At 55.8% G+C, this 57,671-nt stretch carries 52 protein-coding genes (2 of these 52 only partly in view); 24 read left to right on the top strand and 28 right to left on the bottom strand.

What is annotated here, in order from left to right; all coding sequences use genetic code 11:
• The 5 genes from ftsZ to mutT all read left to right on the top strand — a co-directional run.
• Positions 1 to 912, top strand: the 3' portion of a protein-coding gene (gene ftsZ, locus ABLV66_RS21005; RefSeq protein ID WP_004857884.1) for a cell division protein FtsZ. Its footprint begins 240 nt before the window's first position; 912 of the gene's 1,152 nt are visible here — the last part of the coding sequence; its start codon lies beyond the left edge, outside the window; its stop codon occupies positions 910 to 912.
• 100 nt (positions 913 to 1,012) lie between these two features.
• Positions 1,013 to 1,930: a UDP-3-O-acyl-N-acetylglucosamine deacetylase gene (gene lpxC / locus ABLV66_RS21000; RefSeq protein WP_015368241.1), complete on the top strand. Its 918-nt coding sequence runs from the start codon at positions 1,013 to 1,015 to the stop codon at positions 1,928 to 1,930.
• Between the two features lie 322 nt (positions 1,931 to 2,252).
• On the top strand, positions 2,253 to 2,750 hold the full coding sequence (gene secM / locus ABLV66_RS20995; protein WP_020079609.1) for a secA translation cis-regulator SecM: 498 nt from the start codon (positions 2,253 to 2,255) through the stop codon (positions 2,748 to 2,750).
• A 60-nt stretch (positions 2,751 to 2,810) separates the two neighbouring features.
• Positions 2,811 to 5,516 (top strand): preprotein translocase subunit SecA, encoded by a 2,706-nt coding sequence (gene secA, locus ABLV66_RS20990; RefSeq protein ID WP_032709883.1) that lies wholly within the window; start codon positions 2,811 to 2,813, stop codon positions 5,514 to 5,516.
• 60 nt (positions 5,517 to 5,576) lie between these two features.
• The gene (gene mutT, locus ABLV66_RS20985) at positions 5,577 to 5,969 is read left to right on the top strand and encodes an 8-oxo-dGTP diphosphatase MutT (RefSeq protein ID WP_045390019.1); all 393 of its coding nucleotides are present in this window, start codon (positions 5,577 to 5,579) and stop codon (positions 5,967 to 5,969) included.
• A gap of 67 nt (positions 5,970 to 6,036) precedes the next feature.
• Here the strand turns inward: mutT and yacG are convergent, their stop codons facing one another.
• The 3 genes from yacG to coaE are packed head-to-tail and all read right to left on the bottom strand — an operon-like array spanning position 6,037 to position 7,604.
• Positions 6,037 to 6,231: a DNA gyrase inhibitor YacG gene (yacG, locus tag ABLV66_RS20980; RefSeq protein WP_015368237.1), complete on the bottom strand. Its 195-nt coding sequence runs from the start codon at positions 6,229 to 6,231 to the stop codon at positions 6,037 to 6,039.
• A 9-nt stretch (positions 6,232 to 6,240) separates the two neighbouring features.
• Complete coding sequence (gene zapD, locus ABLV66_RS20975) at positions 6,241 to 6,984, bottom strand: cell division protein ZapD (protein WP_032709885.1); 744 nt, start codon at positions 6,982 to 6,984, stop codon at positions 6,241 to 6,243.
• Complete coding sequence (gene coaE, locus ABLV66_RS20970; protein ID WP_047078139.1) at positions 6,984 to 7,604, bottom strand: dephospho-CoA kinase; 621 nt, start codon at positions 7,602 to 7,604, stop codon at positions 6,984 to 6,986. The genes zapD and coaE overlap by 1 nt, the downstream gene beginning before the upstream one ends.
• 337 nt (positions 7,605 to 7,941) lie before the next feature.
• On the opposite strand from coaE, the gene ABLV66_RS20965 reads away from it, so the two are divergent.
• Positions 7,942 to 8,985, top strand: a complete 1,044-nt coding sequence (locus ABLV66_RS20965) for a GMP reductase (protein ID WP_047042678.1) — start codon at positions 7,942 to 7,944, stop codon at positions 8,983 to 8,985.
• A 30-nt stretch (positions 8,986 to 9,015) separates the two neighbouring features.
• Here the strand turns inward: ABLV66_RS20965 and hofC are convergent, their stop codons facing one another.
• From hofC to nadC, 4 genes are all read right to left on the bottom strand, one after another.
• Entirely contained in the window at positions 9,016 to 10,221 is a 1,206-nt protein-coding gene (gene hofC / locus ABLV66_RS20960; RefSeq protein ID WP_045390028.1) for a protein transport protein HofC, read from the bottom strand.
• Entirely contained in the window at positions 10,211 to 11,596 is a 1,386-nt protein-coding gene (gspE, locus tag ABLV66_RS20955; protein ID WP_348876873.1) for a type II secretion system protein GspE, read from the bottom strand. The genes hofC and gspE overlap by 11 nt, the downstream gene beginning before the upstream one ends.
• A 10-nt stretch (positions 11,597 to 11,606) precedes the next feature.
• Positions 11,607 to 12,038, bottom strand: a complete 432-nt coding sequence (gene ppdD, locus ABLV66_RS20950) for a prepilin peptidase-dependent pilin (RefSeq protein ID WP_348876872.1) — start codon at positions 12,036 to 12,038, stop codon at positions 11,607 to 11,609.
• Between the two features lie 180 nt (positions 12,039 to 12,218).
• Positions 12,219 to 13,112 carry a carboxylating nicotinate-nucleotide diphosphorylase gene (gene nadC / locus ABLV66_RS20945; RefSeq protein ID WP_015368230.1) on the bottom strand — a complete coding sequence of 298 codons (894 nt, stop codon included), beginning with the start codon at positions 13,110 to 13,112 and terminating at the stop codon, positions 12,219 to 12,221.
• A 137-nt stretch (positions 13,113 to 13,249) separates the two neighbouring features.
• On the opposite strand from nadC, the gene ampD reads away from it, so the two are divergent.
• Together ampD and ampE are read left to right on the top strand one after the other, a co-directional pair.
• Complete coding sequence (gene ampD / locus ABLV66_RS20940; protein WP_047042669.1) at positions 13,250 to 13,813, top strand: 1,6-anhydro-N-acetylmuramyl-L-alanine amidase AmpD; 564 nt, start codon at positions 13,250 to 13,252, stop codon at positions 13,811 to 13,813.
• Positions 13,810 to 14,664, top strand: a complete 855-nt coding sequence (gene ampE, locus ABLV66_RS20935; RefSeq protein ID WP_047050168.1) for a beta-lactamase regulator AmpE — start codon at positions 13,810 to 13,812, stop codon at positions 14,662 to 14,664. Before ampD ends, ampE begins: the two co-directional genes overlap by 4 nt.
• A 177-nt stretch (positions 14,665 to 14,841) precedes the next feature.
• Here ampE and ABLV66_RS20930 read toward each other — a convergent pair whose 3' ends face one another.
• From ABLV66_RS20930 to aroP, 3 genes are all read right to left on the bottom strand, one after another.
• Positions 14,842 to 15,792 (bottom strand): glycoside hydrolase family 43 protein, encoded by a 951-nt coding sequence (locus tag ABLV66_RS20930; protein ID WP_348876870.1) that lies wholly within the window; start codon positions 15,790 to 15,792, stop codon positions 14,842 to 14,844.
• Positions 15,792 to 17,198, bottom strand: a complete 1,407-nt coding sequence (locus ABLV66_RS20925; RefSeq protein ID WP_045390044.1) for a glycoside-pentoside-hexuronide (GPH):cation symporter — start codon at positions 17,196 to 17,198, stop codon at positions 15,792 to 15,794. Before ABLV66_RS20925 ends, ABLV66_RS20930 begins: the two co-directional genes overlap by 1 nt.
• A 171-nt stretch (positions 17,199 to 17,369) precedes the next feature.
• Entirely contained in the window at positions 17,370 to 18,743 is a 1,374-nt protein-coding gene (gene aroP / locus ABLV66_RS20920) for an aromatic amino acid transporter AroP (protein WP_161801884.1), read from the bottom strand.
• A 645-nt stretch (positions 18,744 to 19,388) separates the two neighbouring features.
• Here aroP and pdhR point away from each other — a divergent pair.
• The 5 genes from pdhR to ABLV66_RS20895 all read left to right on the top strand — a co-directional run bounded on the left by pdhR (position 19,389) and on the right by ABLV66_RS20895 (position 26,960).
• Complete coding sequence (gene pdhR / locus ABLV66_RS20915; RefSeq protein ID WP_015368223.1) at positions 19,389 to 20,168, top strand: pyruvate dehydrogenase complex transcriptional repressor PdhR; 780 nt, start codon at positions 19,389 to 19,391, stop codon at positions 20,166 to 20,168.
• A gap of 140 nt (positions 20,169 to 20,308) precedes the next feature.
• On the top strand, positions 20,309 to 22,972 hold the full coding sequence (gene aceE, locus ABLV66_RS20910; RefSeq protein WP_015368222.1) for a pyruvate dehydrogenase (acetyl-transferring), homodimeric type: 2,664 nt from the start codon (positions 20,309 to 20,311) through the stop codon (positions 22,970 to 22,972).
• 14 nt (positions 22,973 to 22,986) lie between these two features.
• Positions 22,987 to 24,879, top strand: coding sequence for a pyruvate dehydrogenase complex dihydrolipoyllysine-residue acetyltransferase (gene aceF / locus ABLV66_RS20905; RefSeq protein ID WP_512173808.1), 1,893 nt, complete (start codon positions 22,987 to 22,989; stop codon positions 24,877 to 24,879).
• A 206-nt stretch (positions 24,880 to 25,085) separates the two neighbouring features.
• Positions 25,086 to 26,510 (top strand): dihydrolipoyl dehydrogenase, encoded by a 1,425-nt coding sequence (gene lpdA, locus ABLV66_RS20900; RefSeq protein WP_015368220.1) that lies wholly within the window; start codon positions 25,086 to 25,088, stop codon positions 26,508 to 26,510.
• Positions 26,511 to 26,675: 165 nt separating this feature from the next.
• Complete coding sequence (locus ABLV66_RS20895; protein WP_045390053.1) at positions 26,676 to 26,960, top strand: hypothetical protein; 285 nt, start codon at positions 26,676 to 26,678, stop codon at positions 26,958 to 26,960.
• Between the two features lie 44 nt (positions 26,961 to 27,004).
• Here the strand turns inward: ABLV66_RS20895 and ABLV66_RS20890 are convergent, their stop codons facing one another.
• Positions 27,005 to 27,811, bottom strand: a complete 807-nt coding sequence (locus ABLV66_RS20890; protein WP_316423373.1) for a DUF2950 family protein — start codon at positions 27,809 to 27,811, stop codon at positions 27,005 to 27,007.
• Positions 27,812 to 27,821: 10 nt separating this feature from the next.
• A complete protein-coding gene (locus tag ABLV66_RS20885) occupies positions 27,822 to 29,468 on the bottom strand; it encodes a DUF3300 domain-containing protein (RefSeq protein ID WP_348877023.1) in 1,647 nt (548 codons plus the stop codon).
• Positions 29,469 to 29,823: 355 nt separating this feature from the next.
• Here ABLV66_RS20885 and acnB point away from each other — a divergent pair, with 355 nt between their 5' ends.
• Together acnB and yacL are read left to right on the top strand one after the other, a co-directional pair.
• Positions 29,824 to 32,421, top strand: coding sequence for a bifunctional aconitate hydratase 2/2-methylisocitrate dehydratase (gene acnB / locus ABLV66_RS20880; protein WP_072201386.1), 2,598 nt, complete (start codon positions 29,824 to 29,826; stop codon positions 32,419 to 32,421).
• Positions 32,422 to 32,607: 186 nt separating this feature from the next.
• On the top strand, positions 32,608 to 32,970 hold the full coding sequence (gene yacL, locus ABLV66_RS20875) for a protein YacL (RefSeq protein WP_015368214.1): 363 nt from the start codon (positions 32,608 to 32,610) through the stop codon (positions 32,968 to 32,970).
• 72 nt (positions 32,971 to 33,042) lie between these two features.
• On the opposite strand, the gene speD is transcribed toward yacL, so the two are convergent.
• The 5 genes from speD to ABLV66_RS20850 form a co-directional block, all read right to left on the bottom strand.
• Positions 33,043 to 33,837, bottom strand: coding sequence for an adenosylmethionine decarboxylase (speD, locus tag ABLV66_RS20870; protein WP_015368213.1), 795 nt, complete (start codon positions 33,835 to 33,837; stop codon positions 33,043 to 33,045).
• Positions 33,838 to 33,861: 24 nt separating this feature from the next.
• Positions 33,862 to 34,722: a polyamine aminopropyltransferase gene (speE, locus tag ABLV66_RS20865; RefSeq protein ID WP_045390062.1), complete on the bottom strand. Its 861-nt coding sequence runs from the start codon at positions 34,720 to 34,722 to the stop codon at positions 33,862 to 33,864.
• A gap of 122 nt (positions 34,723 to 34,844) precedes the next feature.
• Entirely contained in the window at positions 34,845 to 36,128 is a 1,284-nt protein-coding gene (locus tag ABLV66_RS20860) for an FKBP-type peptidyl-prolyl cis-trans isomerase (RefSeq protein ID WP_348877022.1), read from the bottom strand.
• An 8-nt stretch (positions 36,129 to 36,136) separates the two neighbouring features.
• Entirely contained in the window at positions 36,137 to 36,550 is a 414-nt protein-coding gene (locus ABLV66_RS20855; RefSeq protein ID WP_047078130.1) for a YuaE family lipoprotein, read from the bottom strand.
• Between the two features lie 260 nt (positions 36,551 to 36,810).
• On the bottom strand, positions 36,811 to 37,158 hold the full coding sequence (locus ABLV66_RS20850) for a YacC family pilotin-like protein (RefSeq protein WP_015704423.1): 348 nt from the start codon (positions 37,156 to 37,158) through the stop codon (positions 36,811 to 36,813).
• A 145-nt stretch (positions 37,159 to 37,303) separates the two neighbouring features.
• Between ABLV66_RS20850 and cueO the strand changes: the two genes are divergently transcribed.
• Positions 37,304 to 38,905 carry a multicopper oxidase CueO gene (gene cueO, locus ABLV66_RS20845; RefSeq protein ID WP_063413997.1) on the top strand — a complete coding sequence of 534 codons (1,602 nt, stop codon included), beginning with the start codon at positions 37,304 to 37,306 and terminating at the stop codon, positions 38,903 to 38,905.
• 75 nt (positions 38,906 to 38,980) lie between these two features.
• Here the strand turns inward: cueO and ABLV66_RS20840 are convergent, their stop codons facing one another.
• Positions 38,981 to 41,371, bottom strand: a complete 2,391-nt coding sequence (locus tag ABLV66_RS20840) for a glucose/quinate/shikimate family membrane-bound PQQ-dependent dehydrogenase (protein ID WP_320482652.1) — start codon at positions 41,369 to 41,371, stop codon at positions 38,981 to 38,983.
• 78 nt (positions 41,372 to 41,449) lie between these two features.
• Between ABLV66_RS20840 and ABLV66_RS20835 the strand changes: the two genes are divergently transcribed.
• Together ABLV66_RS20835 and hpt are read left to right on the top strand one after the other, a co-directional pair.
• Positions 41,450 to 41,554 (top strand): hypothetical protein, encoded by a 105-nt coding sequence (locus tag ABLV66_RS20835; RefSeq protein WP_161801955.1) that lies wholly within the window; start codon positions 41,450 to 41,452, stop codon positions 41,552 to 41,554.
• 19 nt (positions 41,555 to 41,573) lie between these two features.
• Entirely contained in the window at positions 41,574 to 42,110 is a 537-nt protein-coding gene (gene hpt, locus ABLV66_RS20830; protein ID WP_015368206.1) for a hypoxanthine phosphoribosyltransferase, read from the top strand.
• Between the two features lie 57 nt (positions 42,111 to 42,167).
• Here hpt and can read toward each other — a convergent pair whose 3' ends face one another.
• The gene (can, locus tag ABLV66_RS20825; protein WP_045390077.1) at positions 42,168 to 42,830 is read right to left on the bottom strand and encodes a carbonate dehydratase; all 663 of its coding nucleotides are present in this window, start codon (positions 42,828 to 42,830) and stop codon (positions 42,168 to 42,170) included.
• A 230-nt stretch (positions 42,831 to 43,060) separates the two neighbouring features.
• Here can and ABLV66_RS20820 point away from each other — a divergent pair, with 230 nt between their 5' ends.
• The 4 genes from ABLV66_RS20820 (at position 43,061) to ABLV66_RS20805 (ending at position 46,627) form a co-directional block, all read left to right on the top strand.
• Complete coding sequence (locus tag ABLV66_RS20820; protein WP_015368204.1) at positions 43,061 to 43,987, top strand: ABC transporter ATP-binding protein; 927 nt, start codon at positions 43,061 to 43,063, stop codon at positions 43,985 to 43,987.
• Entirely contained in the window at positions 43,984 to 44,754 is a 771-nt protein-coding gene (locus ABLV66_RS20815; RefSeq protein ID WP_045390083.1) for an ABC transporter permease, read from the top strand. Before ABLV66_RS20820 ends, ABLV66_RS20815 begins: the two co-directional genes overlap by 4 nt.
• Before the next feature lie 122 nt (positions 44,755 to 44,876).
• Complete coding sequence (locus tag ABLV66_RS20810; RefSeq protein ID WP_015368202.1) at positions 44,877 to 45,317, top strand: PTS sugar transporter subunit IIA; 441 nt, start codon at positions 44,877 to 44,879, stop codon at positions 45,315 to 45,317.
• 56 nt (positions 45,318 to 45,373) lie between these two features.
• Positions 45,374 to 46,627 carry a polysaccharide deacetylase family protein gene (locus ABLV66_RS20805; RefSeq protein ID WP_045390088.1) on the top strand — a complete coding sequence of 418 codons (1,254 nt, stop codon included), beginning with the start codon at positions 45,374 to 45,376 and terminating at the stop codon, positions 46,625 to 46,627.
• A 34-nt stretch (positions 46,628 to 46,661) separates the two neighbouring features.
• Here the strand turns inward: ABLV66_RS20805 and panD are convergent, their stop codons facing one another.
• From panD to thpR, 9 genes are all read right to left on the bottom strand, one after another.
• On the bottom strand, positions 46,662 to 47,042 hold the full coding sequence (panD, locus tag ABLV66_RS20800) for an aspartate 1-decarboxylase (protein ID WP_049061440.1): 381 nt from the start codon (positions 47,040 to 47,042) through the stop codon (positions 46,662 to 46,664).
• Between the two features lie 80 nt (positions 47,043 to 47,122).
• Positions 47,123 to 47,977: a pantoate--beta-alanine ligase gene (panC, locus tag ABLV66_RS20795; RefSeq protein ID WP_045390090.1), complete on the bottom strand. Its 855-nt coding sequence runs from the start codon at positions 47,975 to 47,977 to the stop codon at positions 47,123 to 47,125.
• Between the two features lie 11 nt (positions 47,978 to 47,988).
• Positions 47,989 to 48,780, bottom strand: coding sequence for a 3-methyl-2-oxobutanoate hydroxymethyltransferase (gene panB / locus ABLV66_RS20790; protein ID WP_047042642.1), 792 nt, complete (start codon positions 48,778 to 48,780; stop codon positions 47,989 to 47,991).
• A 120-nt stretch (positions 48,781 to 48,900) separates the two neighbouring features.
• Entirely contained in the window at positions 48,901 to 49,380 is a 480-nt protein-coding gene (gene folK, locus ABLV66_RS20785; protein WP_045390092.1) for a 2-amino-4-hydroxy-6-hydroxymethyldihydropteridine diphosphokinase, read from the bottom strand.
• On the bottom strand, positions 49,377 to 50,774 hold the full coding sequence (gene pcnB, locus ABLV66_RS20780; RefSeq protein ID WP_072056452.1) for a polynucleotide adenylyltransferase PcnB: 1,398 nt from the start codon (positions 50,772 to 50,774) through the stop codon (positions 49,377 to 49,379). Before pcnB ends, folK begins: the two co-directional genes overlap by 4 nt.
• A gap of 119 nt (positions 50,775 to 50,893) precedes the next feature.
• Positions 50,894 to 51,775, bottom strand: a complete 882-nt coding sequence (gene gluQRS / locus ABLV66_RS20775; protein WP_348877021.1) for a tRNA glutamyl-Q(34) synthetase GluQRS — start codon at positions 51,773 to 51,775, stop codon at positions 50,894 to 50,896.
• A gap of 60 nt (positions 51,776 to 51,835) precedes the next feature.
• Positions 51,836 to 52,291: an RNA polymerase-binding protein DksA gene (dksA, locus tag ABLV66_RS20770; RefSeq protein WP_007373199.1), complete on the bottom strand. Its 456-nt coding sequence runs from the start codon at positions 52,289 to 52,291 to the stop codon at positions 51,836 to 51,838.
• Positions 52,292 to 52,454: 163 nt separating this feature from the next.
• A complete protein-coding gene (sfsA, locus tag ABLV66_RS20765) occupies positions 52,455 to 53,171 on the bottom strand; it encodes a DNA/RNA nuclease SfsA (RefSeq protein ID WP_045390098.1) in 717 nt (238 codons plus the stop codon).
• The gene (thpR, locus tag ABLV66_RS20760) at positions 53,171 to 53,707 is read right to left on the bottom strand and encodes an RNA 2',3'-cyclic phosphodiesterase (protein ID WP_047042632.1); all 537 of its coding nucleotides are present in this window, start codon (positions 53,705 to 53,707) and stop codon (positions 53,171 to 53,173) included. The genes sfsA and thpR overlap by 1 nt, the downstream gene beginning before the upstream one ends.
• Positions 53,708 to 53,779: 72 nt before the next feature.
• Here thpR and hrpB point away from each other — a divergent pair, with 72 nt between their 5' ends.
• Both hrpB and mrcB read left to right on the top strand, forming a co-directional pair.
• Positions 53,780 to 56,209 (top strand): ATP-dependent helicase HrpB, encoded by a 2,430-nt coding sequence (gene hrpB / locus ABLV66_RS20755; RefSeq protein ID WP_348877020.1) that lies wholly within the window; start codon positions 53,780 to 53,782, stop codon positions 56,207 to 56,209.
• 370 nt (positions 56,210 to 56,579) lie between these two features.
• A protein-coding gene (mrcB, locus tag ABLV66_RS20750) for a bifunctional glycosyl transferase/transpeptidase (RefSeq protein WP_047078121.1) crosses the window boundary here: on the top strand, positions 56,580 to 57,671 show its 5' end (the start). It continues 1,467 nt past the right edge of the window; only the first 1,092 of its 2,559 coding nucleotides appear in the window; the start codon lies at positions 56,580 to 56,582; its stop codon lies off the right edge, out of view.

Here is a 57,671-nt window from a genome sequence, read left to right as displayed (position 1 = left end):
GCTGACGAAGACCGTGAAGCGCTGCGCGCTGCGCTTGATGGCGCGGACATGGTCTTTATCGCGGCGGGTATGGGCGGCGGTACCGGTACCGGTGCGGCGCCAGTGGTCGCGGAAGTGGCGAAGGATCTGGGTATCCTGACCGTTGCGGTCGTCACTAAGCCATTTAATTTCGAAGGCAAGAAGCGCATGGCGTTTGCTGAGCAGGGGATCACCGAGCTGTCCAAGCACGTTGACTCACTGATCACCATCCCGAACGACAAGCTACTGAAAGTACTGGGTCGCGGTATCTCTCTGCTTGACGCTTTCGGCGCGGCGAACGACGTACTGAAAGGCGCGGTGCAGGGTATTGCCGAACTGATTACCCGTCCGGGTCTGATGAACGTCGACTTCGCGGACGTTCGTACCGTGATGTCGGAAATGGGCTACGCAATGATGGGCTCCGGCGTGGCGAGCGGTGAAGACCGTGCGGAAGAAGCGGCTGAAATGGCTATCTCTTCTCCGCTGCTGGAAGATATCGATCTGTCCGGCGCGCGTGGCGTACTGGTCAACATCACCGCTGGCTTCGACCTGCGTCTGGATGAGTTCGAGACCGTCGGTAACACTATCCGCGCCTTTGCTTCGGATAACGCGACCGTGGTTATCGGTACCTCCCTGGACCCGGATATGAACGATGAACTGCGTGTGACCGTTGTTGCCACCGGTATCGGTATGGACAAGCGTCCGGAAATTACCCTGGTGACCAACAAACAGGTACAGCAGCCGGTAATGGATCGCTACCAGCAGCACGGTATGGCTCCATTAACTCAAGAGCAGAAACCGGTCGCGAAAGTGGTGAACGACAATACGCCGCAAACCGCGAAAGAGCCGGATTATCTGGATATTCCAGCTTTCCTGCGTAAGCAAGCCGATTAAGAATTGGCTGGAAGTTGGGCATCTGCGCTCTTTGTGCTAAACTGCCCTGCCGAATGTATAGTACACTTCGGTTGGATAGGTAACTTGGCGAGATTATACGATGATCAAACAAAGGACTCTTAAACGTATTGTTCAGGCGACTGGTGTCGGTTTGCATACCGGCAAGAAAGTCACGCTGACTTTACGCCCTGCGCCGGCAAATACCGGGGTCATCTATCGTCGCACCGACTTGAATCCACCGGTTGATTTTCCGGCTGATGCCAAATCTGTGCGTGATACCATGCTCTGTACTTGCCTGGTGAACGAGCATGACGTGCGGATTTCTACAGTCGAGCACTTAAATGCCGCACTGGCTGGCCTGGGCATCGACAACATTATTGTTGAAGTCGATGCGCCGGAAATCCCGATTATGGACGGTAGCGCCGCTCCGTTCGTTTATCTGTTGCTGGATGCCGGCATCGATGAACTGAACAGCGCCAAGAAATTTGTGCGTATCAAAGAGACGGTTCGCGTTGAAGATGGCGACAAATGGGCTGAGTTTAAGCCGTACAATGGTTTTTCGTTGGACTTTACCATCGACTTTAACCATCCGGCGATTGACTCAAGCACCCAACGCTATGCGCTGAACTTCTCGGCCGATGCGTTCATGCGTCAGATTAGCCGTGCTCGTACTTTCGGTTTCATGCGTGATATCGAATATCTGCAGTCCCGTGGCCTGTGCCTGGGCGGCAGCTTCGATTGTGCCATCGTTGTTGACGATTATCGCGTACTGAACGAAGACGGTCTGCGCTTTGAAGATGAGTTTGTACGCCACAAAATGCTGGATGCGATCGGTGACCTGTTTATGTGTGGTCACAACATTATCGGCGCATTCACGGCGTTCAAATCCGGTCACGCGTTAAATAACAAACTGCTGCAGGCTGTTCTGGCAAAACAGGAAGCCTGGGAGTATGTGACCTTCGAAGACGACGCAAAACTGCCGCTGGCATTCCGCGCACCGTCAATGGTTCTGGCGTAAGCCTGACCATTCAGTAAATTCGACTGGTAACCTGGTACTCTCTCCGTCCAGGGAACCAGTCGTTTTTCTTTTTAGCCTCCCCAAACCGCTTTTCACTGCGTTTCGCTGGCAATAACCTGTGCGCGTTCGCTGCTTTATTAAGCGTTTTACCGCAGCATTAGCGTTCATTCCTGCTGTCTCGGCGCGGTATTAATGTTAGTATTTGGGCGCAAAATTTTTCTCTGGGTTGCTTTATCCTGTCGATTTCAGGCTGTACTGCGAAGACCGCCAATAAAATGGACCGCCTGAAAGGACGCAGGAATACCAACTAAAGGTAAAGAAAGTGAGTGGATTGCTGACGCGTTGGCGACAGTTTGGCAGACGGTATTTTTGGCCGCATCTCCTGTTGGGGATGGTCGCGGCTAGCCTCGGCCTGCCTGCGCTTAACAACAGCCACGAAACCACTACGCCGGCGAAAGCCACGGCCAGCAACCATAACCCGAATAAAGTTAACTTCTCCCAGCTGGCGCTGCTGGAGGCCAACCGTCGGCCGAACTTTACCGTCGATTACTGGCATCAGCATGCGATTCGTACCGTTATTCGCCATCTGTCGTTCGCGATGGCGCCGCAGGCTTTGCCGGTGGCGGAAGAATCGTCGCCGCTTCAGGCTCAGCATCTGGCCCTGCTCGATACGCTCAGCGCGCTGCTGACCCAGGACAGCAGACCGCCGGTGGTTATCCGCCAGGCAGCTTATATCCCTTCCTCTTATTCTGTCTTCCGCGTCAGCGCCTGGATAAGCCAGGTAGCGGGGATCCGCGCAGGGCCTCAACGTCTCAGCTGAAAATAAACACGGACCATCCTATTTTTTTACTCCGCACTGCGGGGCGTTTGAGATTTTATTATGCTAATTAAAATGTTAACTAAAGTGTTCGGTAGCCGTAACGACCGTACGCTGCGTCGTATGCGCAAAGTCGTCAATATCATCAACGGTATGGAACCGGCGATGGAAAAGCTCTCTGATGATGAGCTGAAAGCCAAAACCGGAGAATTCCGCGCGCGTCTGGAGAAAGGTGAAAGTCTGGAAAGCCTGATCCCGGAAGCTTTTGCCGTGGTGCGCGAAGCGAGTAAACGCGTCTTCGGTATGCGCCACTTCGACGTGCAGCTGCTGGGCGGTATGGTACTGAACGACCGCTGCATCGCGGAAATGCGTACTGGTGAAGGTAAAACCCTGACCGCGACCCTGCCGGCCTACCTTAACGCGCTGACCGGTAAAGGCGTTCACGTCGTTACAGTCAACGACTATCTGGCCCAGCGTGACGCCGAAAACAACCGTCCGCTGTTCGAATTCCTCGGTATGAGCGTGGGCATCAATATGTCCGGCCTGCCTGCGCCGGCGAAGCGTGAAGCCTACGCGGCCGACATCACCTACGGTACCAACAACGAATACGGCTTCGATTATCTGCGCGATAACATGGCGTTCAGTCCGGAAGAGCGCGTACAGCGTAAGCTGCACTATGCGCTGGTGGATGAGGTGGACTCCATCCTGATCGACGAAGCGCGTACCCCGCTTATCATTTCCGGCCCGGCTGAAGACAGCTCCGAAATGTATCGCAAGGTGAACAAAATTATTCCGCACCTGATCCGCCAGGAAAAGGAAGACTCCGACACCTTTACCGGTGAAGGCCACTTCTCCGTGGATGAGAAAGCTCGCCAGGTTAACCTGACCGAACGCGGTCTGGTACTGATCGAAGAGCTGCTGGTGCAGGAAGGCATCATGGAGGAAGGCGAATCGCTGTATTCTCCGACCAACATTATGCTGATGCACCATGTTACCGCCGCGCTGCGCGCCCACGCGCTGTTTACCCGCGACGTTGACTACATCGTGAAAGATGGCGAAGTCATCATCGTCGATGAACACACCGGCCGTACGATGCAGGGGCGTCGCTGGTCCGATGGCCTGCACCAGGCGGTAGAAGCCAAAGAAGGCGTGGAGATCCAGAACGAGAACCAGACTCTGGCATCCATCACCTTCCAGAACTACTTCCGTCTGTACGAGAAGCTGGCGGGGATGACCGGTACCGCGGATACCGAAGCCTTTGAATTTAGCTCCATCTATAAACTGGATACCGTTGTCGTCCCGACTAACCGTCCGATGATCCGTAAGGATATGGCGGATCTGGTCTATATGACCGAAGCGGAAAAAATTCAGGCGATTATCGAAGATATTAAAGATCGTACCGCCGCCGGTCAGCCGGTGCTGGTCGGTACTATCTCAATCGAAAAATCTGAAGTGGTTTCCCGCGAACTGACGAAAGCCGGCATCAAGCACAACGTCCTGAACGCCAAGTTCCACGCCAGCGAAGCGGATATCGTCGCCCAGGCGGGTTATCCGGCTGCGGTCACCATCGCTACCAACATGGCGGGTCGTGGTACCGATATTATGCTCGGCGGTAGCTGGCAGGCAGAAGTCGCCGCGCTGGAAAATCCAACGCCTGAGCAGATTGAAAAAATCAAAGCTGACTGGCAGGTGCGCCACGATGCGGTACTGGCCGCAGGCGGTCTGCACATCATTGGTACCGAGCGTCATGAATCCCGCCGTATCGATAACCAGCTGCGTGGCCGTGCTGGCCGTCAGGGTGATGCCGGTTCTTCCCGCTTCTACCTGTCGATGGAAGATGCCCTGATGCGTATCTTCGCCTCCGATCGCGTATCCGGCATGATGCGTAAACTCGGGATGAAGCCGGGCGAAGCTATCGAGCACCCGTGGGTGACCAAAGCGATTGCCAACGCTCAGCGTAAAGTGGAAAGCCGCAACTTCGATATCCGTAAACAGCTGCTGGAATATGATGACGTCGCCAACGATCAGCGTCGCGCTATTTACACCCAGCGTAACGAGCTGCTGGATATCTCCGACGTGAGCGAAACCATCAACAGCATCCGCGAAGATGTCTTCAAAGCCACTATCGATGCGCACATTCCGCCGCAGTCGCTGGAAGAGATGTGGGATATCGAAGGCCTGCAGGAACGTCTGAAAAACGACTTCGACCTTGATCTGCCAATCAAAGAGTGGCTGGATAAAGAGCCGGAGCTGCACGAAGAGACCCTGCGCGAACGTATTCTGCAGAGCGCGGTAGAAACCTACCAGCGTAAAGAAGAAGTGGTCGGCGCCGAAATGATGCGTCACTTCGAGAAAGGCGTCATGCTGCAAACGCTGGATTCCCTGTGGAAAGAGCACCTGGCGGCGATGGACTACCTGCGCCAGGGTATTCATCTGCGCGGCTATGCGCAGAAAGATCCGAAGCAGGAGTACAAGCGCGAATCCTTCTCAATGTTCGCAGCCATGCTCGAATCGCTGAAGTATGAAGTCATCAGCACCCTGAGCAAGGTACAGGTGCGGATGCCGGAAGAAGTCGAAGAGATGGAACAGCAACGTCGCGAAGAGGCAGAGCGTCTCGCGCAGATGCAGCAGCTGAGCCACCAGGATGACGATACTCTGGCTGCCGCTTCGCTGGCGGAACAGACCGGCGACCGTAAAGTTGGGCGTAACGATCCGTGCCCGTGCGGTTCCGGTAAAAAATATAAACAGTGCCACGGCCGTCTGAGCTAAGGGCTGATAAAAAGCAAACCAGGGCGCAGATTTCTGCGCCTTTTTTATGGAGCTGATTCAATGAAAAAACTGCAAATCGCCGTCGGGATAATTCGCAATCCGCAAGGCGAAATTTTTATTACCCAGCGTGCCGCAGACGCGCATATGGCTAATAAACTGGAATTCCCCGGCGGCAAAATAGAATCAGGTGAGACGCCGGAACAGGCGCTGGTACGTGAACTGCAGGAAGAGGTCGGGATTACGGTGACGACGTCCACGTTGTTCGACAAACTGGATTATCAGTTCCCTGACCGCCATATCACGCTATGGTTCTTCCTGGTGGAAAACTGGCAAGGCGAGCCGTGGGGCAAAGAAGGGCAACCGGGGCAGTGGATGGCGCAGCAGGCGCTGGATCCGCAGGCATTTCCGCCGGCAAACGAGCCGATTATCAATAAACTTATTACGCTTGCCTGAGCGCCGTGCAACCCGGCGCCGGCCTGAAATGCTAATCCGGATCGTCCCGGATTAGCGATAGGGAAGGTTACTGCTGCGGCTCGCTCCAGTCATCGCTATCAGACAAGTCGCCGGAACTGGGTATACGTTTCTCTTCCGCCGCCCACTCGCCAAGATCGATAAGCTGGCAACGCTTCGAGCAAAACGGGCGAAACGGGCTTTGTTCGCTCCAGACGACGTTTTTACCGCAGGTTGGGCAGTTAACGATAGTCTCTTCTGACATAGTATCTCCTTAGCAACAAGCCAGTTCAAAATCAAAGCGTTCCGGCACGATGCCATGCTCGCTGTCCAGCGGCAGGAAACGGATAGCGAAGCGGCTTTTATGGCCGGAAATTTGCGGATACAGCTGGCTTGCGAGATCCAGGCGCAGGCGCAGCAGATCGGCATCGTCGCCGTTATCCTGATAAAAGCCATTGAGGCTGGTTTGCTTACGGAAAGGCGCAGAGTTACGAATCAAATCAAGGATCAGCTCCAGCGACTGCATCAGCGGCGTCAGGCTCGCTAACCATCTCGCCACCTGCTCATCACGATATTCCTGCGGCATATGCAGCCAGATATGTAGCGTTGGTAAATCAAAGCCGCAACAGCCGCCGGGGATGCTCAGACGCTGGCGCACCAGGCCAATCAGTCGATCTTCACGAAGAAACTGGCCAATGCGCGGAGCGGAAATCAAGGTGCTGCCGGACTGTTTAAGCTGCTGACGCAGAGCATCAATACGCTGCTGGTCGACACCGGGCACTTCGGCCCAGGTTTGTAATTTCCGCTGTTGTCGCTCCAGCTCTTTCAGCAGATCGGTACGCACTTCACCGCGTTCCAGCACGTCCAGGAGATCGCCGGTATTGCGGAAAAAATGGAGGGCGTCCGCGTAGCTGGCGATGGTGGGGCGAGAAGAGAGCTGCTGAAATAAAAATTCAATGCGCAGCCAGGTGCGCATTTTCTCATTGAGCGGATGTTCGAAGAGAACAGGGGTATGCATTACGATTTTTCCTGTGAGGCGGCCTGCGATGCCAGCATTAAATACTTTTCGTGCAGGCGGGCGACGTGGGATGCGACGGCATCCGCGGAGCCCATGTTTTCAATAACATCATCCGCTGCGGCAAGACGCTGTTCGCGCGTCGCCTGGGCGGCAAGAATATGTTCAGCGTGTTCGCGACTGACCCCATCGCGGCGCATGGTGCGCTCGATTTGCGTCTCTTTCGGCACATCGACAACCAGCACGCGATCGGCTTTATCGGTCAGGCGGTTTTCGACCAGCAAGGGTACGACCCAGAGGAGATAAGGCGAGGTTGAGGCCTGCATCTGACGGCGCGTTTCTTGCTGAATCAGCGGATGCAGCAGCGCGTTAAGCCAGGCCTTGTCCTCGCTATGAGCAAAAATACGCTCGCGCAAGCGGCGGCGATTCAGGCAGCCATCGTCGTTGAGCATCTGTGGACCAAATCTTTCGGCGATGGCGAGCAGGGCAGGTGTACCGGGTTCTACAACCTGGCGCGCAATAATATCGGCGTCGATAACGGTTACGCCCAGGTGAGCAAATTCGTCGGCAACGGTACTTTTACCGCTACCGATGCCGCCTGTTAACGCTACCGTATACCCCATACACTTCAATCCCGATGTCACATTATTGTTCAAAACCCTGGCGATTCACCACGCCCGTCAGGCGCCGGGGATAGCTTAATCGAGATTTTGCTAAATCGAAAAAGTATCCATAATGTGAATCGTTACTTTCTTTATATATGAAAATCAATTGGTTAAAAATGATGCACTGGTAAGGAAAGCACACGAGCGTGTTTTTCGCTATTCACCAGGTAAATTTAAACGATTGTAGCGTAAAAAAAGTGAAAATCGCAGTCTTGCGCGGCTATGATTCGTGCGTATGATAGCGTCACTGGAGTTGTGCTCTCACATTAATGCAATTAACCCCAGGAATTCGCACATGCGTATTGAAGAAGATCTGAAGCTAGGTTTTAAAGACGTTCTTATCCGCCCGAAGCGCTCTACCCTCAAAAGCCGTTCTGATGTTCAGCTGGAACGTGAATTCACCTTTAAGCATTCAGGCCAGACCTGGTCCGGCGTACCGATTATCGCTGCTAACATGGATACCGTCGGCACCTTCAGCATGGCGAAAGCCCTGTCCGCTTTTGGCATTCTGACCGCCGTGCACAAGCACTACAGCGTTGAAGAATGGCAGGCGTTTGTGCAGAGCGAATCTGCAGAAGTGCTGCAGCATGTGATGGTTTCCACCGGCACCTCTGATGCGGACTTTGAAAAAACTCAGCAGATCCTGGCGCAGAATCCGCAACTGAACTTTGTGTGCATCGACGTGGCTAACGGCTACTCTGAGCACTTTGTTCAGTTCGTGGCGAAAGCCCGCGCCGCCTGGCCGCAAAAAACCATTATTGCCGGCAACGTAGTGACCGGTGAGATGTGTGAAGAACTGATTCTTTCCGGCGCTGATATCGTTAAAGTCGGCATCGGCCCTGGCTCCGTCTGTACTACCCGCGTGAAAACCGGCGTTGGCTACCCGCAGCTGTCTGCGGTGATTGAATGCGCCGATGCCGCGCACGGTCTCGGCGGCCAGATCATCAGCGATGGCGGCTGCACTATGCCGGGCGATGTCGCGAAAGCTTTTGGCGGCGGCGCCGATTTCGTGATGCTCGGCGGGATGCTGGCGGGCCACGAAGAGAGCGGCGGTACCGTGGTTGAAGAGAACGGCGAAAAATTCATGCTGTTTTACGGTATGAGCTCTGAATCGGCGATGACTCGCCACGTCGGCGGCGTCGCGAAGTACCGCGCGGCGGAAGGCAAAACCGTTAAGCTGCCGCTGCGCGGCCCGGTTGATAATACCGCGCGCGACATCCTCGGTGGCCTGCGTTCAGCATGCACCTATGTCGGCGCTTCCCGCCTGAAAGAGCTGACCAAACGCACAACCTTTATCCGCGTCCAGGAACAAGAGAACCGCGTGTTCAACAGCCTGTAATGACGATGGCTGGCGCTTTAGCGCCAGCCATTAACTTCCCATCCCCCCGAGCGCGTCTCCCAAATGAAAAATGGGGAGATACATTGCCACCACCAGCACGCCAACGATCGTTCCGGTTACCGCCAGCAGTAATGGCTCCAGCAGCGTCGCCAGATTATCCGCCTGTTGATGAGTTTGCTCGCTATGATGGCGCGCCAGGTTATCGAGCATCGTATCCAGCGATCCCGATGCCTCGCCGGTACGAATGAGCTGCAGACACAGTAAGGTGAATCCGCCGCAATTCGTTAGCGCCTGCCAGATTGGTTGGCCGTGGATGATATCTGCGCGCGCCTGTGCAATCCGCTGCCGCCACAGCGGGCACCCCATGGTTTCCTCCACGCTCTCCAGCCCTTGTACAAAGCTGATGCCCGCGCTTTGGGTCAGTGAAAGAATGGTAAATATCTGGCTCAGCTGTTGGCCGTTGATTAGCCGACCGGCAATCGGAATCGCGTGTAGTAACTTTTGCCTTAACAGCAGCCAGCGTGGCCGATGCCGGGCCAGTCGGTTGAGAAATAGCGGAATAGCAAAAAGCGGCGGCAGCAACGGCCAGTAGCGGGCCAACGCATCGCCGATGTGAATGACCATTTGCGTCAGCAAGGGGAGCGGCGTATTGAAGGTCCGATAGATAGCGGTGAATTCCGGCAGCACGAAAAACAACATTGCCATGACCACCGCCAGCGCCAAAGTCAGAATCACCATTGGGTAGCGCAGCGCCTTCTTTACCTTTTCTGTCAGACGCTGCTGTTCCTGCTGCTGTAGCGCGAGCTGAAAGCAGCAGCGTTCCAGCTTACCGGTGAGCTCGCCGGTGCGGATCATCGTCAGATAGAGCGGCGGAAAGACCCGCGGCCATTGCGTCAGGGCGCTGGAGAGAGAAACACCCTGCGCCAGTTCCTGCGCCAGCATTCGCAGCAGCGCCTGCCACTGTTTGTACGGCTGTTGTTGGGCCAGCAGCTCCAGCCCTTCGGCCAACGGTAAGCCAGCCTGCAGCAGCGTGGCAAGCTGGCGGATAATCTCGCAGCTATAGCGCGGACGCCACAGTGAACCCTGTACCGTTTGGCGCCGCAGCGCCAGCAGCAGTATCCGCTGCTGTTCCAGTGATGCCAGCGCCTGTGCGCGCGTCTCTTGCCAGAGTGCCCCTTCGCACGGCATTCCTTGCTTATCCATCCCGCGCCACTGCCAAAGCTGCTTAGTCGCCATGTGGGATCCCCAGAACGCGCACGACTTCTTCCAGGCTGGTCAACCCGCGCTCCACCGCTTCACAGCCGCTTTCAAACAGCGTCATCATGCCAGCTTCGCGGGCCAGCGTTTCGATTTCCGCCGCGCTGAGATCGCGATTAATGGCCTCGCGTAGCGCGCTATCTACCGGCAGCAGTTCGAATAAGGCCAGGCGGCCGTAGTAACCGTGGTAGCACCGAGGACAGCCAGCTGCCAGCCAGCCGGGCAATGGGCGTGGCCAAAGACTGTGCGGCACTTCGGTAGGGCGGCCGCCATCGCGCCGGCAGTGGGGACACAGTTTTCGCACCAGCCGCTGGGCGACCACCAGCGAAAGCGCTGAGGAGATCATCCAGCGCGCCACGCCCATTTGTTGCAGGCGAATCAGCGTTTCGCTGGTGGAGTTAGTATGTAATGTAGAGAGCACCAGATGCCCGGTTTGTGCGGCCTCAATGGCGATTTCCGCGGTCTCGGCATCGCGAATTTCTCCGACCATGACGATGTCCGGATCCTGACGCAGTAGCGCCCGCAGGACGCTCTGGAAGGTGAGGCCGGATCGCGGATTGATCTGCGTTTGGTTGAGCCCGATTAGCGGGATCTCCAGCGGATCTTCCACGCTGCAGATATTAACCTCTTCGCGATTTCGCGCCTGCAGCGCGCTATACAGGGTGACGGTTTTGCCGCTACCTGTCGGCCCGGTAACCAGTAGCAACCCCTGCGGCTGGTTCAATGCGGCGCGGAAAAAAGCAAGCTGACGAGAGGAGAGCCCCAGAGCTTCCAGATCCAGCGCCTGCTCCACCTGGTGTAATAAACGCAGGACGATTTTCTCCCCGCCGCGGCAGGGGAGGGTTGCAATGCGAAAGGAGACCGTGCGCCCGGCCAGCGTCAGAGTGAACTGTCCATCCTGCGGTAGACGATGCTCGGCAATATCGAGGTTGCCCAGCACCTTAAGCCGTGCGGCCATTGGCGCAGCCAGCGCGGCCTCAAGTAACGGTAGGGCATGCAACACGCCATCGACACGCAGGCGTATCCGCAGCTGTTTTTCCGCCGGCTCAATATGAATATCAGAGGCACGCTGGCGCAGCGCCTGCTCCAGAATTTGATTCAGCAGATCGGTTACGCCCCGGGTGTTACCCGTGGCGGACTCTGATGCTGACTGTTGCGCCTCGTGCTGATGCTTATCCATTCGATCCTGGCTCCAGCATTCAATATCGATACGCTTTTGGGTAGCGAAGCGCAGCGCTTCCATCAGTTCTGGCGCCGGCGTATCCACGACGGCGATAACGATGGTCTGCTCATCGCTCTTCAATAAAATGGCGTGATGGCGCTGACAGAGTGAGAGTAGCTGTTCGCTTTTCATGGCTGTCACCTCAGTTAAAGCGGAAGACATCTTCGCAGGCCTGCTTTAGCGCGCTGTCATCGCCGATGGCGCAGACGCGCTGCCAGCCGGTGATGCCGTTGGCATTATCCCAGGAAGGGGGCAGGGTGACGGCCAGTCCGTTCAGACTCTCCTGCCCGGTCAGGGTGACCACGCCCTGGGCGACGCTCATCGCCGATACATAGCGGGTAGTCGACGGCGAGGGAATACCGTTGCTGCCGCCATCGCAGCTGGTTAGTCCGCCGTGGTCCAACGCGCACAGTTCTATTGCCGTACGGTAGGGCACAAAGGTTTGCAGCATATCGGTGAGGGCGGCTTTGCGTAGGTAGTTCTGGTAGGCGGGAATGCCGATGGCGCTGAGGATGGCGATAATGCCGATAACCACCATTAATTCGATCAGGGTAAAACCACGTTGCTTATCCATAAGTCACTCCTTGTTGGTTGTGGGGTGACTTTGGCGCGATTACGTTGCGGCGGCGAGGAGGAAAAATACGCTTAGGATGCAGGCATCCAGCTTTTCGGTAGTGCTTTCAAAGATGCACGCGAAGCGTGCGAGGCGTCTCGCAAAAATAGCCCCGATACCCGGTGGATATCGGGGAGATAATTAACGAAAACGCATGGACAGGTCGAGCGCCCGCACGTGCTTAGTGAGTGCGCCGACGGAAATATAGTCAACGCCGGTTTCCGCGAATTCGCGAATGGTATCGAAGGTGACGTTGCCGGAGACTTCCAGCGCCGCCTGGCCGTTGGTACGTTTCACCGCCTCGCGCATCAGGTCGGTGGTGAAATTGTCGAGCATGATGATATCAGCGCCGGCTTTTAACGCTTCGTCCAGCTCATCCAGCGTTTCGACTTCGACTTCCACCGGTACGTCCGGGTGCAGCCAGAAGGCTTTTTCCACCGCCTGGCGTACCGAACCGGAGGCGATGATGTGGTTTTCTTTGATCAGGAAGGCGTCAAAGAGGCCCAGACGGTGGTTCGCGCCGCCGCCGCACAGCACCGCATACTTCAGCGCGGTACGCAGGCCTGGTAACGTTTTACGCGTATCAAGTAGCTGCGTTTTGGTGCCTTTGAGCAGGTCGACGTAGCGGCGCACTTCGCTTGCTACCCCAGAGAGGGTCTGCACGAAATTTAGCGCGGTGCGCTCGCCGGTCAGCAGCACCCGCGACGGGCCGTCCAGTTCGAACAGCGGCTGATCGGCTTTTACCGTATCGCCGTCAGCCACGTGCCAGGTGATGCTGACATCGTCGCCGGCAAGCTGAATGAAAACTTCTTCTACCCAACGCTTACCGCAGAATACCCCATCTTCGCGGGTGATGACGACGGCGTGAGAGCGCGCGTCCGACGGCAATAATTGCGCGCTAATATCGTTGTTAGCGTCAACTTCGCCGCCCAGATCTTCGCGTAGTGATTGCGCGACGGCGTCGGTAATATCGAGATTAATACGTTCCAGCAGCGCGTCACGGCGGCGGTCGGGGCTGTAGCGACGAGGCGTCATGATAAAGCTCCAGATAGATAAGATTCAGAAGTGGGAAACATGCTAACCTGAACCACGTTTCTGTACCACACATACCCAATGGATTTCGCGTCGCCTGTGGGGCCGCCGGGATCCACGTTTGCGAAAGGAGATTCCCCATGCAGTTGAATGGCGGATGGCTGGTGGGCGCGCGTCGGGTGCCTTCGCCACATCACGATTGCCGTCCGGACGATGAAAACCCTTCTTTACTGGTGGTACACAATATCAGCCTGCCGCCGGGGGAGTTTGGCGGCCCGTGGATTGACGCGCTATTTACCGGTACGTTGGATGCCGACGCGCATCCTTACTTCGCCGGGATTGCTCATCTGCGCGTTTCGGCGCATTGTCTGATTCGCCGCGATGGCGAAATAGTCCAATATGTGCCCTTTGATAAGCGCGCATGGCATGCGGGCGTCTCAAGCTATCACGGCCGCGAGCGCTGCAATGATTTTTCGATAGGCATTGAGCTGGAAGGGACGGATACTCAGGCCTACACCGAGGCGCAGTACCAGCAGCTAGCGGCGATTACCCGGGCGCTTATCCAGCGTTATCCTGGTATTGCTGATAATATTACCGGCCATTGCGATATCGCGCCGGTACGCAAAACGGATCCCGGCCCGGCCTTTGATTGGGCAAAATACCGCGGTATGTTGGCCGCATCGTCACATAAGGAGATACCATGACGTTGTTTACTACGCTGCTGGTTCTCATCGCCGAGCGTCTGTTCAAGCTTGGCGAGCACTGGCAGCTCGATCATCGCCTGGAGGTACTGTTCCGCCGCGTGAAGCATTTCTCGCTGTTCGGCACCGTGCTGATGACCGTCGTCGCGGTGGCGGTGGTATATGTTATTCAACGCCTGCTACAAGGGCAGCTATTTAACGTACCGCTGCTGGTGTTCTGGATTTTGCTTGGCCTGCTGTGTATTGGCGCGGGTAAGGTGCGCCTGCATTATCATGCCTATCTGAAGGCGGCGGCGAACAACGATAGCCACGCCTGCGATTCGATGGCCAGCGAGCTAACGCTTATTCACGGCGTGCCGCCGGGCTGCGATCGCCAGGAGTATCTGCGTGAACTGCAGAACGCGCTGCTATGGATCAACTATCGCTACTATCTCGCGCCGCTGTTCTGGCTGGTGGTCGGCGGCCCGTGGGGGTTATTGACGCTGACGGCCTATAGCGTCCTGCGCGCCTGGCAGACCTGGCTTGCGCGCTATCAGACGCCGCGCCATCGTTTACAGTCCGGCATTGACGGTATTCTGCATATTATCGATTGGGTGCCGGTGCGCCTGGTTGGCGTGGTATACGCGCTGCTGGGTCACGGCGAAAAAGCGCTGCCAGCGTGGTTTGCCTCGTTAGGCGACCGTCACTCTTCACAGTATCAGGTATTAACTCGTCTGGCCCAGTTCTCGCTGGCCCGCGAGCCGCACGTCGATGCGGTTGAGACGCCAAAAGCGGCGGTTTCCATGGCGAAGAAAACTTCGCTGGTGGTGGTGGTGATTATGGCGCTGCTGACCATCTACGGGACTTTGATTTAACAGCCCGAAGCCAGGCGCTGCCGGGCTTGGCGCACTCATATCGCCGGATGACGCTGCGCTTATCCGGCCTACGGTCCGCGGCCCGGTAAGCCAGAAGCGGTAGCCCTGCTAAGCGCAGCGCAAGCAGGGAAAATCCCAGCGCTGGCGTTGGATCCCGGACGGCTTGCTGTTCATTCTCTACAGCGTATCAGCAGGCGGGATGCCGAAATCGGGCATCCCGTTTTCTTGCCAGCGTACCAGCTTTAGCCGGGTGTGACGGTTAGGATCGTACAGCGGGTCGCCTTCGATTTCGGTGTAGTTGCGCGCGTGGTACACCAGCACATCTTCCCCCTCCGGCGTTTGCGTAAAGCTATTATGGCCGGGACCATACTGGCGGTTTTCATAGCTGGTACGAAATACCGGCTGTGGGGATTTATGCCAGTTTTCAGGCATCCGCGGGTCGGCTTCACGGTCGATCCATAATAATCCCATGCAGTAGTTTTCATCGGTCGCGCTGGCGGAATAGCTGATAAACAGCTTATCGCCGTGTACCAGCACCGCTGGTCCCTCATTGACCATAAATCCCCGGCATTCCCAGGCGAACTCCGGCTTGCTCAGCATGAGCGGCGCGCCTTTTAGCGTCCACGGGTTTTCCAGCTCCGCCAGATAGAGATTGGTATTGCCGGCGATCTGCGGGTCTTTCTGCGCCCATAAATACCAGCGTTTCCCTTGATGGCAGAAAGTGGTGGCATCGAGGGCGAAAGTATCGAACGGGGTGACGATTTGTCCTTTTTCCTGCCAGCGGCCGCTGAGCGGATCGCTGTCGGTACACTCAAGGGCGAACATCCGGTGCTGGAACATCCCCTCGGCGTCGAGGTCATGGGTCGGGGCGGCGGCGAAATAGATATACCACTTGCCGTCGATGGGGTGGAGCTCCGGCGCCCAGATCAGCTGGCTCATCGGACCGCTTTGCGGCTTGCGCCAGACGGTCACCGGCTCGGCTTCACGCAGGCCTTCCAGCGTGGCGGCGCGGCGGATCTCCAGCCGATCGTATTCCGGTACGGAGGCAATAAAATAGTAGTGGTCTTGATGGCGCAGGATAAAAGGGTCCGCGCGTTGTTCAATAAAGGGGTTAGGCCAGTTGTTCATCAGGCTTTCCTTACGTGTTCACTGGTTTTCAATTCCTGGAGTTCATTCAGTTCGCTGTAGTTACTGCGGCGTTTTTCCAGATCGCTCTGGATTTGGCGCATCAGATTGCGGTCAACTTTCAGCAGGCGTACGACGCCTGCGGTAATCAGGTAGCCAACGCCGGGGATCACAGAGAACAGCAGCACGATACCGTTTAGCGCCGAGGCGCTTTGCTGCTTCGCGCCGGCATCGTAGCCGTACCACGACAGCAGGAAACCCACCATGGCCCCGGCGACCGCCAGCCCCACTTTCAGGAAGAACAGATTGCCGGAGAAGCTGATGCCGGTGATCCGTTTACCGGTTTTCCACTCGCCGTAGTCATCAACGTCGGACATCAGCGACCAGTGCAGCGGCGACGGGATTTGATGCAGGATATTGAGCAGGAAGTAGAGTGCCAGAATCAGCGTCGTGGCATGCGGATTAAAGAAGTAGAACGCGCAGGAGAAGACCGCCAGTACAATGTTGGTCCAGAAAAAGACCTGCAGTTTACACCAGCGGTCGGTCAGCACTTTCGCCAGCATGCTGCCGATCATCATGCCGACCACGCCAAGGCTGATAAACAGGGTGGCGAAGTGGGTAGTTTGCCCCATCACCCAGGTGACGTAGTACATGGTGGCGGCCATGCGGATAAAGCCGGGGCAAACGTTGCACAGGGTTAAGAGCAAAATGCGAACCCACTGGTCGTTTTTCCACACGTCTTTGAGATCTTTTTTCAGCTCGTCGTTGGTTTGGACCGCCGGGCGGATGCGCTCGCGTACGGTGGCGAAGCAGAACAAAAACATACACATGCCGATGAACGCCAATACGGTCATCGCCAGTTGATAACCTTTGGCTTTATCAGCGCCGCCGAACCACTCCGCCATAGGCAGCAGAGTCAGAGAGAGCAGAAGCGTCGCGATACCGACCAGCACAAAGCGGTATGACTGGCAGGCGACACGTTCTTGCGGGTCGGATGTCATCACTGTCCCCAAAGAGCAGTAGGGGATGTTAATCGCGGTATAGGTTATCGACAGCAGGAAGTAGGTGACGAAGGCATAGATAACCTTGCTGTTGTAGGTCCATTCCGGGGTGGTGAACATCAGCACGCTGAACAGGGCGTAGGGGAAGGCCATCCACAGCAGCCATGGGCGAAAGCGGCCATATTTACTGCGTGTGCGGTCGGCCATCGCCCCCATGATCGGGTCGGTGACGGCGTCGATGACGCGCACCGAAAGCAGCAACACCCCAACCAGCGCCGGGGCAAGACCAAAAATATCCGTATAAAAATAGTTAACGAACAACATGATGGCGCCAAAGATAATGTTACATCCGGCATCGCCCATCCCGTAGCCAATCTTTTCTTTCAGCGAAAGTTTATTGCCTGTCATCCTGGAACTCTCCATTGCAGTCTGGAGAGAATTATTGGTCTTAGCGTCGGGAATTACGTTGCAGTAATCCGTCATCGATATGGATAAAACTGTTACAGGAAGGAAAGTGTGAAGCAGATAACAATGCGCCGTGCCCGTCGCTAAAGGACGGACACGGCGTGACGAGATGTATTATTGTGCTTTTACGACGCCGGCGCTTTTCTGTTTAAACAGATAGCCAACGCCGAGAACGGCAATCCATACCGGTATCAGCCACACCGAAATCGCCATCCCCGGGGTCATCAGCATGATGGCCAGTACCGCGACCATAAACAGCAGGCATACCCAGTTACCCAACGGGTAGAACAGCGCCGGGAAACGTGTTTTCACGCCTTCCTGCTGCTTGGCGCGACGGAATTTGATGTGCGCGAGGCTAATCATCGCCCAGTTAATCACTAGCGCGGAGACAACCAGCGCCATCAGCAGTCCGAACGCCGATTCCGGCGCCAGGTAGTTGATCAGCACGCACAGCGCGGTGACTACGGCGGATACCATAATGGTGTTGACCGGTACGCCGCGTTTATCGAGGGTCAGCAGCGCTTTCGGCGCATTACCCTGCTGCGCCAGGCCGAACAGCATACGGCTGTTACAGTATACGCAGCTGTTGTAAACCGAGAGCGCGGCGGTCAGCACCACGATGTTGAGGGCGTTTGCCACCAGCGTGTCGCCGAGTTCGTGGAAGATCAGGACGAACGGGCTGGTATCGGCGGTGACGCGCGTCCACGGCAGCAGTGAGAGCAGCACGGCCAGGGAGCCTACATAGAAAATAAGGATACGGTAGATAACCTGGTTGGTGGCTTTCGGGATGCTCTTTTCCGGGTTGTCCGCTTCCGCCGCGGTGATACCCACCAGTTCCAGGCCGCCGAAGGAGAACATAATGATCGCCATCATCATTACCAGCCCGGTGAAGCCGTGCGGCAGGAAACCGCCCTGATCCCACAGGTTACTGACCGTCGCCTGCGGGCCGCCGTTGCCGCTGAACAGCAGCCAGGCGCCGAACAGAATCATGGCCACTACCGCGACGACTTTAATAATCGCGAACCAGAATTCCATTTCGCCGAACACTTTTACGTTGGTCAGGTTAATGGCGTTAATGGCGATGAAGAATACCGCTGCCGAAGCCCAGGTAGGGATTTCCGGCCACCAGAACTGGATATATTTGCCGACGGCGGTCAGCTCCGCCATGGCGACAAGCACATACAGCACCCAATAGTTCCAACCGGAGGCAAAGCCTGCAAAGCCGCCCCAGTACTTATACGCAAAATGGCTGAATGAACCGGCTACCGGTTCTTCGACGACCATTTCGCCGAGTTGACGCATGATCAGGAAGGCGATAAACCCGGCGATAGCATAGCCGAGAATAATACCAGGACCTGCAGATTGAATCACTGACGCACTACCCAGGAATAAGCCCGTACCGATAGCGCCTCCTAGCGCAATGAGCTGTATATGGCGGTTCTTCAAGCCGCGCTTGAGTCGATCGCCATGCTGTTGACCTTCCATCATGAAACCTCGTGTGTGGTTATTATGTTTATACGCTTCATCCTTCAGGTTGCTGCTTTGCTGTCCGTCTCTGCCAAATAGCATAGTTAGCTAATTTCAAGGCGTTTGAGGCCAGTTTTTACCCGAGTGACGCAACGCACACATTGTTGTGTTTGTGTAATTATGAAATTCCATTTTTGTATTGATTTCTTTACGGAAAGCAAAGCGGAAATTCCCTCAAAGACCTTTCGCCTGATGAAGAATAATGGTAAGGGCGTGCAAATGCACCTGCTTTATGAAGGGATGATGACGGAACGAACAAAAAGACACCGTTTGTCATTTTTTCTTACCACCGCCGCCGCTACCCTTAATTGGTTATCTATTCACTTTATTGGTTTATAAATGCACTTTTTTGCTTCTTGAATCGGTTCAGAAAGCGTAATTTTTCGTTTATATAAAGTTAATGCTACCCCTTGCTGGGTAAATGTAAGTTTTGTGCAAGGTTACATTTCTGAAACGTTATTTCTGTAAGGTTGTTAAAAAAGGCCAGGTTTACTGATTTCAATCAAAACCTGTATGGACAGGAGGTGAATACTTTGTTACTTTAGCGCTACGAACTTTAAATTGGTAAGACCAATTGACTCCGGGCGAATGGCAGAGACAGGGAATATGGCCTACAGCAAGATCCGCCAACCAAAACTTTCTGATGTGATAGAGCAGCAGCTGGAGTTTCTGATTCTTGAGGGGACGTTGCGCCCCGGTGAAAAACTCCCGCCTGAACGCGAACTGGCAAAACAGTTCGACGTTTCCCGTCCCTCGCTCCGTGAGGCGATTCAACGCCTCGAAGCCAAGGGCCTGTTGCTTCGTCGCCAGGGCGGTGGAACCTTTGTACAAAGCAGCCTGTGGCAGAGCTTTAGCGACCCGTTGGTCGAGCTCCTGTCCGACCACCCTGAATCCCAATTCGATTTGCTGGAAACCCGTCACGCGCTGGAAGGCATCGCGGCTTATTACGCGGCGCTGCGCAGCAATGATGAAGATCGTGACCGTATTCGCGAACTGCATCAAGCCATTGAGCGGGCCCAACAGTCCGGCGACCTCGACGCCGAATCCGGCGCTGTCGTCCAGTACCAAATCGCCGTCACCGAAGCGGCGCACAATGTGGTGTTGCTCCATCTGCTAAGGTGTATGGAGCCGATGCTGGCACAGAACGTTCGTCAGAACTTTGAATTGCTGTATGCCCGCCGGGAAATGCTCCCGTTGGTCAGCAACCATCGTACTCGCATTTTCGAGGCGATAATGGCCGGGGAGCCGGAGCAGGCGCGTGAGGCGTCGCACCGTCACCTGGCGTTCATTGAAGAAATTTTGCTGGATCGTAGCCGTGAACAGAGTCGTAGAGAACGTTCATTGCGTCGTTTACAGCAACGAAAGGACGAGAACTCCGGTTCTTAAGCGCCATTTTTTAGAGCGCGGCAACTAAACGCAGAACCTGTCTTATTGAATTTTTGGTTGTTCATCAGAGTGAAACGCTAAAGAGTTCAATGGGACAGGTTCCAGTTAAATCAACGATTAGATAGATAAGGAATACCCCCATGTCAGAACGTTTCCAGAATGACGTGGATCCGATCGAAACTCGCGACTGGCAACAGGCGATCGAATCGGTCATCCGTGAAGAAGGTGTTGAGCGTGCTCAGTATCTGATCGACCAGCTTCTTTCTGAGGCCCGCAAAGGCGGCGTGAAAGTAGCGGCCGGTGCGGCAGCGCATAATTACGTCAACACTATTGCCGTTGAAGATGAACCGGAATACCCGGGCAATCTGGAGCTGGAACGCCGTATTCGTTCAGCGATCCGTTGGAACGCCATCATGACCGTTCTGCGCGCATCGAAGAAAGATCTGGAACTGGGTGGCCACATGGCATCCTACCAGTCTTCCGCTACCTTCTACGAAGTCTGCTTCAACCACTTCTTCCGTGCGCGCACTGAGAAAGACGGCGGCGACCTGGTTTACTTCCAGGGCCACATCTCTCCGGGCGTCTATGCACGTGCCTTCCTGGAAGGTCGTCTGACTGAAGAGCAGATGAACAACTTCCGTCAGGAAGTTCACGGTAATGGTCTGTCCTCTTATCCGCACCCGAAACTGATGCCGGAATTCTGGCAGTTCCCGACCGTATCGATGGGTCTGGGGCCGTTGGGCGCTATCTATCAGGCTAAATTCCTGAAATATCTGGAACACCGTGGTCTGAAAGACACCTCTGCGCAAACCGTTTACGCCTTCCTGGGCGATGGCGAGATGGATGAGCCGGAATCTAAAGGCGCTATCACCATCGCGACCCGTGAAAAACTGGATAACCTGGTCTTCGTCATCAACTGCAACCTGCAGCGTCTGGACGGCCCGGTCACCGGTAACGGTAAAATCATTAACGAACTGGAAGGCATCTTCGGTGGTGCTGGCTGGAACGTTATCAAGGTTATCTGGGGCGGTCGTTGGGATGAGCTGCTGCGTAAAGACACCAGCGGTAAGCTGATTCAGCTGATGAACGAAACCGTTGACGGCGACTACCAGACCTTCAAATCCAAAGACGGCGCCTACGTTCGTGAGCACTTCTTCGGTAAATATCCGGAAACCGCCGCACTGGTTGCCGACTGGACTGACGAGCAGATCTGGGCCCTGAACCGTGGCGGTCACGATCCGAAGAAAGTCTACGCTGCACTGAAAAAAGCGCAGGAAACCAAAGGCCAGCCGACCGTGATTCTGGCGCATACCATTAAAGGTTATGGTATGGGCGACACCGCGGAAGGTAAAAACATCGCGCACCAGGTTAAGAAAATGAACATGGACGGCGTTCGCTACGTCCGCGATCGTTTCAACGTGCCGGTGGCTGATGCCGATATCGAAAAACTGCCGTACGTGACCTTCCCGGAAGGTTCCGAAGAGCACACTTACCTGCACGCTCAACGTGAAAAGCTGAACGGCTACCTGCCGACTCGTCAGCCGAAATTCACTGAGAAACTGGAGCTGCCGACCCTGGCCGACTTCAGCGCGCTGCTGGAAGAGCAAAACAAAGAAATCTCTACCACTATCGCTTTCGTTCGCGCCCTGAACGTGATGCTGAAGAACAAGTCGATCAAAGATCGTCTGGTGCCGATCATCGCCGATGAAGCGCGTACTTTCGGTATGGAAGGTCTGTTCCGTCAAATCGGTATCTACAGCCCGAACGGCCAGCAGTACACCCCGCAGGACCGTGAGCAGGTTGCATACTACAAAGAAGACGAGAAAGGCCAGATTCTGCAGGAAGGTATTAACGAGCTGGGCGCAGGCGCATCCTGGCTGGCTGCTGCGACCTCCTACAGCACCAACGACCTGCCGATGATTCCGTTCTACATCTACTACTCGATGTTCGGCTTCCAGCGTATCGGCGATCTGTGCTGGGCGGCTGGCGATCAGCAGGCTCGCGGCTTCCTGATCGGCGGGACTTCCGGTCGTACTACGCTTAACGGCGAAGGTCTGCAGCACGAAGATGGTCACAGCCACATTCAGTCGCTGACTATCCCGAACTGCATCTCCTACGACCCGTCTTACGCGTACGAAGTCGCTGTCATCATGCATGACGGTCTGGTTCGTATGTACGGCGAAGCGCAAGAGAACGTTTACTACTACATCACTACGCTGAACGAAAACTACCACATGCCGGCCATGCCGGAAGGCGCCGAGGAAGGTATCCGTAAAGGTATCTACAAACTCGAAACCCTCGAAGGTAGCAAAGGTAAAGTTCAGCTGCTGGGCTCCGGTTCTATCCTGCGTCACGTTCGTGAAGCAGCGCAGATCCTGGCGAAAGACTACGGCGTGGGTTCTGACGTGTATAGCGTCACTTCCTTCACCGAACTGGCGCGTGATGGCCAGGATTGCGAACGCTGGAACATGCTGCACCCGCTGGAAACTCCGCGCGTACCGTACATCGCTCAGGTGATGAACGACGCTCCGGCTGTGGCATCCACTGACTATATGAAACTGTTCGCCGAGCAGGTTCGTACTTACGTACCGGCTGATGACTACCGCGTACTGGGTACCGATGGCTTCGGTCGTTCCGACAGCCGTGAAAACCTGCGTCACCACTTCGAAGTCGATGCTTCCTACGTGGTCGTTGCGGCGCTGGGCGAACTGGCTAAACGTGGTGAAATCGATAAGAAAGTTGTGGCTGACGCCATTGCTAAATTCGACATCGATGCAGAAAAAGTTAACCCGCGTCTGGCGTAAGAGGTAAGAGAATAATGGCTATCGAAATCAAAGTACCGGACATCGGGGCTGATGAAGTTGAAATCACCGAGATCCTGGTCAAAGTTGGCGACAAAGTGGAAGCTGAACAGTCGCTGATCACCGTAGAAGGCGACAAGGCCTCTATGGAAGTTCCGTCTCCGCAGGCTGGCGTCGTGAAAGAGATTAAAGTCTCCGTCGGCGACAAAACCGAGACTGGCAAACTGATCATGATTTTCGATTCCGCCGAGGGTGCAGCAGCCGCTGCACCTGCGCAGGAAGAGAAAGCAGCTGCTCCGGCACCGGCAGCAGCGCCGGCGGCAAGCGCAGCGAAAGAAGTTCACGTACCGGATATCGGCGGCGATGAAGTTGAAGTCACCGAGATCATGGTTAAAGTGGGCGACACCATCGCCGCTGAGCAATCCCTGATCACCGTCGAAGGCGACAAAGCTTCTATGGAAGTTCCGGCGCCGTTCGCGGGTACCGTTAAAGAGATCAAAATCAACACCGGCGACAAAGTGTCCACCGGCTCCTTGATCATGATCTTCGAAGTGGCGGGCGCTGCGCCTGCAGCCGCTCCGGCACAGGCTGCCGCTCCGGCTGCAGCGGCACCGGCTGCTGCGGCTGGCGTGAAAGATGTTAACGTACCGGATATCGGCGGCGACGAAGTTGAAGTCACCGAAGTGATGGTAAAAGTCGGCGATAAAGTTGCTGCTGAGCAGTCACTGATCACCGTCGAAGGCGACAAAGCTTCTATGGAAGTTCCGGCGCCGTTCGCGGGTACCGTTAAAGAAATCAAAATCAGCACCGGCGATAAAGTGTCTACCGGCTCTCTGATCATGGTCTTCGAAGTGGAAGGCGCTGCGCCTGCTGCTGCTCCGGCTCAGCCTGCGGCACCGGCACCGGCTGCTGCACCTGCACCGGCTCAGAAAGCTGCCGCGCCGGCTGCGAAAGCAGAAGGTAAAACCGAATTCGCTGAAAACGAAGCTTACGTTCACGCGACTCCGCTGATTCGCCGCCTGGCGCGCGAGTTCGGCGTAAACCTGGCGAAAGTGAAAGGGACCGGCCGTAAAGGTCGTATCCTGCGCGAAGACGTTCAGGCTTACGTGAAAGAAGCGGTTAAACGCGCTGAATCCGCACCGGCTGCTGCCGCAGGCGGCGGTCTGCCGGGCATGCTGCCATGGCCGAAAGTTGACTTCAGCAAGTTTGGCGAAATCGAAGAAGTGGAACTGGGTCGTATCCAGAAAATCTCTGGTGCTAACCTGAGCCGTAACTGGGTGATGATCCCGCACGTTACGCACTTCGACAAAACCGATATCACCGATCTGGAAGCGTTCCGTAAGCAGCAGAATGCCGAAGCTGAGAAGCGCAAACTGGACGTGAAATTCACCCCAGTGGTCTTCATCATGAAAGCCGTTGCCGCTGCGCTTGAGCAGATGCCGCGCTTCAACAGCTCGCTGTCCGAAGACGGTCAGCGCCTGACGCTGAAGAAATACATCAACATCGGTGTGGCGGTAGATACTCCGAACGGTCTGGTGGTTCCGGTCTTTAAAGACGTGAACAAGAAGAGCATCACCGAGCTGTCTCGCGAGCTGACCACCATCTCGAAGAAAGCGCGCGATGGCAAGCTGACTGCTGGCGAAATGCAGGGCGGTTGCTTCACCATCTCCAGCATCGGCGGCCTGGGTACTACCCACTTCGCGCCGATTGTTAACGCGCCGGAAGTGGCCATCCTGGGCGTGTCTAAGTCCGCGATGGAGCCGGTATGGAATGGTAAAGAGTTCGTTCCGCGTCTGATGATGCCGATCTCTCTGTCCTTCGACCACCGCGTCATCGACGGTGCTGATGGTGCCCGCTTCATTACCATCATTAACAACACCTTGAGCGACATTCGCCGCCTGGTGATGTAAGCGAAAAAGCCGGCCTGACGGCCGGCTTTTTTCTGATAACCTCAGGCTGTTGGGGATTATCAGCAACAAAGGACAAAATCGTTTGCCGTTTGTTGTTTAAAAATTGTTAACAATTTTGTAAAATACACGCGGATAGAACGTCCCGGTGGACTTGGGCGTAATAATAAAAGCGTCAGACCCGCCGGATATAAATTACAGAGGTCATGATGAGTACTGAAATCAAAACTCAGGTCGTGGTACTTGGGGCAGGTCCTGCAGGCTACTCTGCAGCCTTCCGTTGCGCTGATTTAGGTCTGGAAACCGTCATCGTAGAACGTTACAGCTCGCTAGGCGGCGTTTGCCTGAACGTGGGTTGTATCCCTTCTAAAGCACTGCTGCACGTTGCAAAAGTTATCGAAGAAGCGAAAGCGCTGGCCGAACACGGCATCGTTTTCGGCGAACCGAAAACCGACATTGACAAGATCCGCACCTGGAAAGAAAAAGTCATCACTCAGCTGACCGGTGGTCTGGCTGGCATGGCCAAAGGTCGTAAAGTGAAGGTGGTTAACGGTCTGGGTAAATTCACCGGCGCTAACACCCTGGAAGTTGAAGGCGAAAACGGCAAAACCGTGATTAACTTCGACAACGCGATCATCGCGGCGGGCTCCCGTCCGATTCAGCTGCCGTTTATCCCGCATGAAGATCCGCGCGTTTGGGATTCCACCGACGCTCTGGAACTGAAATCTGTACCGAAACGCATGCTGGTTATGGGCGGCGGTATCATCGGTCTGGAAATGGGTACCGTATACCATGCGCTGGGTTCAGAGATTGACGTGGTTGAAATGTTCGACCAGGTTATCCCGGCTGCCGACAAAGACGTGGTTAAAGTCTTCACCAAGCGTATCAGCAAGAAATTCAACCTGATGCTGGAAACCAAAGTGACTGCCGTTGAAGCAAAAGAAGACGGTATTTACGTTTCCATGGAAGGTAAAAAAGCCCCGGCGGAAGCGCAGCGTTACGACGCGGTGCTGGTAGCTATCGGCCGCGTGCCGAACGGTAAAAACCTCGACGCAGGCAAAGCCGGCGTGGAAGTTGACGATCGCGGCTTCATTCGCGTTGACAAACAAATGCGCACCAACGTGCCGCACATCTTTGCTATCGGCGATATCGTCGGTCAGCCGATGCTGGCGCACAAAGGCGTACACGAAGGTCACGTTGCCGCAGAAGTCATCTCCGGCCTGAAACACTACTTCGATCCGAAAGTGATCCCGTCTATCGCCTACACCGAGCCAGAAGTGGCATGGGTTGGCCTGACTGAGAAAGAAGCGAAAGAGAAAGGCATCAGCTACGAAACCGCCACCTTCCCGTGGGCTGCTTCCGGCCGTGCTATCGCTTCCGACTGCGCAGACGGTATGACCAAACTGATCTTCGACAAAGAGACCCACCGTGTTATCGGCGGCGCGATTGTCGGCACCAACGGCGGCGAGCTGCTGGGTGAAATCGGTCTGGCTATCGAAATGGGCTGCGACGCGGAAGACATCGCGCTGACTATCCACGCTCACCCGACTCTGCACGAGTCCGTTGGCCTGGCGGCAGAAGTCTTCGAAGGTAGCATTACCGACCTGCCAAACGCGAAAGCGAAGAAAAAGTAACTTTTTCTTTCAGCTAAAAATGCGTAAGCGGCTCTAAGAGCCGCTTTTTTTATCGCTAATGTTTAGAACTATGTCCCTGTTCACAAACCGCTACACCTCATACATACTTTGAAAATAGTCACTCAGTAAACTAATAGACAGTTAATTATGTATCTGAGGTGTGAGATGAAACGCTTATTGACCACGGCGCTGTTAGCCACGACGTTAGTATCCGGTATGGCCTGCGCGGCTGATGCGACAATTCCATGGGCGGCGAACAGCGGCGGTACCGAAAGTACCCATATTGCGGCGATGGGTCAGGATCTGAATGCTCAGCATCAGTTGGTGACGAAGACCAATGAAGGGGTGTGGGCGGCGAATTCCGGGAGCATCAGCTCGGATGAAGCGGCGCTGACCAGTCAGAAACCTGCTTTTGCCGGTTATCCGGAGCTGATGCCGCACCAGGGCTAAGCACCAGAGAGTGCCCGGTTGCTATTGCGCAACCGGGCATTTTTTTATTGATTGACCGGCTGCCATCCCGCCGCTGAATCGGGGGCAAAATGCGTAATTGCCTGCGCTTTCGTCGCGCTCTCTTCGCCCAGGTTCGCCTGCCAGACCTTATCGTTCTGATCGATCATAAAGCTCATCACCCCGGTTTCTCCCCACTCTACCGGCCATGCCAGTAAGGCGACGCCTTGACTATCGCTATCGGCGATAATGCGGAAACGGTAGCCATGATAACCGGCGCCGGGCTCAGTCGGGCTAAAGGCCGGCCCCAGCGGGCTTGGCGTTTCGCCCGGTGAGGTTGGCCAGTACAGACCATCTTTTTTGCCTTCGCTGCTGATGATTTTTTGCGCCCAGCGATGATTCAGTTGATAGTAATCCTGCTGGGCATCAACGTAGGCGTGCATGGCGGCAATTGCCGACAGTTCATTGCGGCCGATGGCGCGTGTGAGAATTTCATCTTCCCCGGCCGCCATATCAAATCGCCAGCCCTGTTCATCTTTGACAATCGGAATTGGCAATCGCCACGCTTCACTGCCGACATCAAGCCAGGCGTTATTACCCTGCTGCACAATGACGTGTTTCACCTGCCAGTCGCGCTGAAAGCGGTCGACGGCATTGGGATCAATACCATCGGTGGGTAAAAACTGCTGCCAGTTATCGCCGAGCAGATTATTGAGCGCGGATTTATCACGATGATTGAGCGCATCGGCCAGCGCGCTTGCGGCTTTCTCCGGCGTGGGAAACTGTTGCTGGGCGAAGGCGGCGAGCGGCGACAGCATTAGCGTTAATAGGGCGATCTGTAATGGTTTTCTCATCTGCTCATCCTCAGCGACGACGCAATTCATGGTGTTCGGAAAGGCGCTCTCTGGCGGCGCCGCGCTGTTCGCTACTCAAGCCGGAAATATTACGGCTTTGCAGCCCGCGCGCCTGCTGCGATTGCCAGGAGGGGGAGCGACTTTCGTTGCCGCTTAAGGCATTGGCGCGTACCGTGCTCACCGCTTGCTGACGCTGGGCCGGCGTCGAGGAGTGAATCTGCTGACGGCGCTGTTGTTGCTGAGGCGTAGGATTTTGCACGTGGCTCTTCACGGCGTCGCGATGCTGTTGCTGCTGCGGCGTTGGATGTTGCAACTGCGTTTTCGCCGCTTCGCGACGCTGCTGTTTGGCAGGCGTCGGGGTGCTGTCGTAGCCACGGTAGCTGCTGCGCTGGGTGGCCTGCTTCAATTGTTGAGAGGCCGCCTGACGCTGCGCATCGCGCGAGGCGCTAGTGGCAGCCAGCTTGCCTGCGCTGGCTGCTGGCGCGTTGGGATGCTGAAGCTGCGTCATCGCCGCTTGCCGTTGAGCGTTGCGATCGACCGGCGCGTGTTGGGTCGCGCTGAGTCCGCCGGGCACATTGGTCTGATGATAGCGCTGGGCGACATTATTATTCGGATAAGGCACATTGCCGCGATAGGCGGGGTTGTGCTGCCAGTTAACGCGGTTACCCGGTAGGTTCTGCCCGGTAATGTGATTGAAATTATTCACATTAATATTGATGTTATCGCCATTGTGCTGGTAACCGCCGTGATGGTAATCGTCATCATGATGATGGTCATCATCATCCCAGTCGATGCTGCTGAAGAGCGCCCAGGTGGTGGCGACGCCAAGGCTGTAGCCAAAACCTTTGACGAAGCTATCGGTGAACTGCTCTCCGGGAGGCGGCGGCAGATAGACCGGGGGATAGGCGCTATTCGGCCAACTGCCGTAGACGGTCGAAGGGTTATAGCTTGGAACGTATACCACTTGCGGGTTGGTCGGTTCAATTTTGATGATCTGCGAAGGCGCTGGCGAAGCCGTTGAGGTTGTCGAGGTTGATACCGCGCTGCTATTCGTTGACCTCGAAGAGGCTGGCGCCGCGGCCGTGACGGTCACTTTCTGTTGCGGCGTGGATTTTAATGTCCCGGTTTGCTGGGCAATGGCACGCAGGCGCTGTACGGAGTCCATGACGTCGTGCGGCTGGGCTAAAAATGCGTCGCCAAGGTTTTCCACCCACGGCGGGTTTTCGCCCATCATTGCCAGCAGGGCGGGAAAGGCGACGAGGGATTTGACGCTCGGATCCCACGGCTGGCTGGCAACGGCCTGAACGGCCGCGTCGCCTTTCATCGACGGGTTATCCTGCGACCACTGTACCGCCTGCATAACGTTGTCCGGATAGGTGGAGGCCATCAGTACCTGCGAGAGTAAACTGTCCGGATAGAGCGCGATTGGCGCGACCCATTGGTCGATTTGCGCCTGTGTGTAGGTGGCTGTGACCGCTTGTCCCGCCGCCGGCGCAGTCGGGGACGCCGGCGCTGGTACCGTTGTGGGCTGTGCCGTCACCGGCGCTTCCGCGATAGTCTCTGGGGTACGACTTTTAACATAGAGCGTTCCTGCCGCTGCGAGTAAGCCTGCGCTGCAGAGCAGGGCGATAATATGGGGTTTGAACGGTAGTGACATGGAAGCTCCTGACACAGAAATGTTACCCATCTCGCTAAAGTATCGGCGAAAACGGTACGTTAGGGGAGTATATGAAGACGATATTGTTTTTTTTGATTTTTGTTGGGATCCTGACATTAAATCTGTAACAGAAATAAATTTATCTACCAGCATTTGAACAGAAAGCCTGCAATATCCTGCCCTTAACGATTCAGCTAAATTTTAATGTTGCTTTTTTGTAAACAGATTAACACCCTTCAAAAATCCTGCTATGCTGCCCTCGCGGTATCGGGCATTTACCCTACAAACTGCTGTCTCACAGGAGCGTGAAGAAAATCGCCTACCGCATTTTACAATGAGAGCGAGGAGAACCGTCGTGCTAGAAGAATACCGTAAGCACGTAGCTGAGCGTGCCGCCATGGGGATTGTTGCCAAACCCTTAGACGCAACCCAAATGGCCGCGCTGGTAGAACTGCTGAAAAACCCGCCAGCGGGTGAAGATGAATTCCTGTTAGATCTGCTTACCAACCGTGTACCGCCGGGCGTCGATGAAGCCGCCTATGTTAAAGCCGGATTCCTTGCCGCTATCGCCAAAGGCGAAGCGACCTCCCCACTGGTTACCCCTGAAAAAGCCGTTGAACTGCTGGGCACCATGCAGGGCGGTTACAATATTCACCCCCTGATTGAAGCGCTGGACGATGCCAAACTGGCGCCGATTGCCGCGAAAGCGCTGTCCCATACCCTGCTGATGTTCGATAACTTCTATGACGTAGAAGAGAAAGCCAAAGCGGGTAATGAGTACGCTAAACAGGTTATGCAATCCTGGGCTGATGCCGAGTGGTTCCTGAACCGTCCGCAACTGGCGGAAAAAATCACCGTTACCGTCTTCAAAGTTACCGGCGAAACCAATACCGATGACTTGTCTCCGGCACCTGATGCCTGGTCCCGTCCGGATATCCCACTGCACGCTCTGGCGATGCTGAAAAACGCTCGCGAAGGAATTGAGCCGGATCAGCCGGGCGCGGTCGGCCCGATTAAACAAATTGAAGCGCTGCAGCAGAAAGGCTTCCCGCTGGCCTACGTTGGCGACGTTGTTGGTACCGGTTCTTCGCGTAAATCCGCCACCAACTCGGTGCTGTGGTTCATGGGCGACGATATCCCGAACGTACCGAACAAGCGCGGCGGCGGCCTGTGCCTGGGCGGCAAAATTGCGCCTATCTTCTTCAATACCATGGAAGATGCGGGCGCGCTGCCTATCGAAGTGGACGTGAGCAACCTCAACATGGGCGACGTCATTGACGTTTACCCGTTCAAAGGCGAAGTGCGTAACCACGAAACCAACGAGCTGTTGGCAAGCTTTGAACTGAAAACCGATGTACTGATCGACGAAGTGCGCGCCGGCGGCCGTATTCCGCTGATCATCGGTCGCGGCCTGACGACCAAAGCGCGCGAAGCGCTGGGGCTGCCGCACAGCGACGTTTTCCGTCATGCGAAAGATGTGGCGGAAAGCAACCGCGGCTTCTCTCTGGCGCAGAAAATGGTTGGCCGCGCCTGCGGCGTTGCCGGTATCCGTCCGGGCGCTTATTGCGAGCCGAAAATGACCTCCGTCGGTTCTCAGGACACCACCGGTCCAATGACCCGTGATGAGCTGAAAGACCTGGCGTGCCTGGGCTTCTCCGCGGACCTGGTGATGCAGTCCTTCTGCCACACTGCGGCTTATCCGAAGCCGGTTGACGTCACCACGCACCACACTCTGCCGGACTTCATCATGAACCGCGGCGGTGTTTCACTGCGTCCGGGCGATGGCGTTATCCACTCCTGGCTGAACCGTATGCTGCTGCCTGATACCGTAGGTACCGGCGGCGACTCCCATACCCGTTTCCCAATCGGTATCTCCTTCCCGGCGGGTTCTGGTCTGGTGGCCTTCGCCGCCGCGACCGGCGTGATGCCGCTGGATATGCCGGAATCAGTACTGGTGCGCTTCAAAGGTAAAATGCAGCCGGGTATTACCCTGCGCGACCTGGTTCACGCCATCCCGCTGTATGCCATTAAGCAGGGCCTGCTGACCGTTGAGAAGAAAGGTAAGAAAAACATCTTCTCTGGCCGCATCCTTGAAATCGAAGGTCTGCCGGATCTGAAAGTCGAGCAGGCATTTGAACTGACCGATGCTTCCGCTGAGCGTTCTGCTGCTGGTTGTACCATCAAGCTGAACAAAGAGCCGATCGTTGAGTATCTGAACTCCAACATCGTCCTGCTGAAGTGGATGATCGCGGAAGGTTACGGCGATCGCCGTACGCTGGAGCGTCGTATCCAGGGCATGGAAAAATGGCTGGCGGATCCGCAGCTGCTGGAAGCCGACGCTGATGCGGAATACGCGGCAGTGATCGACATCGATCTGGCGGATATCAAAGAGCCTATTCTGTGCGCGCCGAACGATCCGGACGATGCGCGTCTGCTGTCGGACGTGCAGGGTGAGAAGATCGACGAAGTGTTTATCGGTTCCTGCATGACCAACATTGGCCACTTCCGTGCTGCCGGTAAACTGCTGGACAGCCACAAAGGCCAACTGCCGACTCGCCTGTGGGTGGCGCCGCCAACCCGTATGGATGCCGCGCAGTTGACTGAAGAAGGCTACTACAGCGTGTTTGGTAAGAGCGGCGCGCGTATCGAAATCCCTGGCTGTTCCCTGTGTATGGGCAACCAGGCGCGCGTGGCTGACGGCGCGACCGTCGTGTCGACCTCTACCCGTAACTTCCCGAACCGTTTAGGTACCGGCGCCAACGTTTATCTGGCCTCTGCCGAACTGGCGGCGGTCGCTTCTCTGCTGGGCAAACTGCCGACGCCGGAAGAGTACCAGACCTTCGTCGCTCAGGTTGATAAGACGGCGGAAGATACCTATCGCTATCTGAACTTTAACCAGCTGGATCAGTACACTGAAAAAGCTGACGGCGTGATTTTCCAGACCGCTGTGTAATCCGTTCGGTCAGCCTGGCTGACCGTTTGGCTACAAACTCTCCAATGCCCGCTGAACATTGCATCAGCGGGCATTTTTATTTTTAAACCTCCCACCCGTTGCGCTTTTTTTCTTCCTGTCTGCTGCGATAATTAGGTTATGGGTACAGTGCAGCGGTGACGCATTGCCCTTGCAGAGGAAAAGATTATGGATTACGAATTTCTGCGCGATATTACCGGTGTGGTAAAGGTGCGAATGTCGATGGACCACGAGGCGATTGGTCACTGGTTCAACGAAGAGGTGAAAGATAACCTGGCTCTTCTGGATGAAGTGGAACAGGCAGCGCGCACCGTGAAAGGCAGTGAACGTTCCTGGCAGCGAGCCGGCCATGAATATACGTTGTGGCTGGATGGCGAAGAAGTGATGATCCGCGCCAACCAACTGGAATTTTCCGGCGATGAAATGGAAGAGGGGATGAACTACTACGACGAAGAGAGCCTCTCTCTTTGCGGCGTGGAGGATTTCCTGCAGGTGGTTGCCGCATACCGTGAATTTATGCAGCAGCGTTAATGATTCGTTTTGTGCCGGGCGGCGCGGAACCGTAGGCCCGGCAGGCAAAAGCGCCGCCGGGCATTTCAGATGTTACACCGCAGGTATATTGCGGGCGTAATAAATTTCCCGCATCTCTTTCCACAACAGGTCGGTAATCACCTTGCGCTCTTGTTCGCTTAACTCTTCCGGTTTGGTATGGAACATGTAGTGCTTCAGATCGAACTCTTTCAGCATCATTTTGGTATGGAACATATTTTCCTGATAGACGTTCACGTCCACCATGTCATAGAGCGACTTCATATCTTCTGACATGAAGTTCTGAATTGAGTTGATTTCATGATCGATAAAATGCTTCATGCCGTTGATATCACGAGTGAACCCACGCACGCGATAATCAATGGTTACGATATCGGATTCCAGTTGGTGAATCAGGTAGTTCAGCGCCTTCAGCGGTGAAATCACCCCACAGGTGGAGACTTCAATATCGGCGCGGAAGGTGCACAGGCCGCCTTCCGGATGGCTTTCCGGATAGGTATGCACGCAGATGTGGCTTTTATCGAGATGTGCGACCACGGTCTCAGGCAGCGGGCCCGGATGCTCGCTCTGATCGATAAGCTGCGGGTCGATAGGCTCTTCGCTAACCAAAATGGTGACGCTTGCGCCCTGCGGTTCATAATCCTGGCGTGCGATGTTGAGTATGTTGGCGCCAATGATTGAACAGGTCTCGGAGAGGATTTCCGTCAGGCGATTGGCATTATAGAGTTCATCGATATAGGCGATATAGCCATCGCGCTCTTCGGCGGTTTTAGCGTAGCAGATATCGTAAATACAAAAACTCAGGCTTTTAGTCAGGTTGTTGAAGCCGTGCAGCTTAAGCTTTTTCAATTTGGTTCACCTCCTCGTTTCAGGTTAGCTGGCGGTCAGCGCATCCAGCAGGTACTGCGGTAGCGCGAAAGCCGCGGTATGAATTGCCGGATTGTAATAACGGCATTTCAGCCCGGCGCTATGGAAGCGGGCCTGAATAATTTCCGTCGACAAATGACGCAGTGCTTCATTATCGGTCGCCCAGGCAAAGGTCATGATGCCGCCATAGTAGGTCGGGATCGCCGCCTGGTAGAAGCTGACATCGGTGAAATAGTGGCTGAGCTTGCGATGGCTGCCGACCGCTTCATCCTGCTGCAGGAAGCTTACGCCGTTCTGGGCAACGAAAATTCCGCCGGGATTCAGGCAACGTTTACAACCGGCATAAAATGCCGAAGTAAAGAGGCTCTCACCGGGGCCGATCGGGTCGGTACAGTCGGAGATAATGACATCAAAGGTTTGTGACGTTTGGTTGACGAAGTTCACGCCGTCATCAATCACCAGCGTAAAGCGCGGGTCGTCATAGGCGCCGGCATTATGGTTTGGTAGATACTGACGGCAGAACGAGACCACCCCGGCGTCGATTTCCACCATGGTAATGGTTTCGATATGTTGGTGGCGGGAGACTTCACGCAGCATCGCGCCATCGCCGCCGCCGATGATCAGCACGTGCTTTGCGTGACCATGCGCCAGCAGCGGAACGTGGGTCATCATTTCATGATAAATAAACTCATCGCGCTCGGTGGTTTGCACCACGCCATCAAGCGCCATCACGCGGCCAAATGCCGCATTTTCGAAGATGATTAAATCCTGATGATCGGTCTTCTCATGGTACAGCACGTTATCAACGGTAAAATATTGACCAAAATGGTCGTGCAGCGTCTCATGCCAGTGATTACTCTCGGCCATGGCTTACTCCTCCTTTGTTAACTTCTGTCGCGCCCGCAACGCGGGCACCACATCATAGCCAACTATAGATAGAGATTGATATGGCGAATAGTAAACCTTCTATTGTTTAGATGAACTCTCGCTTAGCGTGAGGTTTTCGGCGCAGATGCTCTGGATTGTTGGTCGCTGTTGGGTCTGGCGTCAACAATTCGCACGCTATACACCATCGTCGCGCCAGGCGGAATTTTTCCAGGGATTCCTTTACTGCCGTAGGCCCGCTCCGGCGGAACAACAATAGTGATGGCGCCATGGTTACTAAGACGTTTAAGCGGTTCACGGAAGGTTTCGGGATATTGACTTAGCGCCTGGGTCCAGACCTTATCTTCGGCTTCCATATCGTTTATCACGGTACCGTCGATCAAGCTTTCTTTGATAACGACGGTGACGATATCGTTATCAGCGACCTTACCTTTACCGGGGTAGTCTATACGGCTGTAAATACCCTCTTTAAGCACTGCGCCTTTCTGCGCGGCGAATTGCTGCTGATACTTTTTACCTTCGCGGAGAGTTTGCTGCTCAAGCTTATCAATGTTTTTGTATAACCGTTGTGAGACGTCGAAAAGCGCCTTATTGCGTGCTTTGTCATCCAGCGCCGGCTTACCGGCAAAAACATCGTTAATCCCCTTAAGAACGGTTTCCTGTTGCAGGTTTAACCCTTTCGCTGCCTGACTGGACAGCGTGTTAAGCGCATCTTGCCCTATCGACACGCCAACCGAATATGCCTGCTGCTGTGGAGCGCTGCTGAGGTTTAGCGTGGGTGATTTGGCTGTCGTGGCGGCGGTGGTTTTTACGCCGGTGAGTTCGGCGCTCAGTTTCTGCTGCTCCGCCATTGCCGCAGCCAGCTTATCGCTCAGGGCCTGCTTGTCTCTCTCCAGCGCGTTGAGCTTTACCGTTTGCGCCTGCAGAGCGGCGGCAGAGCGTTTGAGATTATCCGCGCCGTCGGCTTTTTCCTGCTGAACGGTACCGACTTGCTGCACAAGCCGCTTGTTTTCCGTGTCCAAAGCAGCGATCCGGCTCTGGAGTTGTGCGATGGTTTTAATTAATGCTGCATTATCTACCGGCGCTGGCATCGTGGCGGGAGGTGGCGATTTCAGCTGTGCCTGCAGTTGGCGGATGATCTTATCTTTGTCGGCGATGAGACTTTTTTGCGCGGCCAGCTTTTTTTGCAGCGCTGCGGTGTTGTTCTCGCGGGCTCTGGAGGGTTTACTGACCTCCGGCGCCGGAGATATCTCTTTCTTCTCTTTTTTCTCCTGCTGCTGGACATAGTTGAGAAATGCAGGCGCATCGTCATCCGCTTGCGCATAGGCAATAAAAAGGGACGCCAGCAAAATGAAGGCCAGCGTCAATATATTAAGGCGATTTATCATGGCGCCTGTCACTTCACCGCATTATCGCCGCGCATGACCAGGCTATCGATCAGCGACTTTTCAATATCGGCGCAAAGCTTAATAGATTTAAATTGATACATAGAATCTATGCCCTGACGGGTGGGATCGGCGACTTTCGTACGCACTGAGTTATATTGCGACGCCGCGCCTATCAGAGCGGTGAATTCACTACCCAGTCTTGAGGCTTCTTTCGGATTGACTTCTTTTAACGAATCCAACGCCTGGCGACAGGCATTAAGTCGCTCCTGCTCAGCGGCCAGTCGCAGCTTTTCATTCTGTTGCGCGTCGGTGGCAATGGCGATTGGTGGCGTTATGGGAGCGTTAGCCTGACGATGCGCCTGGCAGCCAGCTAACATGATAACAGCGAACGGAAGTAAGCGAAAAACAGGTGAGATATTCAAAATGTCATTCCATTGCAATAAGAGAGGTTGCAGGCGATTTTAATTAGCCAGCAGGTCTTTGCAATAAACGATGAGTTGAATTATTCTCTCCTGAATGTGATTTTTTTTGATAAATTAAGCCGTCGTCTAATTAATGAATATAAAGCATATTAGCTGCATGTGAAATAAAAGTATCGCGCAATGAATTCATAGTAAATGAATCACAGGGGAAAAGAATAATATAGCATTCTGCAACCGCATCGCGGCGGCTGCAGATACGTTTACTTCACATAGGCCAGCAGGCTAAGGGAGTCACGCGCCAGAGCTTTGCACTTTTTGGCGGTTGGGATTTTGATGCCGCTGAGATCGCGATAGCTGTCCTCACCTAATGCTTTCATATTAAAGCTATCGTAGTTGCTGAGGTCCCATTGGTTTTGCTGGGCAAAAAAGACCAGCGCGCGGCGAATTTGCGTATTTGGCAAATTTTGATAGCCGCAATCATTTTTCAGGAATACAAATACCGCCGTTAAATCAGCCATATCTTCCGCTTCGGACTCGCTTAATGCATAGCTATTGGCGGAGAGGGCGAGCAGGCTGCCAAACAGCATTGTTCTGAAAAACGTCTTCATTTTTTCTACCATTGAAACACGGACAATCAAAGTTAGCATACTTCTTTACACCACGCAGAGCTTTATTCACAAGCTTCTGCTTGACCTTCCCGTTGCGGGAGGGTTTAAGCTTAAATATTCACCAGCAGAATAAAAGGATGTGAAAATGCAACGTCGTGAGTTTATCAAATTAGGCGCCGCGCTTGGCGCGGTCAGCGCCTTACCGCTCTGGAGCCGTTCGGTATTCGCTGCCGGCCGTCCGGCTTTGCCGGTTCCGGATTTATTGACCGCTGACGCGCGCAATCGCATTACGCTGACGATTCAAGCCGGAAAGACGCAGTTTGGCCCGCATCTTGCGACGACCTGGGGCTATAACGGCAACCTCCTCGGGCCCGCGTTGAAGCTGAAGCAAGGTGAAGCGGTGACGGTAGATATTCACAACCGCCTGGCGGAGGAGACCACGGTCCACTGGCACGGGCTGGAAGTGCCAGGCGAAGTCGATGGCGGTCCGCAGGGCGTCATCGCCGCAGGAGCCTCAAGGACGGTGAGTTTTACGCCGACGCAGCGAGCGGCGACCTGCTGGTTCCATCCTCATCAGCATGGTAAAACCGGCCGTCAGGTTGCCATGGGGCTGGCGGGTTTGGTGCTGATTGAAGATGTCGAAAGTGGACAATTACTGCTGCCGAAGCAGTGGGGAATCGATGATGTTCCGGTGATCGTGCAGGACAAAAGATTCAATGCCAATGGCGAAATAGATTATCAGCTCGATATCATGAGCGCCGCCGTTGGCTGGTTTGGCGATACCCTGTTGACGAACGGCGCGCTGTATCCCGAACACGCTCCGCCGCGCGGTTGGTTACGCCTGCGTCTACTTAATGGCTGTAATGCCCGCTCGTTGAATTTCGCTACCAGCGATCGCCGCCCAATGTACGTAATAGCAAGCGACGGCGGCCTGTTGGCGGAACCGGTCAAAGTGAGCGAACTGCCGGTGCTGATGGGCGAGCGCTTTGAGGTTTTAATTGATACCCGCGACGGGAAGGCATTTGATCTCCTGACGATGCCGGTGAGCCAAATGGGGATGGCGATTGCGCCATTTGATAAGCCGCAGCCGGTGCTCCGTATACAGCCGCTATTGATCCCGGCCTCCGGTAAGTTACCCGATACTTTGGCCGCGATACCCGCGCTGCCGTCACTGGAGGGGCTGACGCAGCGCACGCTGCAGCTGTCGATGGATCCTATGCTCGACATGATGGGTATGCAGGCGCTAATGAAGAAATATGGCGACCAGGCGATGTCCGGTATGAATCATGGAATGATGGGGCATGGCGACATGAACAATATGGGAAATATGAATCATGGTGAAATGAAGAATATGAACCATGGCGGTGGCATGGGACATGGCGCTTCATCAGACAAGGGTTTTGATTTCCATAGCGCCAACCGCATCAATGGCAAGGCCTTTGATATGAATGTGCCGATGTTTGCCGCGGCCAGGGGGCAGTACGAGCGCTGGCTGATCTCCGGTAAGGGCGACATGATGCTGCATCCTTTCCATATTCATGGCACGCAATTCCGTATTCTGAGTGAAAATGGCCAGGCGCCGGCGGCGCATCGGCGCGGCTGGAAGGATACGGTAAGAGTGGAGGGCGGGGTGAGCGAAGTGCTGGTGAAGTTCGATCATCAGGCGCCAAAGGAGTTCGCCTATATGGCGCACTGTCATCTGCTGGAGCATGAAGATACCGGGATGATGTTGGGATTCACCGTGTAGGACTGTACAGCCTGCCGCCCACTCCCATGGGGAGAGGGGCAAAAAAAACGGCAACTTTCGTTGCCGTTTTGCGTTTTACTTCGCGTCATCCGGTAACGCGTAGGCAACGATGTAGTCGCCCATTTTCGTACCGAACGAGCCATGACCGCCGGCAGAGATGACAACGTACTGCTTGCCATTCACTTCATAGGTCATCGGCGTCGCCTGGCCACCTGCCGGCAGACGCGCCTGCCACAGTTTTTCGCCATTGCTCATGTTGTAAGCGCGCAGATAGTTATCGGCGGTGGCGGCGATAAACAGCACGTTACCGGCGGTGGAGATCGGACCGCCCAGCATCGGCATACCCATATTGAACGGAAGCGGGACAGGCAGCGGGAACGGCAGACTATCCTGCGGCGTACCGATGCGTTTTTTCCACACCACTTCGTTGGTCTTCAGATCCAGCGCCGAGATATAACCCCATGCCGGTTGTTTACACGGCAGGCCAAACGGCGACAGGAACGGGTTCAGCGTAACGCCGAACGGCACGCCATACTGCGGCTGAACGCCAGACTCGGTACCGGAGCCTTTCGCGTCTTTTGGCGGTTCCATCGGGTTGCCCGGGCCGCGTGGGATCAGTTTAGAGACGAACGGCAGCGCCATCGGGTTGGCGATAGCCACCTGACGGTTAGGATCGACGGAGATGCCGCCCCACTCAAACATCCCCAGGTTACCCGGGAATACCAGCGTGCCCTGTTCGGACGGCGGCGTGAAGATACCTTCATAGCGCATCTGATGGAATATAACGCGGCACACCAGCTGGTCAAACATGGTGGCGCCCCACATATCCGCGCCGGTCAGGTCTTTCTTCGGACGGAAGCTCAGCTCGGAGAACGGCTGGGTTTTAGCAACGTAATCGCCTTTCGCCGCACCCTGCGGAACCGGTTTTTCCGGCGCCGGGACCACCAGTTCGCCATTACGACGATCCAGCACGAAGATGTTGCCGGTTTTGGCCGGAGCGTAAATCACCGGTACGCTTTTACCGTTCACATCAATGTCGGCCAATGTCGGCTGCGACGGCATATCCATATCCCACAGATCGTGGTGTACGGTTTGGTAGCTCCACGCCAGTTTACCGGTGGTTGCGTTCAGCGCCACGATAGAGCTGGCGTAACGTTCCTGTTCCGGTGTGCGGTTGCCGCCCCAGATATCCGGCGTGGTAACGCCCATCGGCAGATAGACTAAATCCAGCTTCGCGTCATAGGCGGCAGGCGCCCAGGAGTTAGGTGAATTGAGCGTGAAGTGATGCTCATCGCTCGGGATCGCATTAGGGTCTTTCGCACCCGGGTCGAAGGCCCACAGCAGTTTACCGGTATTCACATCAAAGCCGCGGATCACGCCTGATGGCTCGCGGGTGGAGAAGTTATCGGTTACCGCGCCGGCAATGACGATAGTCTTGTCGGTGATAATCGGCGGCGACGTCGGTTCATACATGCCCGGCGTGGTCACCGGCATGTTGGTCTGCAGGTTGAGAATGCCTTTATTAGCAAAGGTTTCGCACAGCTTACCGTTGTCGGCGTTCACCGCGAACAGACGGCCATCGTTGACCGGCAGAATAATACGGCGCGGGCAGTCGGCGACGACGTCGGCAGGGGCGTTATCCGCCTTCGCTTCATGATAGGAGACGCCACGGCAGGTCACGTGCTGGAACGACGGATCGGCGTTCAGCTGCGGGTCAAAATGCCACTTCTCTTTACCGGTGGCCGCGTCAAGCGCGAACAGACGCTGGTGCGCGGTACACAGATACAGCGTGTCGCCAACTTTAATCGGCGTCACTTCGTTAGTGATTTCACCCGGATCGTTCGGCTGCTTCAGGTCGCCGGTGCGGAATACCCAGGCTTCCTTCAGGTTCTTCACGTTGTCGGCGTTAATCTGTTTCAGCGGCGAATAACGCTGGCCTTCCTGGTTACGGCCATAGGCCGGCCAGTCGCTATCGGCGACGGTAGAAATCGGCGCGGCAGGCGTCGCGTCAGCGCTCAGCGTACCGTTCACCTCCTGCGGGTCGTTGAAACCGGCCCAGGTCAGGATCCCGCCGCTAATCAACAGGGCGATAATCAGACCGCCCACGGCGCCAGCGGAGGGTACCGGCAGGCGACGCCAGACAAATGGCAGAATCAGCCAAATGCCGAAGAAGACCAGGATGTCGCTGCGCGGCGTCAGCGCCCAGAAGTCGAAGCCGACTTCCCATACCCCCCAAATCATGGTTGCCAGCAACAGGGCGGCATACAGCCACAGCGCTGCGCGCTTGCCGCGGAACAGCATGACGGTGACGGCCAGCATCACCAGGCCTGCGATAGGGTAGTACCAGGAACCGCCGATAGCGGCCAGCCATACCCCACCGATTAACAGATACAGGCCACAGAAGGCGGCAAACAGCGCCGTCAGCGTGACAAGTAACCGTGATTGTTGAGATTTTGTTTCTGCCATAGAAAGACACTCTTCAGTTGTTAATTTTTTAACTGCAATTAATTATAGGATTTAACAACTGTGATCGGAATCACAAATATGGCTTTATTATTCACTGCACCGAAGATTTCGTTTTGCTGGTATACTGTATCGCTTGCCGGTCAACGTCGGTGTGAAAGCAGCGGCTTTGAAGATTTATCATAAGAATCAAATGGTTAGTTTAATGAAACATACTGTAGAAGTGATGATCCCGGAAGCCGAGATCAAAGCGCGTATCGCCGAACTGGGTCGTCAAATTAATGAACGCTACAAAGACAGCGGCAGCGAAATGGTGCTGGTGGGTCTGTTGCGCGGTTCATTTATGTTTATGGCTGACCTGTGCCGTGAGGTTCAGGTGCCGCATGAAGTCGACTTTATGACCGCCTCCAGCTATGGCAGCGGCATGTCCACCACCCGTGATGTCAAAATCCTTAAAGACCTGGATGAAGACATTCGCGGTAAGGACGTACTGATCGTCGAAGACATCATCGATTCCGGCAACACCCTGTCTAAAGTGCGCGAAATCCTCAGCCTGCGCGAGCCGAAATCGCTGGCTATCTGTACGCTGCTGGATAAACCAAGCCGTCGTGAAGTGAACGTCCCGGTTGAGTTTGTCGGTTTTGCCATTCCGGATGAGTTCGTGGTGGGCTACGGCATCGACTATGCTCAGCGCTATCGCCACCTGCCGTACGTCGGTAAAGTGATCCTGCTGGACGAGTAATTATTGTTGCGGTCCCGGATAGGGTGAACGCCTTATCCGGGGCGGTGAGCGCGGCGGCTATTTATGGTTGGCGTGCTTGCTCTTGAGATTGGAAATCCCGTGGCGATAGCGCTGCTCGAGGGTTTCCCGGCTGACGGCGGTGACATCAAGATCGCGCAGCAGTCCGTCGTGAATACCATAAGCCCAGCCGTGGATCGTCACCTTTTGGCCACGTTTCCACGCCGACTGCATGATCGTCGAGTGTCCCAGGTTGTATACCTGCTCCATCACGTTCAGTTCGCAAAGCGTATCCAGACGCCGATCTTCCGGCATCTCACCGAGCAGCGAGCTGTGTTTAAACCAGATATCGCGAATGTGCAGCAGCCAGTTATCAATGAGCCCCAGCTCCGGGTTCTCGACCGCCGCCTGTACGCCGCCACAGCCGTAGTGGCCGCAGATAATAATGTGTTCGACTTCCAGCACGTCAACGGCGTATTGCACCACCGACAGGCAGTTCAGGTCGGTATGGATCACCAGATTGGCGACGTTACGGTGTACGAATAATTCACCGGGTTCCAGGCCGGTTAAGCGCTCCGCGGGGACGCGGCTATCGGAGCAGCCAATCCACAGAAAGCGCGGTTTCTGCGCCTGCGACAATTTCGCAAAGAAGCCGGGGTCCTCTTCCACCAGCATTTTTGACCATAGTGCATTATTGCTGATGAGTGTATCTATATCATTCATGGACGTTTACGGCCTGTAACCAAGTAAGTGCGTTGCGCTAATATAGGGTAAGCTCACCTTTTTGAAAACAACCTTTACCCGTCATACTTCATGCTGCAGGTGCGTTGGCTGCACTCGTTCACCCCAGTCACTTACTTATGTAAGCTCCTGGGGATTCGCTCATTTGCCGCCTTCCTGCAACATGAATTATTTGGGTAAATTAGGTTTGAAGACACGAGAAGAGATATTTAATGACCATTGCTCTGGAATTAAAACAGCTCAAGAAAACCTATCCCGGCGGGGTTCAGGCGCTGAAAGGCATCGACCTGCAGGTTGAAGCCGGCGACTTTTATGCGCTGCTGGGCCCTAACGGCGCGGGGAAATCCACGACTATCGGCATCATTAGTTCGCTGGTTAATAAAACCTCCGGCCAGGTTAACGTATTTGGCTACGACCTGGAAAAAGATGTGGTGAACGCCAAGCGCCAGTTAGGGCTGGTGCCGCAGGAGTTCAACTTCAACCCATTCGAAACCGTACAGCAGATCGTGGTTAACCAGGCGGGTTACTATGGCGTTGAGCGTAAAGAAGCAATTTTGCGTAGCGAAAAGTATCTGAAACAGCTCGATCTGTGGGAAAAGCGCAATGAACGCGCGCGTATGCTCTCCGGCGGGATGAAGCGCCGCCTGATGATTGCCCGCGCGCTGATGCATGAGCCGAAGCTGCTCATTCTTGATGAGCCCACAGCTGGCGTTGATATCGAACTACGTCGCTCGATGTGGGGTTTCCTCAAAGATCTTAACGATAAAGGCACCACCATTATCCTCACGACCCACTATCTGGAAGAGGCGGAAATGCTGTGTCGTAATATCGGCATTATCCAGAGCGGCGAGCTGGTGGAAAACACCTCAATGAAGGCGCTGCTGGCTAAGCTGAAATCGGAAACCTTTATCCTCGATCTAGCGCCGAAAAGCCCGCTGCCAACCCTCGACGGGTATCAGTACCGGCTGGTTGATACCTCGACGCTGGAAGTTGAAGTGTTGCGCGAGCAGGGGATTAACAGCGTTTTCGCCCAGCTAAGCGCCCAGGGCGTGCAGGTATTAAGTATGCGTAACAAGGCCAACCGTCTGGAAGAGTTGTTTGTCACGCTGGTGCACGACAAAAAAGGAGAATCAGCATGATGCAGCTTTACTGGGTCGCGCTGAAAAGCATCTGGACCAAAGAGATTCACCGGTTTATGCGTATCTGGGTTCAGACGCTGGTACCGCCGGTGATCACCATGACCCTCTATTTCGTCATCTTTGGCAACCTGATCGGCTCGCGGATCGGCGAGATGCACGGTTTTACCTACATGCAGTTTATCGTGCCGGGGCTGATTATGATGGCGGTGATCACCAACGCCTACGCCAACGTCGCCTCGTCGTTCTTTAGCGCCAAGTTCCAGCGCAATATTGAGGAACTGCTGGTGGCGCCGGTGCCAACCCACGTGGTGATCGCCGGTTACGTCGGCGGCGGGGTGGCGCGCGGGCTGTGTGTCGGCATTCTGGTGACGGCTATCTCGCTGTTCTTCGTCCCGTTCCAGGTTCATTCCTGGCTGTTTGTCGCCCTGACGCTGATTTTGACGGCAATTCTGTTCTCGCTGGCGGGCCTGCTCAATGCGGTGTTTGCGAAAACCTTCGACGATATCAGCCTGATCCCGACTTTCGTGCTGACGCCGTTGACTTACCTTGGCGGGGTGTTCTATTCGTTGACGCTGCTGCCGCCGTTCTGGCAAGCGCTGTCGCATCTCAACCCCATCGTCTACATGATTAGCGGCTTCCGTTTTGGTTTCCTCGGCATTCATGACGTCCCGCTAGCGACCACCTTTGGCGTACTGGTGGTGTTCATCGTGGTCTTCTATATTCTGTGCTGGTACCTGATCCAGCGCGGGCGCGGCCTGCGTAGCTAACCTCTCTACAAGCGCCCCCGCTAATTTCACTTTGCCGGGGCGCTATGCGGTAATTTTTGATACCCATCACCCTACCTCAACGCTTGCCCTGCTAAATTGTTTGCCTGCTAAGGAGGTAGGCGATGTTAGGTTGGGTAATTACCTGCCATGATGAGCTGGCGCAGGAGATGCTGGATCGTCTGGAGAAAAAGTTTGGCCCGCTGGCGCAATGCCGGGCGGTGAATTACTGGCGTAATCTGAGCGTCAATATGCTGAGCCGCATGATGTGCGACGCGCTGCATGCCACAGACTGCGGCGATGGGGTGATTTTTCTCACCGATAAAACCGGTGCCGCGCCGTATCGCGCCGCCGCGCTGATGAGCCACAAGCATACTCACTGTGAAGTCATTTCCGGCATTCGCTATCCATTGCTGGAAGAAATGTATTTACAGCGCTATACCCTCAGCAGCGACGCCTTCCGTAATGCTATTGTTAGCGCTGGAGGCCCCACGGTGAGCAGCCTGTGGCATCAGCAGCAAAAAAATCCGCCTTTTCGTCTCCTGCATGACACGTTCGGAAATTAGGCATTAGCATTGATGCCGCTTTTGTTACAATGGCGGCATTCAGGTTTACCGGTTCGATGCGCATGTTTGCCCGAGTCATAACACTATTCCTTTTGCTGACGTCAGTCAGCGTTTCCGCCAGCCTGCTCAGCCAACAGGGCGTCCCCGCACGCTATATGCAAATCACGGAAGATGCCGATATCTGGGCGCAGGTCGGCAACCATGTAGTGAGCGTCGGCAACGTTCGCGCCGGGCAAATCCTTGCCGTGGTACCGACTACCGCAGACTATTACGAATTCAATTTTGGTTTCGGTACCGGCTTTATTGATAAAGGGCACCTGGGGCCGGTGCAGGGCGCAAAGCGGGTTGAGGATAACCTGGGCGATTTACACCAGCCATTGAGCAACCAGAACCTGCTGACCTGGAAAGATACGCCGGTTTACGATGCGCCGTCAGCGGGCAGCCCGCCGTTTGGCACATTAGCCAATAACCTGCGCTATCCCATTATCAGCAAGCTGAAAGACCGTCTTAATCAGACCTGGTATCAAATTCGTATCGGCAACCGGCTGGCGTGGGTAAGCAGCCTGGACGCGCAGGAAGATAACGGCATTCCGGTACTGACTTATCACCATATTCTGCGTGATGAAGAAAATAGCCGTTTCCGCCATACCTCGACCACCACCTCGGTGCGCGCTTTCAGTAACCAGATGACCTGGCTGCGTGACCAGGGCTATACCACGCTGACGATGTATCAACTGGAAGGGTATTTACGTAACAAGGTTAATCTGCCTGCGCGCTCGGTGGTGATTACCTTTGATGACGGCCTCAAGTCGGTGAATCGCTACGCTTATCCGATCCTCAAGCAGTACGGATTCCACGCTACGGCATTTATTATCTCATCGCGGATCAAACGTCATCCGCAAAAGTGGGATCCGAAATCGCTGCAGTTTATGAGTATCTCTGAGCTCAGACAGATTCAGGACGTGTTTGATGTGCAGTCGCATACCCATTTTCTGCACCGGGTCGATGCCGCCCGTCACCCGATATTACTTAGCCGGAATTACCACAATATTCTCTTTGATTTCGAGCGTTCACGGCGGGCGCTGAGCCAGTTTAATCCACACGTGCTGTATCTTTCGTATCCGTTCGGCGGCTATAACGCCACGGCGGTCAAAGCGGCGAACGATGCCGGTTTTCATCTGGCGGTAACGACGGTGAGAGGGAAGGTGAAACCGGGGGATAATCCGTTCTTGCTGAAGCGGTTGTATATCTTACGCACCGATTCGCTGGAGACGATGTCGCGGCTTATCAGCAACCAGCCGCAGGGATAAAACGGCGCTGCGGCTGAGCGCAGCGCCGTAAGAATCAGGCGACCTGCACTGGGATGGCTTTCGCCAGGCGCTTCATTTCGTTATCGCCTTCGAAATAGGCCACTTTCGGCTGCCAGGTGCGGGCTTCTTCGTCAGACATGGTCACGAAGCTGGCGATAATGAGGATATCGCCGACGCTAGCGCAGTGCGCCGCAGCGCCGTTGACGGAGATAATCTTCGAACCACGCTCGGCGGCGATCGCATAAGTCGAGAAACGGTTTCCGTTGGTCACGTTCCACAGATGAATGGCTTCATTTTCCAGAATACCGGCCGCTTCGAGGAAATCCTGGTCAATAGCGCAGGATCCTTCGTAATGCAGGTCAGCCTGCGTGACTTTAACGCGGTGGAGCTTGCCCTGCAGCATATTACGCATCATAACTTCTACCTTCCAACCTTTAAGTAGCAAAGCGGACACGGCATCCGCTTTGAGAAAATAACCCGATTTTTCGTTCCGGACTACTGGCCCAGCTCGACGATTTTGTTATCAATCAGACGCGCCTGGCCCAGCCATGCCGCCATCAGGATCACCGCGCGTTTGCTGGCATCCGTGAGCTCCAGCAGGGTGTCGGCATCGCGGATCTGGATATCGTCGGCGCGAAAACCTGATTCGTTGAGCTCCTGCTCGGCGATGGCGATGATTTCCTCAAGATGACGTTCGCCCGCGGCAAGTTTTTCCGCCACCGAGCTCAGCACTTTATACAGACCCGGGGCGATTTTACGCTGCTCGGCGGTCAGATAACCATTACGCGAACTCAGCGCCAGGCCGTCTTTCGCGCGGATAATCGGCACGCCGACGATCTCGATGTCATAACCCATATCGGCGACCATTTTGCGGATCAGCGCCAACTGCTGGAAATCTTTCTCGCCGAAGCAGGCGACATCCGGCTGCACCAGGTTGAACAGCTTGCTGACAATGGTCGAGACACCGCGGAAGTGGCCAGGGCGGCTGGCGCCTTCCAGCATGGTCGACAGGCCCGGGACATCAACGAAGGTTTGCCCTTCGGTACCCTGCGGATAAATTTCCGCCGGCGCCGGAGCAAAGACAAAATCGACCTTGCGCTTGTTCAGCTTTTCGCAATCTTCCTGCAGGGTACGCGGATAGCGCGCCAGATCGTCCGGGCGGTCAAATTGCATGGGATTCACGAAGATACTGACCACCACGACATCCGCGCAGGCTTTGGCTTCATCAACCAGCTTCATATGACCATCGTGCAGGTTGCCCATGGTGGGAACCAGCGCAATGCGCTTGCCTTCCTGGCGTAAACGACGGATATGCTGGCGCAGCAGCGGCAGGGTTTCAATTATCAGCACAACAAGACTCCTTAATGGAAACTATGTTCTTCGCCCGGATAGGTCCCGGATTCGACTTCGGCAATATACTGCCGTACCGCGGCGCGGATGTCGCCCGCTTCTGCGAGGAAATTTTTCGCGAATTTAGGAATGTGGCCGCCGGTGATCCCGAAAGCGTCATGCATCACCAGGATTTGCCCGTCGGTCACGTTGCCTGCGCCGATGCCGATAACCGGGATCGTCAGCGCTTCGGTAATGCGTTTTGCCAGCTCTACCGGCACGCACTCCAGCACCAGCAGCTGGGCGCCGGCGGCTTCCAGGGCTAATGCGTCATCAAACAGCGCCTGCGCCGCATCGCCGCGACCTTGTACTTTATAGCCGCCGAACACGTTCACCGATTGCGGCGTCAGACCGAGGTGACCGCAAACCGGTACCGCGCGCTCCGCCAGCATCCTGACGGTATCAGCCAGCCAGGCGCCGCCTTCGAGCTTGACCATATTGGCGCCGGCGCGCATCACGACGGCGGCATTTTCGAAGGTTTGTTCCGGCGTGGCGTAGGCCATAAATGGCAGGTCGGCGAGCAGCAGGCTGTTCGGCGCGCCACGGCGCACCGCGCGGGTGTGGTAAGCGATATCGTCAACGGTCACCGGCAGCGTGGAGTCGTGGCCCTGTACCGTCATCCCCAGCGAATCGCCCACCAGCAGGACGTTAATGCCTTCATCGGCAAAAAGCTTAGCGAAGCTGTAGTCGTAGGCGGTGATAGTGGCGAAGCGCTTTTTCTCCTGTTTGCATTTCTGCAGCAGGGCAATGGTGGTCGGTTTCATAACGTTTCCTGATGATGAAAGTCATATTAACCGGCATTCTAACAGCAGCATTCAGGGGGGCAATGATTTTGGGCAACCGATTACCACTATCGCCGGAAATGCTAAAAAAGGGAGTAGGGGTTACCAGAGAGCGGGTTTTTCGGCGCCCAGATTTTCCAGCGCGGCGCGAAGGGCGAGGCCATCGGGGAAGTGAAGCTGTGGGGCGATTTCAAACAGCGGCCAGAGCATAAAACCGCGATTTTTCATATCGTAGTGCGGCACCGTCAGACGCTCGCTGTTAATGACCGCATCGCCGAATAGCATAATGTCGAGGTCCAGCGTTCGCGGTCCCCAGCGTTCGGCTTTCCGCTCCCGTCCCTGCTGCAGTTCGATGCGCTGAGTGTGATCGAGCAGCGCTTCCGGCGCGAGCGCGGTTTCAAGCGCAACGGCGGCATTGAGATAGTCGGGCTGATCCTGCGGCCCCAGCGGCGGCGTACGGTACAGCGAAGACACGCTCGCCACGCGGCTGTCCGGAATGTCGGCCAGCGCGCGGATAGCCGCATTCACCTGTTCGAGCGGCGAAGCGAGATTACTGCCAATGGCGATATAGACCAGGGTCATGCGTTACCCTGACGCGGCGCGCGTTTCCGCGGGCGGCGATGGCGGCGGCGCGGAGCCGGATCGTCGCCGAGGTCGTTGAGCATATCTTTCTGTTCCGGCGGCGCGGCTACCTGGAACTCGCCCCACCATTTGGTCAGGCGCTGCAGTTCGTGGTTGTTCTCGGCGCCTGCGCGCAGTTCAAGCAGATCATAGGCGGCGCGGAACTTCGGATGCTCCATAAGTTTCCACGCGCGTTTGCCCTGACGGCGGGACATACGAAGCTGCAGCTGCCAGATATCGCGCACCAGGGTGGTGATGCGTTTAGGAATCGCCAGCGTCCGGCAGGCTTCATCCAGCACGTCATTCATTGCCAGCGCGAAGGCGTCGTAATAGGCCAGCCCGCTCTCCTGCGCGATTTTCTGCGCCATTTCCAGCAGCGGATACCAGAACATGACCGCGAACAGGAATGCCGGGTTAACGCGCATGTCGTTATGCAGGCGGTTATCGGTATTCTTCAGCACCTGAATGATGATGCGTTCCATCGGGCTATCGCCGCGCTCGGTAAAGTAGCGGGTGATCGTCGGGAACAGCGGCTGGAACAGGCTGTATTCGCGCAGCAGCTGGTAGGTTTCATAACCATAACCCGCCTGCAGTAGTTTCAGCACTTCTTCAAACAGACGCGCCGGGGGGACGTCGTGAAGAAGGGTGGCCAGACGCGGAATTGGCTCGGCGCTTTCGGCGCTGATGCGCATATGGAGTTTGGCGGCGAAACGTACCGCGCGCAGCATGCGCACCGGATCTTCACGGTAACGGGTTTCCGGGTCGCCAATCAGGCGAATCACCCCTTCCTGCAGATCGCGCATTCCACCAACGTAGTCGCGTACGGTGAAGTCCGCCACGCTGTAATAAAGGCTGTTGATGGTGAAGTCGCGGCGCTGGGCATCCTCTTCGATAGAACCGAAGATGTTATCGCGCAGCAGCATGCCGTTCTGGCCGCGCTGGGAGGTGACGCGGTCGTTAGTGTGGCCTTCGTGATGGCCGCGGAAGGTGGCGACCTCAATGATTTCCGGCCCGAACATCACGTGCGCCAGGCGGAAACGACGGCCAACCAGGCGGCAGTTGCGGAACAGCTTACGTACCTGGTCCGGGGTCGCGCTGGTGGTGACGTCAAAATCTTTTGGCTTCTTGCCCAGCAGCAGGTCGCGAACGCCGCCGCCGACCAGGTAAGCTTCGTAGCCCGCCTTGTTCAGTCGATAGAGCACCTTGAGCGCGTTTTCACTGATATCTTTGCGGGAAATTGCATGCTGTTCACGCGGGATCACCGTCATATGCGTTTGTTCGACGGCGGCAGCCTCTGCCTCGCGCTCTTCACGGCTTAGCACCTTGCGGCAAAAATTAGCGACTCGGGTAAAAATGGTGCACCTCGTAGTGTCAGACGAACTTCGGATAAAACATTACTCTATGGGCTTCAGGTTGCATTTAAACGGCAAATTCAGGGGCAACCTGAAGGGCGACGAGCAAAAATAGCGGCTAATCATAGCTCAGCGGGAGCCATTTGAGAATGCTGGATTTTTGCAGGTTGCCAGTTGGCTACCGCTTGTTTGAGTAAATCTTCAATACTCAGCGCTTGCCAATCCTCGATGACATCCTGATTCAAAAATGTTAATGCCCGCACAATTTCCGGGCGCGGATCGCCCTCCGGCAGGGACGGGGCGTGGTTTTGTTTTGAGAGCTTATTACCTTCGGCGTTCAGCGCCAGCGGCAGGTGCACGTAGTCTGGCACAGGCCAGCCAAAGTGCTGATACAATGAAATTTGTCGTACCGTTGGCTCGATGAGATCGGCGCCGCGGACGATTTCGCTGACCCCCTGAAAATGGTCGTCAACCACTACCGCCAGGTTATAGGCGAACAGCCCGTCGCGACGATGGATGATGAAATCTTCCCGCGCTAGCGGTTCGTCGGCGACGATGGTTCCGCGCAACCGATCGTAAAATTCCAGTACCGGACGGGTCTGACGCAGGCGCAGCGCGGCATTTTCGCCGCCAAGGCGCAAATCGCGACAGTGGCCGTCGTAGATCCCGCCGACGCTATGAATGCGCGCGCGGGTGCAGGTGCAGTAGTAGCAGAGATCCCGATCGCGCAGCCAGGCGAGGCGCTCGCGATAGGCTTCGTGCCGCTGGGATTGCCACAGTACCTCGCCGTCCCAGTGCAGGCCGTAGCGATCGAGCTGTCGCAAAATAGTGTCGGCGGCGCCGGGAACTTCCCGCGGCGGGTCGATATCTTCAATGCGTACGCGCCAGATACCGCCTTTCGCCCGCGCCTGTAGATAGCTGCCGAGGGCGGCGATTAATGAGCCGAAGTGGAGTTCGCCGGAAGGTGAGGGAGCAAAGCGCCCGATATAGTCTGAGTCGGTCATGTTAAACACAAGGGGAATCAGGCGGGAGAAACTCCCGCCAGAGAGTGAGGTAGCTGGGAATTAACCCGCCATCTGTTTTTCGCGAATTTCCGCCAGCGTCTTGCAGTCGATGCACAGGTCAGCTGTTGGACGCGCTTCCAGACGGCGAATGCCAATCTCCACGCCACAGGATTCGCAGAAGCCGAAGTCTTCGTCTTCGACTTTTTTCAGTGTTTTCTCAATCTTCTTGATGAGTTTACGTTCGCGGTCGCGGTTACGCAGCTCCAGGCTGAACTCTTCTTCCTGCGCGGCACGGTCGACCGGGTCCGGGAAGTTAGCTGCTTCATCCTGCATATGCGTTACGGTGCGATCCACTTCATCCCTGAGTTGATTACGCCATGCTTCAAGAATGCGCTTGAAGTGCGCCAGCTGGGCTTCGTTCATATACTCTTCGCCCGGCTTCTCTTGGTACGGCTCCACCCCAGCGATGGCGAGAATACTCAGGGACGATGTTTTACGGTTTTGCCCTTCTTGCATGTTGCTTCTCCTTAACACGCACTATCGATCCCCATGTGGGGGAAAAATCAGGCCGCTATAAATAGCAGATGCTTTTCCGGATAGCAATTATCTAAACGTTACACTTGACAACGCTGTGAAGAAAAGCGTATTTGCGCTCGCGAACCGGACACAATTTAGCCTTTTAATTACCGGGGGTTAACGCCACGGCAATCGGCTTATTCAGAGTCATCATTTTGGTAGAAAGTTCCGCTTTCCAGGCGAGAATTTCTACCCCCTTTTCCTGCGCCTCTATCAACAGCTGTGCGTATTTGGCATCAATATGATGCGCGGGTGAGAAACGGTCTATCGCCGAATGCAGCACGGCGAATAAAATCACGGCCCGATGGCCCGCGGCCGCGACGCTCATGAGTTCCCGCAGGTGCTTCTGACCGCGTGCGGTAACGGCATCGGGAAAATAACCGTACTCTTTTTCCGCCAACGTAACCGATTTCACTTCAATATAGCAGTTACGGCGGCCTTCTGCCTGTAACATAAGGTCGATTCGGCTATTTTCTTCGCCATATTTTACTTCGCTTTTCAGAATGTTATACCCGGCAAGCTCAGGGATATTTCCGGCGAGTACCGCCTCTTTCGCGAGGGTATTGGCCCGCAGCGTGTTGACGCAGATGACCGCGCCCTGTTGGGTTTCAGTTAATTCCCAGGTATGCGCATATTTACGTTTAGGATTATCGGAAGTGGAATACCAGACGGTATCGCCCGGCGCGGCGCAGCCGGTCATGGCGCCAGTATTCGGGCAGTGCAGCGTCAGCTCCTGGCCCTCCGGCGTGACGACATCGGCCAGAAACCGTTTGTAACGTTTAATTAAAGTGGCGGACTGCAAAGGCGGAGTGAACAGCATCAGAGTTCCCTGGTAAATGGATAACGTTCCAGCACGTTGTAGCGGGTGCGTCCGCGGAGAAAGCTGGACTCATAAAGCACAAATTCGTTGATCGGCACCTGCCAGCAAAAACCCGGCGGCGGGATTGGCACCGCGTGGCGGGCGTCGCGCAGGAGGGTGATATGCGGATGAAACGGCTGCGGGCTTTGATAGCAGCCGCTGCGCGCTGCCTGAGCGCGCAGCATATTTGCCAGCTGCAGCATGCCGCGCGGCGGCTGGCGGGTACCGAGCCACACTACGCGCGAACGCAGCCACTGGCCGGCGTCGTCGAGCGTCAGGGTAAATGGCGGTTGTTGAATGCGTCCGGCCATTGCCGACAGCGCGCGCTGTTTTTCAGCGCTGACGTCGCCGAGAAACGCCAGCGTCAGATGTAGGTTATCGGCGGCGACCGGCCTTCCGGCATCGTCGGCAAAATGGGCGGCGCGCCAGTGAATAATCTGTTTCTGTATCGCTTTCGGCAGTTCAAGAGCGAAAAACAGCCGTTTCGGCTCGGACATGATAGAGACTCGGTAATGAATTACGGGGATGCTACAATGCTTGCCCTCGAATGTTAACCTCCGGAGCCTTTCGTGTCCTCATTGCCGGTTGCCGCAATTCTTCCCGAACTTCTTTCCGCCCTGCAGCAGGCGCCGCAGGTGCTGCTTAACGCGCCTACCGGCGCGGGTAAATCAACCTGGCTGCCGCTACAGATCCTCGCCGATGGCAACATTGATGGCCGGATTATTCTGCTGGAGCCGCGGCGGCTGGCGGCGCGTAACGTCGCTCAGCGTCTGGCGGAGCTGCTGGGAGAAAAACCGGGAGAAACGGTAGGCTACCGGATGCGCGCCGAAAGCTGCGTTGGGCCAAATACCCGTCTGGAAGTGGTTACTGAAGGGATCCTAACCCGCACTCTGCAGCACGATCCGGAACTTTCCGGCGTGGGGCTGGTGATCCTCGATGAATTTCATGAACGAAGCCTGCAGGCCGACCTGGCGCTGGCGTTGTTGTTGGACGTTCAGCAGGGGCTGCGTGACGATCTCAAGTTATTGATCATGTCGGCGACCTTGGATAACGATCGTCTGCAGCGCCTGTTGCCGGAAGCGCCGGTGGTAGTTTCCGAAGGGCGTGCATTCCCGGTTGAACGTCGCTTTACGCCGCTGGCGAGCCATCAGCGTTTTGCCGAAGCGGTAGCGATCGCCGCCGCGGATCTGCTGCGTGAGGAGCAGGGATCGATGCTGTTGTTCCTGCCGGGCGTTGGCGAAATTCAGCGCGTACAGGAACAATTAAGCGAGCGCGTAGCCAGCGATGTGCTGTTATGCCCGCTGTACGGCGCGCTGCCGCTGAGCGAACAGCGCAAAGCGATTCTCCCGGCGCCCGCCGGGATGCGCAAAGTGGTGCTGGCGACCAATATCGCTGAAACCAGTTTGACGATCGAAGGCATTCGCCTGGTGGTCGACAGTGCTCAGGAGCGGGTCGCGCGCTTCGATCCGCGCACCGGCCTGACCCGGCTAATCACCCAGCGGATAAGCCAGGCGTCAATGACCCAGCGCGCCGGTCGCGCCGGGCGTCTGGAGCCGGGGATCTGCCTGCATCTGCTGGCGAAAGAGCAGGCGGAGCGCGCGGCGGCGCAGAGCGATCCGGAAATTCTGCAAAGCGATCTATCGGCTCTGCTGCTGGAGTTGCTGCAGTGGGGCTGCCGCGATCCGGCCGAGCTTCGCTGGCTGGACCTACCGCCGGCGATCAATCTGGCGGCGGCGCGGCGTCTGTTGACGGCGCTATCGGCGCTGGAGGGCGAACGCCTTTCGGCTCACGGGCGCCAAATGGCGGCGCTGGGTAACGACCCGCGTCTGGCAGCCATGCTGACGGCGGCCGATTCCGCGGATGACGCGGCGACGGCGGCGAAACTGGCGGCTATTCTTGAGGAGCCGCCGCGCGGCGGCAATAGTGACTTAGGCGCCGCGTTTGCGCGCCAGCAGGGCAACTGGCAGCAGCGGGCGCAGCAGTTATTGAAGCGGCTGGCCAGCCGCGGCGGTCAGCCTGATGCTGAGCGGATGGCGGCGTTGCTGGCCCCAGCGTTTGCTGACCGGATCGCCCGTCGACGCGGCCAGGAAGGGCGCTATCAGTTGGCTAACGGCATGGGGGCGATGCTGGATGCCGATGACGCGCTCGGCCGTCACGAATGGCTAATTGCGCCGCTGCTACTACAGGGCAGTTCGGCGCCAGATGCGCGAATTTTGCTGGCGCTGCCGCTGGATATTGACCAACTGGTGGCGCAGCGTCCTGAGCTGATACAACGCTCCGATACCGTGGAGTGGGATGAAGCGCAGGGGACGCTAAAAGCCTGGCGGCGTAGCTGCATTGGCCAGCTGGTGATAAAAACTCAGCCGTTGGCGAAACCGTCGGAGGCGGAGCTGCACCAGGCGATGCTCAACGGAATCCGCGATAAGGGGCTCGGGGTATTGAACTGGACGCCGGAGGCTGAACAACTGCGCCTGCGGCTGCACTGCGCCGCGCAGTGGCTGCCGGAAGCGGACTGGCCCGCCGTTGATGACGCATCGCTGTTAGCTTCGCTGGAGGCGTGGCTGTTGCCGCAGATGACCGGGGTGCATTCGCTTCGGGCGCTCAAGGCGGTAGACCTGCGACAGGCGCTGCAAAACTGGCTGCCGTGGACGTTACGCCAGAAGCTGGATAGCGAGCTGCCGACCCATTACACGGTGCCGACCGGCAGCCGTATCGCTATTCGCTATCATGAAGATAACCCGCCGGCGCTGGCGGTACGGATGCAGGAGATGTTTGGCGAGGCGACGACGCCGCGCATTGCCGAAGGGCGGGTTCCCCTGGTGCTGGAATTACTTTCGCCGGCGCAGCGACCGTTACAAATTACCCGCGATTTGAGCGCCTTCTGGCAAGGGGCGTACCGCGAGGTGCAAAAAGAGATGAAAGGACGCTATCCGAAACATGTCTGGCCGGATGACCCGGCGAATACCGCGCCGACCCGGCGGACGAAAAAATACTCCTGAGGCGCCGCGCCCTTGCTGTGGGCGCGGTTCTGAAAATCGGCGGCCTGAGTCACACGGCGCAATATTTATGTTATTAAAAAACATCATATTTTACCGTTTATCGCGTTTTGCGGTTGTAAAATGCTGGTTAAGAATGTCGCGGATTAGTGCTATTCTCTGTGGCCTGGACAATTCGTGCTATGTCCGGAGATATTCTTCAGCTTAAACAGATAATTATATGATTTGTTTAATGAATTATTCTTCGAAGATGATATGAAAGACGTCGGCCGCGGCAGCGCGGCGGGTGTTAAATTGAGAGATATCTTCTTCCTCCTTCAAGAGGAAGTATTGAGAATCAGGCCTTTACGCCTGAAAGTTGCGGAGAAAAAGCATGGCGGGAGATGACCGCGAGCCTATCGGACGTAAAGGGAGACCTTCACGCCCGGCAAAACAAAAAGTCACCCGTCGCCGGGTCCGGGAAGAGGACTACGACGATGATTACGATGACGATTATGAGGATGAACGACCGATGCCGAAGAAAGGAAAGGGCAAAGGCAATAAGCCTCGTCGTAAGCGCAGCTGGCTGTGGCTGCTGGTTAAGCTGGGGATTGTCTTTGCGGTAATTATCGCCGCCTATGGCGTCTACCTCGACCAGAAAATTCGCAGCCGCATTGACGGTAAAGTCTGGGAACTGCCGGCGGCAGTGTATGGCCGGATGGTCAACCTTGAGCCGGATATGCAGATCAGCAAAAACGAGATGGTGCGCCTGCTTAATGCGACCCAGTACCGTCAGGTCAGCGCAATGACGCGTCCTGGCGAATACACCGTACAGGCTAATAGCATCGAGATGATCCGTCGTCCGTTCGATTTCCCGGATAGTAAAGAGGGGCAGGTGCGCGCGCGTCTGACCTTCGATGGCGATCATCTGGATACCATCGAGAATATGGATAACAACCGTCAGTTCGGTTTCTTCCGTCTCGATCCGCGCCTGATCACCATGCTGCAGTCGGCGAACGGCGAGCAGCGCCTGTTCGTTAAGCGTAGCGGTTTCCCGGATCTGCTGGTGGATACGCTGCTGGCGACCGAAGACCGCCACTTCTATGAGCATGACGGTATCAGCCTGTACTCAATGGGCCGTGCGGTGCTGGCGAACCTGACGGCGGGGCGTACGGTGCAGGGGGCAAGTACCCTGACCCAGCAGCTGGTGAAGAACCTGTTCCTGTCCAGCGAGCGTTCCTACTGGCGTAAGGCCAACGAAGCCTATATGGCGCTGATCGTTGACGCCCGTTACAGCAAGGATCGTATCCTTGAGCTGTACATGAACGAAGTGTATCTCGGCCAGAGCGGCGACAACGAAATCCGCGGCTTCCCGCTGGCGAGCCTGTACTACTTTGGCCGCCCGGTAGAAGAGCTGAGCCTCGATCAGCAGGCGCTGCTGGTCGGGATGGTCAAAGGGGCGTCAATCTATAACCCGTGGCGTAAC

The sequence above is a fragment of the Klebsiella sp. CN_Kp073 genome, from assembly GCF_040065495.2.
GTDB lineage: Bacteria > Pseudomonadota > Gammaproteobacteria > Enterobacterales > Enterobacteriaceae > Klebsiella > Klebsiella aerogenes.
Note: the sequence above shows the minus strand (reverse complement) of the source record. Positions and strands in the feature narration are given on the sequence as shown.

Coding starts and splice junctions, on each gene's coding strand:
- sfsA (WP_045390098.1), bottom strand. CDS start 53,171: ATGCTGTTCACTCCGCCTTTGCAGTCCGCCACTTTAATTAAACGTTAC.
- ppdD (WP_348876872.1), bottom strand. CDS start 12,038: ATGGATAAGCAACGTGGTTTTACCCTGATCGAATTAATGGTGGTTATC.
- ABLV66_RS20805 (WP_045390088.1), top strand. CDS start 45,374: ATGCGCATGTTTGCCCGAGTCATAACACTATTCCTTTTGCTGACGTCA.
- ABLV66_RS20850 (WP_015704423.1), bottom strand. CDS start 37,158: ATGAAGACGTTTTTCAGAACAATGCTGTTTGGCAGCCTGCTCGCCCTC.
- hofC (WP_045390028.1), bottom strand. CDS start 10,221: ATGGCGACTAAGCAGCTTTGGCAGTGGCGCGGGATGGATAAGCAAGGA.
- ABLV66_RS20895 (WP_045390053.1), top strand. CDS start 26,676: ATGAAACGCTTATTGACCACGGCGCTGTTAGCCACGACGTTAGTATCC.
- panD (WP_049061440.1), bottom strand. CDS start 47,042: ATGATGCGTAATATGCTGCAGGGCAAGCTCCACCGCGTTAAAGTCACG.
- ampD (WP_047042669.1), top strand. CDS start 13,250: ATGCAGTTGAATGGCGGATGGCTGGTGGGCGCGCGTCGGGTGCCTTCG.
- ABLV66_RS20860 (WP_348877022.1), bottom strand. CDS start 36,128: ATGATAAATCGCCTTAATATATTGACGCTGGCCTTCATTTTGCTGGCG.
- folK (WP_045390092.1), bottom strand. CDS start 49,380: ATGACCCTGGTCTATATCGCCATTGGCAGTAATCTCGCTTCGCCGCTC.
- aceF (WP_512173808.1), top strand. CDS start 22,987: ATGGCTATCGAAATCAAAGTACCGGACATCGGGGCTGATGAAGTTGAA.
- yacG (WP_015368237.1), bottom strand. CDS start 6,231: ATGTCAGAAGAGACTATCGTTAACTGCCCAACCTGCGGTAAAAACGTC.
- ABLV66_RS20835 (WP_161801955.1), top strand. CDS start 41,450: ATGGCTTTATTATTCACTGCACCGAAGATTTCGTTTTGCTGGTATACT.
- ABLV66_RS20930 (WP_348876870.1), bottom strand. CDS start 15,792: ATGAACAACTGGCCTAACCCCTTTATTGAACAACGCGCGGACCCTTTT.
- cueO (WP_063413997.1), top strand. CDS start 37,304: ATGCAACGTCGTGAGTTTATCAAATTAGGCGCCGCGCTTGGCGCGGTC.
- ABLV66_RS20890 (WP_316423373.1), bottom strand. CDS start 27,811: ATGAGAAAACCATTACAGATCGCCCTATTAACGCTAATGCTGTCGCCG.
- lpdA (WP_015368220.1), top strand. CDS start 25,086: ATGAGTACTGAAATCAAAACTCAGGTCGTGGTACTTGGGGCAGGTCCT.
- zapD (WP_032709885.1), bottom strand. CDS start 6,984: ATGCATACCCCTGTTCTCTTCGAACATCCGCTCAATGAGAAAATGCGC.
- ABLV66_RS20925 (WP_045390044.1), bottom strand. CDS start 17,198: ATGACAGGCAATAAACTTTCGCTGAAAGAAAAGATTGGCTACGGGATG.
- aroP (WP_161801884.1), bottom strand. CDS start 18,743: ATGATGGAAGGTCAACAGCATGGCGATCGACTCAAGCGCGGCTTGAAG.
- secA (WP_032709883.1), top strand. CDS start 2,811: ATGCTAATTAAAATGTTAACTAAAGTGTTCGGTAGCCGTAACGACCGT.
- dksA (WP_007373199.1), bottom strand. CDS start 52,291: ATGCAAGAAGGGCAAAACCGTAAAACATCGTCCCTGAGTATTCTCGCC.
- ABLV66_RS20815 (WP_045390083.1), top strand. CDS start 43,984: ATGATGCAGCTTTACTGGGTCGCGCTGAAAAGCATCTGGACCAAAGAG.
- coaE (WP_047078139.1), bottom strand. CDS start 7,604: ATGGGGTATACGGTAGCGTTAACAGGCGGCATCGGTAGCGGTAAAAGT.
- ABLV66_RS20820 (WP_015368204.1), top strand. CDS start 43,061: ATGACCATTGCTCTGGAATTAAAACAGCTCAAGAAAACCTATCCCGGC.
- nadC (WP_015368230.1), bottom strand. CDS start 13,112: ATGACGCCTCGTCGCTACAGCCCCGACCGCCGCCGTGACGCGCTGCTG.
- lpxC (WP_015368241.1), top strand. CDS start 1,013: ATGATCAAACAAAGGACTCTTAAACGTATTGTTCAGGCGACTGGTGTC.
- pdhR (WP_015368223.1), top strand. CDS start 19,389: ATGGCCTACAGCAAGATCCGCCAACCAAAACTTTCTGATGTGATAGAG.
- gluQRS (WP_348877021.1), bottom strand. CDS start 51,775: ATGACCGACTCAGACTATATCGGGCGCTTTGCTCCCTCACCTTCCGGC.
- ABLV66_RS20965 (WP_047042678.1), top strand. CDS start 7,942: ATGCGTATTGAAGAAGATCTGAAGCTAGGTTTTAAAGACGTTCTTATC.
- hpt (WP_015368206.1), top strand. CDS start 41,574: ATGAAACATACTGTAGAAGTGATGATCCCGGAAGCCGAGATCAAAGCG.
- aceE (WP_015368222.1), top strand. CDS start 20,309: ATGTCAGAACGTTTCCAGAATGACGTGGATCCGATCGAAACTCGCGAC.
- ABLV66_RS20810 (WP_015368202.1), top strand. CDS start 44,877: ATGTTAGGTTGGGTAATTACCTGCCATGATGAGCTGGCGCAGGAGATG.
- yacL (WP_015368214.1), top strand. CDS start 32,608: ATGGATTACGAATTTCTGCGCGATATTACCGGTGTGGTAAAGGTGCGA.
- thpR (WP_047042632.1), bottom strand. CDS start 53,707: ATGTCCGAGCCGAAACGGCTGTTTTTCGCTCTTGAACTGCCGAAAGCG.
- panB (WP_047042642.1), bottom strand. CDS start 48,780: ATGAAACCGACCACCATTGCCCTGCTGCAGAAATGCAAACAGGAGAAA.
- speE (WP_045390062.1), bottom strand. CDS start 34,722: ATGGCCGAGAGTAATCACTGGCATGAGACGCTGCACGACCATTTTGGT.
- mutT (WP_045390019.1), top strand. CDS start 5,577: ATGAAAAAACTGCAAATCGCCGTCGGGATAATTCGCAATCCGCAAGGC.
- ABLV66_RS20840 (WP_320482652.1), bottom strand. CDS start 41,371: ATGGCAGAAACAAAATCTCAACAATCACGGTTACTTGTCACGCTGACG.
- gspE (WP_348876873.1), bottom strand. CDS start 11,596: ATGAAAAGCGAACAGCTACTCTCACTCTGTCAGCGCCATCACGCCATT.
- ampE (WP_047050168.1), top strand. CDS start 13,810: ATGACGTTGTTTACTACGCTGCTGGTTCTCATCGCCGAGCGTCTGTTC.
- can (WP_045390077.1), bottom strand. CDS start 42,830: ATGAATGATATAGATACACTCATCAGCAATAATGCACTATGGTCAAAA.
- ABLV66_RS20885 (WP_348877023.1), bottom strand. CDS start 29,468: ATGTCACTACCGTTCAAACCCCATATTATCGCCCTGCTCTGCAGCGCA.